Here is a 55,675-nt window from a genome sequence, read left to right as displayed (position 1 = left end):
TCCACGCGGATGATCCGGTCGTCGGTATCGCTCGTGCACTCCTCACGGAGGCGGGGCTGCACGGCCACAAGTACGCCATCGACGCCGTCCTCGCTGCCGTCGCCGTCGCGAAGTCGAGGCGAGGCGCGCAGGTCACGGTGTTCACCTCTGACGTGGACGACCTGGGGCGGCTCCTGTCGGGGCACCCTGTCGTGGTCGTGGCGGTCTAGCTCCCTGGGTTGCTCTACGCCGCCAGCTCGTGGGCCTGCTTCGTACGGTGTGCGATCCGGCTGCGCAGGCCCAGGATCGCCACCGCGGCGAGCAGCCCCGCCACGAGGGCCCCCCACCACAGGACCGCCGGCCCGACCCCGGTGTAGAGGGCGACGCCCAGGGTGAGGGCGGCGAAGCGGGCCGTGCCCCAGGTCCAGCTGAAGGCGCCCTGGTAGCGGCCCCGGGCGTCGGCGGGAGCCAGGTCGGCGACCAGGGAGGCCGCGATGCCGGCCACGGCCAGCTCGCCGAGCGACCAGACGACCACCGAGACCACGTACCCGGTGACGGAGTCCGCGAGCCCGGTCAGCGCCACCCCGACGGCGATCAGTGCGCTGCCCGCGGCCTGCACCGGGAGCCGCGGCAGTCCCGACAGCCTGCTCGTCACGTACGGCTGCAGGGCCACCACCAGGACGGCGTTGACGGCCGCCAGGGCCCCGTACACGGCCGGCGAGAACCCGCTGTCGCGAACGGCCAGCGGCAGCGCCACCTCGGTCAGCGAGTACACGAACAACTGGACCCCGAGCAGCGGGAGCAGCAGGAGCAGCAGCCGGTCGCGCAGGACGACCCCGTAGCCCAGGCCCGTGGCCTTGGCCGGAGCGGTGCGGGCCGGCTCGCGCAGCCGGGTCGCGACCACGACGGCGTAGAGGAGCGCCGAACCGGCGTCGACGGCGAAGAGCAGCCAGTAGCCGTGTGCGGCGAGGAAGCCGCCGAGGACGCCGGCGACCGCCGTGCCGATGTTGACGCCCCAGTTGAACAGGGCGTACGCCTTCTGCCGCCAACCGCTGTCCACCGCGTCGGCCAGCAGGGCGAACGCGGCGGGCGGGACGGTGGCTCCGGCGGTGCTGAGCAGCAGCGCGGAGGCGGCCATCGTCCAGAGTCCCGGGGCCAGGAACAGCGCGCCCTGGGCGACGGCGGAGCCGATGAGCCCGATCAGCATGGTCGGACGACGGCCGATCCGGTCGGCCAGTAGCCCGCCGACGGCCGGGCCGAGCAGGTGGCCGGCGCCGAGCGCGCCGAGCACGAAGGAGATGTCGGAGCCGGTGATGCCCCGGTCGGCGAGGAGGAAGACCAGGAACGGGGTGACGAGGTAGCCGAGCCGGTTGATGATCGAACCGGCGAACAGGTTCCAGACGAGGGGCGGAAGACCGCGGAAGGAGGAGGGCATGACAGGAGCCTGCGCCGGGACGGCCGCGGTTCCTATTGATTAAGCTGGGGCCGAATCCAACGGGGTGACGGGTCGCGGAGCGATGGGGCGGGACCATGGAATACGAACTGAACTTCTCCGCGGCCGACCTGGCGCAGACCCGCTTCGCGGTGTCTCCGATGTGGGAGGTCGTCACCAGCTTCCGGCTGCTGAACACCGAGACCGATCCGCCGCTGCACCGCCGCTGGGCCGCGCAGGTGCGGCCCCGGCTGCACCGTGCGGGCCTGGACCGGGGCTGGCTCGCCGCGCTGATCCCGGGCACGGGCTACCTCGCGGACTTCCTCAACCCGACCCCGGCCGGCCCCTTCCCGGAACTGGCCTCCGAGCTGGCGGCCATCCGCGGCAGCGGCCCGGAGAACGTGCGCTTCGACCTGGACACGATCGCGGACAAGTCCCGAGGCGCGGGTGCCCGCCCGGCGGCCCGCCTGAGGCTGCTCCACGAGGACCCCGGAGCCGTACTGGAGAAGGTCACCGACGAGATCGAGACCTACTGGGAGCTCGCGCTCGCTCCCTATTGGCCCAGGGTCCGCCAGCTCCTCGAAGCCGACGTGTTCCACCGGGCCCGGCAGGTCGCCGAGCACGGCTCCGCCCACGTCCTCAACGAGCTCCACGACACCGTCAGTTGGGACGCCGGAACCCTGCGCATGGTCCGCCGGCACTGCGCACTGACCCGCGACCAGACCGGCGCCGGACTGCTGCTGGTGCCCTCGGCCTTCGCCTGGCCCCGGATCCTGACCCGCTCGGTGGCCCCCGATCCCCTCCAACTGGCCTACCCGGCCCGGGGGACCGGCACCCTCTGGGAGCCCCGCGCCGCCAAGGCCACCGATGCGGTGGCCGCCGTACTGGGCCGCTCCCGGACCCTGCTGCTCGCCGAACTGGACACGCCGGCCTCCACCACCCAACTGGCCCGGCACAGCGGCCTGTCCGCCGCCGCGGTCTCCCAGCACCTCACGGCCCTGCGCGACGCGGGCCTGGTCACCGGCCACCGCGCCGGCCGCTCGGTCCTGTACGCCCGGACGGCCATCGCGGACGCCCTGCTGACGCCGGTGGGGTGACGGGCCCGGCGCCCGGTGGGATCACCGGAAGGTCTCGTAGGTCATGAACGCGCCGAGGGCGAGCATCCCGAGCGCGCAGGCGAAGGCGACGGTGTATCTCGCCACCACCGGGATGAGGGAACCAGGGACCTTCGTGCGGTAGGGGCGCAGGGCGTCGTAGACGACGTGGAGGGTCGGCGTCCTGTGCTTGCGGGTGTGGTGCGTGTACGTGAGGCCGTCCGTGGCGGTGAACTCGTACCGGGGCTGCGGGCTTCCCTGCGGGCTTCCCTGCGGGTCGACGGCGCGGACGGCCTCGACCGTGATGCCGCGCCGGGCCAGGGCCACCCGCACGGACACCATGAAGACCCCGGCGGTGACGGCGGCCAGGCCGAGGAAGACCGGTATGCCGATGACGGCCACCGAGACCGCTTCGAACGCTCCGTGGGTGACGCCGGCCCAGATCGTGTAGCCGAGGTAGGCCAGCACGAGGCCTGCGGGCCAGGCCGCGGATCTCCAGACGATCCGGAGCGGCTCCCCGCCGGAATGGGACTCGGTGGTGGCCAGGGCGCTGCCGGCCGGGTCCCGTTCCTGCGGGAGGGCGCCGTTGACGGCTTCGGCGAAGGCCGCGGTGGCGGCCGGCTTTCCGCCCGGGAGCTGGAGGGTGGCGCCGTCGGTCAGGACGACCTGGAGGACCCGCTCGCCCTCGACCCGCGCCTCCTGGACGGCGGCGAGCGGGATGTCGGTCTTCCGCGCGCCCCGGACGATGCGCAGCCGGTCCGTGCCGAGCGAGGCCCTCGCGTCGTCCCCGCGCCAGTGCGGTTCCTCCTCCCCGGATGCCGAACCGGTGGTGACCAGGGCGCTGCCGGCCGGGTCCCGGTCCTCGGGAAGGGCGCGGTCGAGGGCGGCGGCGAAGGCCGTGGTGGCGGTCGGGTTGGCGCCGTTCAGCCGGTGGACGGCGCCGTCGGTCAGCACGACCTCGACGAGCAACCCGCCCCCCGCGCGGACCTCTTGCACGGCCGCGAGGGGGATGAGCGTGTACTGCGGACCCCGCTGGATCCGCAGGTGGCCGGCTTCGACGGTGGCTGACGTGCCGCTGTCGGCGCCGCGCCCGGTCAGGACAGGGGAAGAGGACATGCCCGCATGATCCCTGACATGGCCGGACGGCTGTACAGGCGGATGCGCGGGTCAGTCGAACCAGCGGTCCCGGGCCAACTCCGCCGTCCGGGACGGGTCCTCCAGCAGGGCCGCCACCTCGAAGCGGCGCGGCCACTGGCCCGCCGCCCATGCGAGGGCCGCCGCGACGCCCTCCAGGGTGGAGGCGTGCAGGGTGCCGTCAGGGGTGCGGCGCCAGTCGAGTTCGATGCCGCCCGCCAGGAGCTCCTCGTGCTCCACGTAGCTCTTGGGGGTGGCCGGGCCCAGGAGCTGGTGCACCGGTTCGGGGACCTCGTGCTCCTCGCCCTCGGTGGTCACCTCCGCCGGGACCGTCTCCGAGAGGCGCCGGACCTGGAGCAGCTCCGCCAGGTCGGCGGCCCGGGCCGGGGCCACGGGCAGCAGCGGGAGGCCGGCCGTCAGGGGGAGCAGGTCCGGGGCGTCCGCGATCAGCGCCTCGGCCGCGTCCACCACGACCACCTCGCCGTCCACGACCGCGCGCAGCTCGTCGGGCAGGGTCACCTGCTCGGGGTCCAGCTCGGCCAGCGCCCCGTACAGGCCGTGCAGTTGGCGTCCGCCGACCTCCCGGTCCGGGTCGGCGAGGCGGCCCAGCAGCTCGGCGGCGCCGCCCGGCTCCTCCAGCAGGGCGGGCACGGTGGTGCGTACGCCCAGGGCCCGCAGGACCTGCTCGTCCTCGAAGCCGGTGGCGTCCGCCGGGGTGTAGAGGCCGGCCAGCAGCGGGTCGCCGCCCGCCGAGCGCAGGCCGGCCGGGCGGCGGCCGTCCAGGACCGGGTGGTCGCGCAGCCACCAGGCGGTGTACGAGCGCACGGAGCGGGTGGTGCCGTCGGGCAGTAGGACCCGCACGGGCTGGGTCAGGGCGTCCCGGAGGGGAGGCTGCGCCAGCATGGCCAGGGCCTGCGGCCAGCAGTCGTCGTCGACCAGGTCGAGGTCCCGTACGGCGACCAGCTCGGTGGCGACCGGCGGCACGGGGGTGTCGGGGAGCTGGTCCAGGAGGTCCTCGCACCAGACGTCGACCGCGTCGAGCAGCCCGGCGTCGTCGGGCTCGGCGAAGTCCCCGTCGCGGGGCTCCAGTTCGTCGGGGTCCAGGACCACGTCGGTGGCCCGGACCAGCTGGAAGGTGGCGAGCACGCCCACGGCCGTGAGGGTCCGCTCGTCCCAGCGCTCCACCAACTCGGCGTCCACGTAAGGGATCTCGTCTTCGCGGACCACGGAGGCCAGCGGTGAGCCGGGCAGCAGGAGCTCGCCGGCCGGGGTCGGCTCGCCGTCCTCGTCGGGCAGGGCGAGCGCGCCCAGCCACGGCTCGTCGCCGGGGGAGAGCTCGGCGTCGCGCACCAGGCCGAGAACGATGTCGGCCAGCTCCTCGGGGTCGAGGGCGTCCTCGTCCCAGATCTCCCCGGAGTCCAGGGAGGCCGCGACGGCCGCCCGCACCTGCGGGGTGGTCAGGACGGCGCGCGGGCTCGCCGGCAGCGCGCCGAGCTTCTCCAGCAGCGGGTGCACCGCGTCCGGGTGCGCCACCTTCAGGCCGAGCCGGGCCAGGCTCTGCGGGGTGCCCGACCGCGGGGCGTCCGCGCCGGGCAGCAGCAGGTGCCGGGGCCCGATCGCGGTGCGCCCGTCGGCCAGCGGCACGGGAAGGCCGGAGAGCCGGTCCGGGTCGACCCCGGCGAGGCTGTCGTAGAGCCGGTACCACCACTCCGGGGTCCGCTCGATGCCCGCGATCCGCTCGATGGCCTCGCCCAGCGGCAGCCGGCCCACCCCCAGGACGCGCAGCTCGGGGCGGCGCTCCAGCCCGGCCGGGAGCAGGGTCGGCAGTACCTCCGCGAGGACCCGTACGGTCTCGGCGCCCGCGCCCTCCACCACCTCGGCCTCGAAGGGGCGCAGGGCGGCCCGCTCCCCGGCCTGTCCGGGCTCTCCGGCCTCTCCGGGCTCCCCGGCGGGGGCGGCGGGCGCGAGGAAGGCCGTACGGGGCAGCCGCGCGATGACCGCGGCGCGCAGGGCCCCGTCGAGCTCGCCCTTGCCGAGCGGCCCGGGTACGAGGTCCACGAGCGCGGTGCTCACCGGGTCCCAGGAGCCCAGCAGTTCGGCGTACGCGTCGGCCGCGCGCTCCACGAGGAAGTCGGTCAGCGGCCCCGGCGCGGGGTGCCGGCGGGTGGTGTCCAGCGGCAGGGTCGCGATGAGCAGCGCGGGGATGCCCAGGGGTTCGTCGGTCGGGGTCGGCGCGTGCACCACGGCCGCGGTCGAGGGGCGGACCGGGGCGCCTTCGGCGTCGACGGGCACGGACCAGGACACCGCCCAGACGGGCCGCAGCCGTTCCTCGACGGGCCGGTCCGCGAGCAGCGCCTTCTCGATGGGGCCGGAGCTGCGCACGGTGCGCCATCGCCTGGGGCCGGACGCGGTGTCCGAGGCGGAGTCGGCGATGACGGTGTACGGGCCTTCGGTGCGGCGCGTCAGCGTCCGTACGCCCCCGGTGGGGGTGTCCACGACGACCTCGGCCAGCCCCGGCAGGGTCAGCAGCAGGGCGTCGTCGACGGCGGCGAGCAGCCGTCCGGCCAGCTCCTCGGCGGCGGCGTCGCGCAGCGGGAGGACCACGACGGTGTCGTAGCCCTCGGGCGCGGTTCCCTCGGCGGGCAGCGGCAGGCGCAGCAGCGGGACGTGGCCGTCGCGGCGGCGCAGCTCCTCGCCGAGCCCGGAGCTGCCGACGGCGGCGCCCCGGGCCAGCTCGCGGGCCTCGGCCAGGGACCAGCGCACCCCGCCGTGCCGGCCGAGGACGGCGGGCTCGTCGGAGACGGCCAGGACGGCGGCGAAGCCGACGCCGAAGCGGCCGACGCTGCCGGAGGAGTCGTCGCGCTTGGCGGAGGCGCGCAGCGTGGACAGCGATTCCACGCCGGTGGCGTCCAGCGGGGAGCCGGTGTTGGAGACGGCGAGCAGCGCGTGCCCGTCGGGCTGGTCGGTGCCGGCGTGCAGGGTGAGGCGCAGCCGGCCGGGGACCCCGGCGCGGGCGGCCGCGTCGGCGGCGTTCTGCGCGAGTTCCACGACGAGCCGGTCGCGGTAGCCGCCGAGCGCCAGGTCCTCCTCGGCGTTGGCGTCCTCGCGGAAGCGGGCCGGGCCCGCGCCCCAGGCGTCGAGCACCCCGCGTCGCAGCCGGGCCGTGCCGAAGGGGTCCACGCCGTCCTGGGCCGCCGTCACTCGCACGCTCACGCTGCTGCCTCCATGCTGTACTGCGATGTACCGCGCCGTACCGCGTACCGCGCCGTACGGCATCCGCGGAACACCGGACGCCGAGGCCCTGAAGGTATCGCGTGCGTCGGGCGGCTCCGCAAACGAACCGGCTTCAGGCAGACTTCACGAGTCGGTATCGCACTGCTATTTGTGAGGATTACGCATGATCACGCTCACCAAGGAAGACGGCCCCGCGGACCTGGGCGGCGTAACCCACCTGTCCATCGGGGTCTCGTGGGACCCCACCGTGGGCAGCAGCGGCGGCCTGATGGGCAAGTTCAAGCGGAAGATCGGAACCGACCTGGACCTGATCGCGATCGCGATGCAGGGCGCGGACCCGGTCCGCCTCGCCGGTCTCGACTCCCTGGATCCCATGGGCAACGGCTCGCTGCTCCACAGCGGGGACAACCAGACCGGCCACGGCGAGGGCGACGACGAGACGGTGACCGTCGAGTTCTCCCGGGTACCGGGCAACGTCACGTCCATCGTCTTCGTCGCCGCCGCGTACAAGAAGGGCAGCTCCTTCCAGAGCGCCCGCAACATCAGCTTCAAGGTGTACGACGGCACGGGCGGCAGCACCCAGCAGGTCGCCGACATCTGGCCGAGCCTGCTCGGCTCGGACAACGGCTGCGCCGTGGCCAAGGCGGTCCGGGACGGGTCCGGCTGGAAGCTGCACGTCATCAACGAGACCGGAAAGATCAAGCCGGGCGACGAGCAGGCCCTCATGCGCTTCGCCGTAGCCAAGTAGGCGCCCGGTCGGAGGGGGTGGGTCAGAAGGGCTATTCCCGGCCGACGAGGTGGGCGAACACCACGACGTTGGCGTCCCAGTGGCGGTCCTTGGTGAGGTTGCCGCCGCAGGTGATGACGCGCAGCTCGGCCTTGCCGTGGGTGTCCCCGTAGACCTTGTCGGTCGGGAACCGGTCCTTCTTGAACGTGTCGACCTCGTCGACGGCGAAGACGGCGGTGGAGCCGTCGTCGCGGTGGACCTCGATCTTCTCGTCCTTCTTCAGCTTCTTGAGGTTGTAGAAGACGGCCTCGGGCGCCCGGGGGGTGTCCATGTGCCCGACGATGGCGGCCGCGCCCTTCTCCCCGGGGGTCGGGCCCTCCTTGTACCAGGCCGCGTCCTGGGGCTTGGCGAAGTCGGGCTCCTGCATGGCGCCCCGGGCGTCGAGTCCGACGGCGTCGAGCGGGGCGTCGACCTTGATGTCCGGGATCACGATGCGGTCCGGGACGGAGGCGTTCAGCACCGAGGCGGCCTTGGCGTCTGCCGCGTTGTTCTCGACCGCGCCGCCGGCGCCGCCGCCGGAGGAGCAGGACGAGATCAGGAGGACCGTGAGCGCCGAGGCGCCCGCCAGGGCGGCCACGCGCAGGGCGCGGCCGCTCCGGCGGGGGGCGCGGTCAGGGGCGGACTGCTCAGCCATGGTTCGCGGCGTCCGAGGGGACCCGGCCGAGCGGGGCCTGGCCGGTGTTCACGGAACCCTTGGGGGTCTTGTGGTGGCTCGGGTCGACCGGCTTCGGCTTCGGCGTCGGGTTGACCGGGCCGGTGGCGTCGGTGGAGAACTTGACGGTGTCGAACTTCTTGCCGCCCGCGTACGCCTCGACGCCGTAGTAGCCGGACTTGACGTCCTTGGCGACGACCGCGGTGCCGGTCCAGACGCCCTTGCCGTCGTTCTTCAGGTTGACCTGGCCGCCGAAGGCGTCGGACTTGACGAACGCGCTCTTCTCGTTCGCCGCCGTCTTGATGGTGACCTGGATCTTGTCGCCCGGCTTGCCGTTGTCCTTGGACAGGATGACGGTGGACTCGGTCGGCTTCGGGACGTCGGCCTTGACCGTGAGCTGCGCGGTGGCCTGGAGCTTCCTGCCGTCGGGGCCCGTGCCGGTGAGGGCGACGCCGTAGGTGCCGGCCGGGACCTTGGCGACGGTGGCGGTGGCGCCGCGGCCGTCGGTCATCTTGACGCCGTCCAGGGCCTTGGAGGAGACGGCCAGGTTCGTCGAGCCGTCCGGGACCTCCATCGAGAGCTGGACGGAGTCGCCGGCCTTGGCCGAGGAGGTCGAGAGCTTCAGGGCCACCGGCGCGGAGACCGTGCCGGTGGCGGGGCTGCTCGCCGCCGTCGGGACGGAGTCGGCGGCGAACGCGGCGGTGGGGACGGCCAGGGCCATAGACGAGGCGAGGGCGATCGCCGAGAAGGTAAGTGCCTTGCGCATGGGGTTCCTCCTGAACGGGCCGGGGTTCGTTCCCGGCACACCAGACATGAGGGACATCCTGGGGTGGTTGGTTGCGCCCCTCCGAGTGGCCGGGAGGAGCCCCTGCCGAAGGTCCCGGGGCGTAAAGCCGCAGGCCGCGGAGGCGGTGGGGATCATCCGTTTGCGGACTCTTTGCTGCGATTTTTGGGACCAAGGTCCCGGGATTCCGGGCCGGCCGGCGGACTTCCTCCTTCAGGGATCCTTCAGGGCTGCCTCAGCCCCCCTTCAGGCGGCCGCGGGCCAAGACGAAGCCCCCGGTGACGAGGCGTCACCAGGGGCTTCGGAGCGTGTCGGACGGTCGGGGACCGCGTCGGTCGTTACAGGGCTTCGATGACGTAGTCGACGCAGGCGGTGAGCGCCTGCACGTCCGCCGGGTCGATCGCCGGGAACATCGCGATGCGGAGCTGGTTGCGGCCGAGCTTGCGGTAGGGCTCGGTGTCCACGATGCCGTTGGCGCGCAGCACCTTGGCGACCGCGGCCGCGTCGATGTCGTCCGAGAAGTCGATCGTGCCGATGACGGCCGAGCGCTTGGCGGGGTCCGCGACGAACGGGCTGGCGTACTTCGAGGCCTCGGCCCAGCCGTACAGGTGGGCCGCGCTGGCCGACGTACGGCCGGTCGTGAACTCCAGCCCGCCCTGGCTGTTCATCCACTCCAGCTGCTGGTCCAGCAGGAAGAGGGTGGAGAGCGCCGGGGTGTTGTACGTCTGGTTCTTCAGCGAGTTGTCGATCGCCGTCGGCAGCGAGAAGAACTCCGGGACGTGCCGGCCGGAGGCGTGCACGCGGGCCGCGCGCTCCAGGGCCGCCGGGGAGAACGCCGCCAGCCACAGGCCGCCGTCGGAGGCGAAGGACTTCTGCGGGGCGAAGTAGTAGACGTCGGTCTCGGTGATGTCCACCGGCAGGCCGCCGGCGCCGGAGGTCGCGTCCACCAGGACGAGGGAACCCTCGTCGGCGCCCGCGACGCGCTTGATCGGCGCCGCGACACCCGTCGAGGTCTCGTTGTGGGTGTACGCGTACACGTCCACGCCCGCCTCGGCCACCGGGTCCGGGTGGGTGCCCGGGTCGGAGGAGATCACCGACGGCGCGTCCAGCCACGGCGCGAGCTTCGCGGCGCTGGCGAACTTGGAGGAGAACTCACCGAAGGTGAGGTGCTGCGACTTCCGCTCGATGAGACCGGCGGTCGCGATGTCCCAGAAGGCGGTGGAGCCGCCGTTGCCCAGGATCACCTCGTAGCCCTCGGGGAGGGAGAAGAGGTCCCGGAGGCCCTGGCGAACCGAGCCGACCAGGTTCTTGACGGGAGCCTGGCGGTGGGAGGTTCCGAGCAGGGAGGTACCGGTGGCGGCGAGGGCGTCCAGCGCCTCGGTCCGCACCTTGGAGGGGCCCGCGCCGAAGCGTCCGTCGGCGGGCTTGATGTCAGCGGGAATCTGGATCTCGGCCACGAGCCGAGCGTATCCGGTCCGGGTCCACGCCTTGGAACCGCGTCCACCCGATGAGATGACGCGAGCCGGTGGGAGACGGGCGCGCGCCGGTGGGAGGCTGTCCGCCGTGACGTCACCCGGTGAACTCGAACGGACCTTGCGGAAGCACCTGCGCGGGGAGGTCGACTTCGGCGCCGCCGCGCGGGCCCTGGCGACGATGGACGCCTCGAACTACCGCCGTGTCCCCGTCGGCGTGGTCGCCCCGCGCGACGCGCAGGACGTGGCCGCCGCGCTCGCCGTGTGCGCCGGGGCCGGGGTCCCGGTCGTCCCGCGCGGCGGCGGCACCTCCATCGCGGGCCAGGCGACGGGCGTCGGCGTGGTGCTGGACCTCACCCGGCACCTGAACGCCCTCGTCTCCCTGGACCCGGCCGCCCGCACCGCCGTGGTCCAGCCCGGCCTGGTCCTCGACCGGCTGCGGGACGCGGCCCGCCCGCACGGGCTGACCTTCGGGCCGGACCCCTCCACGCACTCCCGCTGCACGCTCGGCGGGATGATCGGCAACAACGCCTGCGGGGCCCACTCGGTGGCCTGGGGGACCACCGCCGACAACGTGGCCGAGCTGGCCGTGACGGCGTACGGGGGCTCCTCCCACCGGCTCGGCACCGGCTGGCAGGGCGCGCCGGACGGGCTGCGGGAGCTGGTGTCGGGGAACCTGGCGGCCCTGCGCACCGGCATGGCGGGCGGCCCGGCCGACGGCTTCTCGCGGCGGATCTCCGGATACGGGGGCCTGGACGCGCTGCTCCCCGAGCGGGGCACGGAGGTGGCCCGGGCGTTCTGCGGGAGCGAGGGCACGCTCGGGGTGGTGACCGAGGCGGTGGTACGGCTCGTGGAGCTGCCGGCCGCCCCGGCGCTGGCCGTCCTCGGGTACGCCGACGAGAGCGCGGCGGCCCAGGCCGCGGCGGGCCTGCTGCCGTACGGCCCGCTGACCGTGGAGGGGATGGCGGCCGACCTGGTCGGCGGGGCGGCCGCCGGGCTCCCGAGGGGCGGGGCGTGGCTGTTCGCGGAGATGCGCGACGAGGGCGCGGCCCGCGCGCTGCTGCGGGCCTCCGACGCGGTGGACGGCCTGCTCGTCACCGACCCGGCGGCGCAGCGGGCCCTGTGGCGGATCCGCGAGGACGCCGCCGGCACGGCGACCCGGATGCCCGACGGGGCCATGGCCTGGCCGGGGTGGGAGGACTGCGCGGTACCGCCCGCCCGGCTCGGCGCGTACCTGCGGGATTTCCGGGCCCTGCTGGCGGAGCACGGGCTGCGCGGATCCCCGTACGGCCACTTCGGCGAGGGCTGCGTCCACGTGCGGATCGACTTCGACCTGGTGACCGCGCCGGGCGTGGCCCGCTTCCGGGCCTTCTCCGCGGAACTCGCCGACCTGGTGGTCGCGCACGGGGGCTCGCTCTCCGGGGAGCACGGGGACGGGCAGGCGCGGGCGGAGCTGCTGCCGCGGATGTACGGGCCTTCGGTGATCGGGCTCTTCGAGTCCTACAAGCGGGTCTGGGACCCGGCGGGCGGCATGAACCCCGGGATCCTGGTCCGCCCGGCCCGCCTCGACGAGAACCTCCGCTTCGCGGTGCTCCCGGCGTCACCGATGGCGGGGGAGGTGGCGCGGTGCGTCGGCGTCGCGAAATGCCGGTCGACGGACGTCGGGGGGCCGGGGGTGATGTGCCCGTCGTACCGGGCCACGGGGGAGGAGCGCCACTCCACGCGAGGGCGGGCCCGGCTGCTGCACGAGATGCTGGCCGGGGAGATCGTGAGCGACGGCTGGCGGTCGGCGGAGGTCGCCGAGGCGCTGGACCTGTGCCTCGGCTGCAAGGGCTGCCGCAGCGACTGCCCGGTGGGGGTCGACATGGCCGCCTACAAGGCGGAGTTCCTCCACCGCCACTGGGCGGGCCGGCTGCGCCCGCTCTCCCACTACGTCCTGGGCGGCCTGCCGGGCTGGCTCCGCCTGATCGCCACCCTGCGGCTGGCCCGTCCCGTGAACCTCCTGTCCCGCTTCCTCCGCCTCCCGGGGCTGGAGCGCTCCCGCGCGCTACCCCGGCTGGCCCGGACCCCGTTCACCCGCGGGTGGCGCGCGGCGGTCCGCTCCGCGGGGCCTGGTCCGACCCCCTGGGGCTCCGCAGATCCAGCCTCGCCGGCGTTTGAGGCGCGGGGGTCCGGGGGCCGGCCCCCGGGAACGGCGCCGCACCCGGCAAGGGGTCCGGGCGCAGCCCGGGGAACGGAGGAAGGGCGGGTCGGGGACGGCCGCCCGCAGGGCCCGCCCGCGCCGGGGATCGCGCCGGGGATCGCGTCGGGACCCGGGCCCGGGACCGCTCCCGTCGTGACGGTGTGGCCGGACACGTTCACGGAGCACCTCGCGCCCGAGGCCGGCCACGCCGCCGTCCGGGTCCTGCGGGCCGCAGGCCTGGAGCCCGTGGTGCAGACGGGCCGCGTCTGCTGCGGGCTGACGTACATCTCCACGGGCCGCCTCGACCGCGCCCGCAGGGTCCTGCGCCGCACCCTGGACGCCGTGGGCGACCCGCAGGGTCCCGTCACCGTCCTCGAACCGAGCTGCGCGGCAGCGCTCCGCACCGATCTGCCCGCCCTCCTCCCGGAGGACCCCCGCGCGGCCCGTCTCGCAGCGGCCGTCCGAACCTTCGCCGAGACCCTGGAGGAGTACGCCCCGCACTGGCAGCCGCCCCGCCTCGACCGGCCGGTCGCCGGCCAGACCCACTGCCACCAGCACGCCGTCCTCGGCGACGCCCCCGACCGCCGGCTGCGTGAGCGCGCCGGGCTGACCGGGGAGCTCAGCGGCGGCTGCTGCGGACTCGCGGGCAACTTCGGCTTCGAGCCGGGCCACCACGCGGTCTCCGTGGCCTGCGCCGACGAGCAGCTCCTGCCGTCGCTGCGGGCGGCCGCGCCGGGTACGGAGGTACTGGCGGACGGGTTCTCCTGCCGGACCCAGATCGCGCAGCTCGCCGGAGGCCGGGCCCGCCACCTGGCGGAGGTGCTCGCGGAGGGATTGCCGGAGCCGGGGGGCTTGCCGGATGGAGAGCGGATGTAAGGCAGAACACGGACACACGGTGCTTACTGACCCCCTAACCTGGATAAATGCCCGCACCTTCCTCCCCCACGAGCACCGCCACGCCCACCGAGCCCCCCCAAGCGACGGCAGCGACCCCCGCCACCGCTTCCGCCGCGGCATCCGCCACCGCCTCCGCCACCGCCACCGCCTCCGCGGACGGCTCCTTCCGGGACCGCTTCGGCCCCGTCGCCCTGGTGGTCACGGCGGGCGTGTCGGTGCAGTTCGGCGCCGCCCTCGCGGTGATGCTCATGCCGCGGGCGGGCGCGGCCGGAGTGGTCACGCTGCGCCTCGCCGCGGCCGCGCTGGTGCTGCTGCTCGTCTGCAGGCCCAAGGTGCGCGGCTACTCCCGCGCCGACTGGTCGACCGTGGTGTGGTTCGGTGTCGCCATGGCCGGCATGAACGGGTTCATCTACCAAGCCATCGACCGCATCCCCCTCGGCCCCGCGGTCACCTTGGAGGTACTGGGCCCGCTGGTGCTCTCCGTCGTGGTCTCCCGCCGCCTGCTGAACCTGCTGTGGGCCGGGCTGGCGCTGGCCGGAGTCGTCCTCCTGTCCACCCACGGCGGAGGCGGCCTCGGCGGCCTCGACCCGCTGGGCGTGGCCTTCGCCCTCGCGGCGGGCGGCATGTGGGCGGCGTACATCGTGTTCAGCGCGCGGACCGGCCGCCGGTTCCCGCAGGCCGACGGGCTGGCGCTGGCGATGGCCGTGGCCGCCGTACTGTCCCTGCCGCTCGGCGTGATCGAGGCCGGCTCGGCCCTGCTGCGCCCCAGCACCCTGCTCCTGGGCCTCGGCGTGGCGGTGCTGTCCTCGGTCCTGCCCTACACGCTGGAACTGCTCGCCCTGCGCAGGCTCCCGGCGCCGACCTTCGCGATCCTGATGAGCCTGGAGCCCGCGATCGCCGCGACGGCGGGGTTCCTGATCCTGAACCAGGCGCTGTCGGCGCTCGACGCGGCGGCGATCGCGCTGGTCATCGTGGCGAGCATGGGCGCGGTCCGCTCGCAGACCCGGCCGCGGCCGGCGGCCGGTGCGCAGACCGTCGTGGAGGGGTCCAGCGCGGGCAGGAACTGATCATGAACGCGAGGCCCATCCGGTACAGGTGCAAGACGTTCCGGGCCGCGTTCCAGTCGGCGTTGCCGGGCGTGGTCAAGCCGCACGCTGAGCAGCGCAGGCTGGTGCCGGGGGCGGAGACTTCGTGCAGGGTGCCGCCGCGTCGGGCGGTCTTGTACATCAGCATGGTGAATGTCCGGCTCCATGCCTCCCCGCTGATGGAGCGGTTCAGCCCGGATTTCTGGGCGACGTTCCTTCCCGGCTGGTCGATGGTTCCCTTGGCGGACTTGACCATGTGCGTGATGGTGAGTGCTTCGACCACGACTCCACGCGATAGCGACCGTCGACACTCGTCTCGCTCCAGCCCCCCGTGCCCGGTACCGCGTACCTCGTAACTCGTGCCCGTCGTGGTCGGCGCTGACGCTATACCGACTCCCGTTGTTCCAGGGATGTTTGAGGGCAGCTGCGGGGTGGGAGGGCGCGAGTTCAGGCCACGCCGGTCCGGTCAGCTCCAGATGATGTCGGCGGCCGGCCGGGGCGTCACGTCGGCGTGCTGGACGTTCGCCTCGACGCGGGTCGTCCCGGAGCCGGAGCCCGCGGAGTCCCCGTCCGGAAAGTCCTGGCCCCAGCCGCTGGCCATGGCCACGCCCAGCGCGAGGGCGCTCAGGGCGGCAGTGGCGAAGTACATCCGAGGAGTCGTCATGGGGGGAGCATCCCAGCCGCCCGCACCGGAGGGAAGGCCTCACCCGAACCGGTCCGCGGTCCCGTTCTCACCCCGGCCCGTCCGGGCCCGCGCCCGCTTCCCCCGCCGCCCCGTAGCGCGCCGCCGTCGCGGCGGCTGCCGCTCCGATGCGCCGGCGCAGGGCCGGCGGGGCGAGCACCTCCGCCTCCGCGCCGAGCTGCAGGAACTGCGCCTCCGCGTGGTCCTGCGACTCGATCGGGAGGACCACCCGTGTCCACCCGGGCAGCCCCGGGTCCGGGGTACCCGTGGCGGCCAGGGCCCTGGCCTGGGCGCCGGTCAGCCGGGCGGCCGCGCGCGCGGAAACCCGTACCTCCGCCTCCTCCGGGTACAGCCGCTCGTGGAACTCCGCCTGGGTGCGCCGCCAGTGGGAGGCGAGGTCGAAGCCGTCGGGGAGCGCGCATTCCTCGGCGGTCTCCCGCAGCGCCAGGATCTGGTCCACGCGGTAGGTGCGCGGGGGCGCGGCCGTGATCGCGGCCGTGGCCCCGGTGACCGCCCCGCCGTCGGTGTCCGCGGCGCTCGCGGTACCCGCCGTGCCCGCCGTACCCGCCGTGCCCGTCGGGCTGGTCGGTGCCGCCGTGCCCGGCGTGCCCGCCGTCCCCGCGACCAGGTACCAGCGCCCCGCCTTCAGGACCAGCCCGTACGGGGCCAGTCGCCGGTCCACCTCGTGGGGTTCCTTCCAGCGCCGGTACCGGACCTCGACGACCCGTCCCCGCCAGACCGCGTCGGCGACCCGCCCCAGGTGCGGGGTCTCCTCGTGCTCCGCGTACCAGCCGGGCGCGTCCAGGTGGAACCGCAGCCGCATCCGGTCGGCCTGCGCACGCAGTTCCGCGGGCAGGGCGGCGCGCAGCTTCAGCTGCGCGGTGGACAGGGCCCGGCCGAGGCCGAGTTCGGCGGCCGGTCCCGGCATCGAGGTGAGGAAGAGTGCCTCCGCCTCGCCCGGGGCCAGCCCGGTGAGGCGGGTGCGGTAGCCGTCGAGGAGCTGGTAGCCGCCGCTGTGCCCGGCGTCGCCGTACAGCGGGACACCGGCGGCGGCCAACGCCTCCGCGTCGCGGTAGACCGTACGGACCGACACCTCCAGCTCCTCGGCGAGCTCGGCGGCGGTCATCCGGCCCCGGGTCTGGAGCAGGAGCAGGATCGAGAGCAGGCGGCTGGACTTCACTGGGACTCCACTGACACAGGATGTCAGTGGAGTGCTCCTACGGTTCCCCCATCAGCGCAGAGAGCGGCAGCAGAGAACAGTTGTTGGGGAGACCGCACATGAACGACTTCGACTTCCTCGTCGGCACCTGGGACGTGTCCAACCGGTGGCTCGGCGACTTCCTGGACGCGGACAGCGGCTGGCAGGCGTTTCCGGCGGTGTCCCGCGCAGGGCGCCACTTCGACGGCGCCGCGAGCTTCGACGAGATCGAGTTCCCGACGAAGGGCTTCGCCGGCCTGACCCTGCGGCTCTACGAGCCCGAGCGCGACCTCTGGACCCTCAACTGGGCGAGCCGCCGGACCGGAACGCTCTTCCCGCCCGTCACCGGACGGTTCGACGCGGCGACGGGGACGGGCGTCTTCGAGGGCGAGGACACCTACGAGGGCACGGCGGTACGGGTGCGCTTCGTGTGGTCGCGGACGGGGACGGGCTCCCCGCGCTGGGAACAGTTCTTCTCGGCCGACGGCGCCAGGAGCTGGGTTCACAACTGGACGATGGACTTCAGCCGTCGGGTGGCCGGCGCTGCCGCTTGATCCCGGGAAGCCTTGCCCGTGGCGGGCGCCCTGCCCCTACGCCTCCGCTACTCCTCCGCTTGGCCTCGGAGGAGCCCGAGTGACGCGAGCGCCGAGCCGAGCGCGCTCGGCCGCTGCTCGACCGGCAGGTGTTCGACCAGCCGGACCGGGCACCCGAGCGCCGCGGCCCCCGCGTCCGCGACGGCGTCGTCGCCGACCATGAGCACGTCCGCGGGCGCCGCCCCGAGGGCCTCGCAGGCGACTTGGAAGAGGCGGGGATCGGGCTTCTGGAGCCCGTGCTCGAAGGAGAGCACGTACGCGTCGACGAACCGGTCGACCCCGTGGGCGCGGAAGACGGGGCGCAGGTCCCAGCCGATGTTGCTGACGACGGCGACGGGGACGCCCCGTTCGCGCAGGGCGGCGAGGGTGGCCGCGGTATCGGGGTAAGGCCGCCAGGCCGCGGGGATCCGGTGCCGTTCGTAGAGGGCGTCGGCCAGCTCCGCGGAGGGCAGCGGCACCTCGCGGGCGAGGGCGGTGTAGACGGCCCGGTGCTGCTCGGGACTCAGGTCCCGCTCACGCCACAGCGGCTCCAGCCGAGCCGGCAGCCGGCGCGGCGAGGCGCCGCCCGGCAGGGCGCCCGCCTCTTCCAGCAGGGCGGCACAGGCGTTGAGTTCGGCCTCGGGCAGGTCGAGCCCGGCGTCCGCGACGACCGCGCGCAGCCAGTCCTCGGTGGGCTCGACGCGGAAGAGCGTGCCGGAGAAGTCGAACATCACGGCCTTGACGGAACCCGTGAGCACGTCCTCGCCCCGATCCCTGTCCCTGCGCTCGGCCATGAGAGCGATCCTCGCCGCGGACACACACCCCGCGCAAGCCCGACCCGGGCACCGGCGGGGGCAGCGGTCGGCGGCGGCGATATCCGCTCCGGAGTCCACGCCCCGCACCCGGTCCGGAGTCCACGCCCGTACCCGGGCTGGCGCCCGTACCCGGGCTGGCGCCCGTACCCGGGCCAGCGCCAGCGCCCGTACCGGCCTCGCACCCGCAGCCGTACCCGGCCTTAGCCCGTACCCGTACCCGGCCCTGCCCTGGGTTGGTGCCGGTTCCGGTGCCGTACTCGTACCTGGACCAGTGCTCAGGGCCGTGCCCGCACCCGCCCCGTACCCGGCCCCGGAGGACCATCGGCCCCTGCCGGGCGTCCCAAGTCCGCGCCCCGTCAGCCCCGTTCGCCGTCCAGAAAATAAATGCAAGCACGCTTGATTGTTTTCGCGGCGGCTGCCACGCTTCCCCTCACGCCGAGAAGGGGAGCGCACCCGTGCCCGATCCGTCCGCTGTCGAGAACGTCTTCGCCGTCTTCGCCGATCTCCGTGAGGAGGGCCGGGAACTCGACGCCTTGGTCGGGGAGTTGCCGGCCCCCGACTGGGCCAGGCCCACGCCCGCGCCCGGCTGGAGCCTCGCCCACCAGATCGCCCACCTGCACTGGACCGACCGGGCCGCCCTGATCGCCCTCACCGACGCCACCGCCTTCGGGGGGCTGGTCGAGGAGGCCCTGAAGGCCCCCGACTCCTTCGTGGACGAGGGCGCCGCGGAGGGCGCCGCACTGGCCCCCGCCGAGCTGCTCGCCCGCTGGCGAACAGGCCGCGCCGCCCTCGACGAGGCGCTCGCCGCGGCCTCGCCCGACGCCAAGTTCCCCTGGTACGGGCCGCCGATGAAGGCCGCCTCGATGGCGAGCGCCCGCCTGATGGAGACCTGGGCGCACGGCCAGGACGTCGCCGACGCGCTCGGGGCGCGCCGCGCACCGACGGCCCGGCTGCGGCACGTGGCGCGGATCGGGGTCCGGGCCCGCGACTACGCGTACGCGGTACGGGGTCTGCCGGCGCCGGCGGGGGAGTTCCGGGTGGAGCTGACGGCTCCGGGAGCCGGCGCCGAGGTGTGGACGTACGGCCCCGAGGACGCCCCGCAGCGGGTCACCGGCCCGGCGCTCGACTTCTGCCTGCTGGTGACCCAGCGCGCCCACCGCGCCGACCTGGCCCTGACGGCGTCCGGCCCCGACGCCGACCGCTGGCTCGACATCGCCCAGGCCTTCGCCGGCCCGGCGGGCCCGGGGCGCGCACCGGCGGACCCCCGGTGACCCGGCGCCCCCTGCTGATCGGCAACGCGTCGGGCTTCTACGGAGACCGTTTCGAGGCCGTGCGCGAGATGCTGACGGACGGCCCCCTGGACGTACTGACCGGGGACTACCTGGCCGAGCTGACCATGCTGATCCTCGGCCGCGACCGGCTGAAGAACCCGGAACTCGGCTACGCCAAGACCTTCCTGCGCCAGTTGGAGGAGTGCCTCGGCCTCGCCCACGAGCGGGGCGTACGGATCGTCGCGAACGCGGGCGGCCTGAATCCGGCGGGACTCGCCGGAGCGGTACGCGCGCTGGCCGCGAAGCTGTCCCTGCCCGTCTCGGTCGCGCACGTCGAGGGCGACGACCTGATGCCGTACCCGCTGCCGTACGGGCAGGAGGCGCTCACCGCGAACGCCTACCTCGGCGGCGCCGGCATCACGGCCTGCCTGCGGTCGGGCGCGGACGTGGTGGTGACCGGCCGGGTCACGGACGCGGCGCTGGTGAGCGGGCCCGCGGCGTGGTGGTTCGACTGGGCGCCGGACGACCACGACCGGCTGGCCGGGGCGGTGGTGGCGGGTCACGTACTGGAATGCGGCACCCAGGCCACGGGCGGCAACTACGCCTTCTTCACCCGGCACGACGTGTCCCGCCCGGGGTTCCCGCTCGCGGAGATCGCCGAGGACGGCTCGTCGGTGATCACGAAGCACCCGGGCACGGGCGGCGTCGTGTCCGTCGGTACGGTCACGGCTCAACTCCTCTACGAAACCCAGGGGGTCCGCTACCTGGGCCCCGACGTGACGGCCCGCCTGGACACGGTCCGGCTGGCGCGGGCCGGACGGGACCGGGTCGCGATCTCGGGCACCCGCGGGGAAGCCCCGCCCGCCACCCTCAAGGTGGGCGTGACCCGCATCGGCGGCTGGCGCAACGAGGTCGTCTTCGTCCTGACGGGCCTGGACATCGACGCGAAGGCGGCGCTGGTACGGAAGCAGCTGTCCGCACTGCTCGCGCCGGTGGAGTCGGTCTCCTGGACGCTGTCCCGTACGGACCACGAGGACGCGTCGACCGAGGAGACCGCGAGCGCGCTGCTCCGCCTGATGGTCCGCGACCCGTCCCCCGACCGGGTGGGCCGCGCCCTGACCTCGGCCGCCATCGAACTGGCCCTGGCCAGCTACCCGGGTTTCCACGTCACGGCCCCCCCGTCCCCGGCCCAGCCGTACGGGGTCTTCGACTCGACGACGCTCCCCGCGACCGATGCCGCGCACACGGTCGTCCTACCGGACGGCACCCGGCGACCGGTCGGGAGGGACCGCGGGTCTGGGCGGAGCCCGGGGAACGTCCCCTCCCCGCCCTTCCCCCGTTCCCCGCGCTCCGCCCAGACCCGCGCCTCGAACGCCGGCGAGGCTGAACGACCGCCTCAGGCGAATCCAGCGCCCCCGGCGTTCGAGGCGCCGGGATCCGCGAGCGGAGCCCCCGAAGGGCCCGGGACGCAGCCCCCGGTTGCGGGAAGGGGCGGGGTCGGGGAAACCCCCGCAGGACCGACACCCTCCGCTCCAGGAGCGCCGACGGCGCCGGCCGGCCGGGGGATGCCGGACAGTCCGGTGGTGCCGGACGGCCCGGGGATGCCGGGCACGCCGGTGGTGCCGGACGGCTCCGGGATACCGGACGCCCCGGTGGCGCTGGGGGGCCGGGGGATGCCGGGCACGCCGGTGGCGCTGGGGGGCCGGGGGATGCCGGGCACGCCGGGGGCGCTGGGGGGCCGGGGGATGCCGGGCACGCCGGGGATGCCGGACGGCCCGGGGATACCGGACGCGCCGGGGATGCCGGACGGCCCGCTGATGCCGGGCGCCGCGGGGAAGCCGGGGGAGCCGGGCGCCCCGGGGGCTCCGGGCGAGCCCTCCACCCGCCGGGTGCCGCTCGGCACCATCGTCGGGGCCCGCAGTGGCGACAAGGGCGGGGACGCCAACGTCGGGGTGTGGGCCGAGAGCGACCCCGCCTGGGAGTGGCTCCACCGCACCCTCACCGTCGATGCCTTCAAGCAACTGCTTCCCGAGACCGCCCCCCTGGAAGTGACCCGCCACGCACTCCCCAACCTCCGCTCCCTCAACTTCACCGTCACCCGGATCCTCGGCGACGGCGTAGCCTCCGGCCACCGCTTCGACCCCCAGGCCAAGGCCCTGGGCGAATGGCTCCGCTCCCGCCACGCGGACATCCCGGTGGTCCTCCTCGCAGCCGAAGCAGACGACGAAGCCGACGAAGCCGGCGCCTCCCACCCCGGAGGGGACCCGCTCCCCGAGACCGCCACCCCGACCCCGGAGGGGACCCCGTGACCCGCCTCAAGAGTGCCGTCGACCCGCTCGCCCCCGAGCACGCGCAGGCCCGTACCGCCGCCCTGGAACGCCTCGCCGAGCTCGATGCCGCGCACGCCCCCGCCCTCGCCGGCGGCGGCGAGAAGTACACCGCCCGCCACAAGACCCGCGGCAAGCTCCTCGCCCGCGAGCGGGTGGAGCTGCTCCTCGACCCGGACACCCCGTTCCTGGAGCTGTCCCCGCTCGCCGCCTGGGGCAGCGACTACCCGGTCGGCGCCTCCATGGTCACCGGCATCGGCACCGTCGAGGGCGTCGAATGCCTGGTCACCGCCAACGACCCCACCGTCCGCGGCGGCGCCTCCAACCCCTGGACGCTCAAGAAGGCACTCCGCGCGAACGAGATCGCCCGCCAGAACAGACTCCCCTGCATCAGCCTCGTCGAGTCCGGCGGCGCGGATCTCCCCTCCCAGAAGGAGATCTTCATCCCGGGCGGCGCCGTCTTCCGCGACCTCACCCGGCTCTCGGCCGACGGCGTGCCCACCATCGCCGTCGTGTTCGGCAACTCCACCGCCGGAGGCGCGTACATCCCCGGCATGTCCGACCACACCATCATGATCAAGGACCGCTCCAAGGTGTTCCTGGGCGGCCCGCCGCTCGTCAAGATGGCCACGGGCGAGGAGAGCGACGACGAGTCCCTCGGCGGAGCCGACATGCACGCCCGGACCTCCGGCCTCGCCGACTACTACGCCCTCGACGAGCACGACGCCATCCGCCAGGCCCGCCGCGTCGTCGCCCGCCTCAACCACCGCAAGGCCCACCCCGATCCGGCACGCGCCGAAGAACCCCTCCACGACCCCGAAGAGCTCCTCGGGATCGTCCCCGCCGACCTCAAAACCCCCTTCGACCCCCGCGAGGTCATCGCCCGCATCGTCGACGCCTCCGACTTCGACGAGTTCAAGCCGCTCTACGGCACCAGCCTGGTCACCGGCTGGGCGAGCCTGCACGGCTACCCGGTCGGCATCCTCGCCAACGCCCAAGGGGTGCTGTTCAGCGCGGAATCGCAGAAGGCGGCCCAGTTCATCCAGCTCGCCAACCAGCGCGACATCCCGCTCCTCTTCCTGCACAACACCACCGGCTACATGGTCGGCAAGGAGTACGAGCAGGGCGGCATCATCAAGCACGGCTCGATGATGATCAACGCGGTCTCGAACTCGAAGGTCCCCCACCTCTCCGTCCTCATCGGCGCCAGCTACGGCGCAGGCCACTACGGCATGTGCGGCCGCGCCTATGAGCCCCGCTTCCTCTTCGCCTGGCCCAGCGCCAAGTCCGCCGTCATGGGCCCCGCCCAGCTCGCCGGAGTGCTCTCCATCGTCTCGCGCCAGTCGGCCGCCGCGAAGGGACAGCCCTACGACGAAGAGGCCGACGCCGGCATGCGCGCCTTCGTGGAGGCGCAGATCGAGTCCGAGTCCCTGCCGATGTTCCTGTCCGGACGGCTGTACGACGACGGGGTCATCGACCCGCGCGACACCCGCACCGTCCTCGGCCTGTGCCTGTCGGCCGTCCACAACGCCCCCGTCGAGGGCGCCCGTGGCGGCTTCGGCATCTTCCGGATGTGAGCCCGCACATGACCCTGAACGCTCTGAACCCGAACCCGAACCCGAACCCGAACCCCCTCACCTCGCCCCTCACCTCCCTCCTCGTCGCCAACCGAGGCGAGATCGCCGTCCGCGTCTTCCGCACCGCCCGCGCCCTGGGCCTGGCCACCGTCGCCGTCCACTCCGACCCCGACGCCGACGCCCTGCACGTCCGCGCGGCCGACGCGGCCGTACGGCTGCCCGGCGCGGCCCCCGCCGACACCTACCTGCGCGGCGACCTGGTCATCGGGGCCGCCCTCGCCGCGGGCGCCGACGCCGTCCACCCCGGCTACGGGTTCCTCTCCGAGAACGCCGACTTCGCCCGCGCCGTCCGCGCCGCCGGACTCACCTGGGTGGGCCCCCCGCCCGACGCCATGGAGGCCATGGCGTCCAAGACCCGGGCCAAGGAGCTGATGCGTGCGGCCGGGGTGCCGCTGCTCGACCCCGTCGACCCGCACGCGGCCACCACCGCCGACCTCCCGCTGCTCCTCAAGGCCGCGTCGGGCGGTGGCGGTCGCGGGATGCGGGTGGTCCGGGACCTCGACTCCCTCAAGGAATCCCTCGAAGCCGCCTCCGCCGAGGCCCTGTCCGCCTTCGGCGACGGAGAGGTCTTCGCCGAGCCCTACGTGGAGCGCGGCCGCCACGTCGAGGTGCAGATCCTCGCCGACTCCCACGGAGCCGTCTGGGCGCTCGGCACCCGCGACTGCTCCCTCCAGCGGCGCCACCAGAAGGTCATCGAGGAAGCCCCCGCGCCCGGCCTGCCCGAGGCCCTGCGCGCCACCCTCCACGAGGCCGCCGTGGCCGCCGCCCGCGCGGTCTCGTACGAGGGCGCGGGCACGGTCGAGTTCCTGGTCACCGCCGACGGCCGCCCGTACTTCCTGGAGATGAACACCCGCCTCCAGGTGGAACACCCCGTCACCGAAGCGGTCTTCGGAGTCGACCTCGTCGCCCTGCAACTGCGGATCGCCGAGGGCGCCGCCCTGCCGCCGCACCCTCCCACGCCCGCCGGCCACTCCGTCGAGGCCCGCCTCTACGCCGAGGACCCGGCCCAGGACTGGCGTCCGCAGACCGGAACCCTGCACACGCTCGCCGTCCCCGGCGCAGTCCGCGTGGACACCGGTTTCGCCGACGGGGACACCGTCTCCATCCACTACGACGCCATGCTCGCCAAGGTCGTCGCCCACGCCCCGACCCGCGACGAGGCGGTCCGCGCCCTGGCCCACGCCCTGGCCGGAGCCCGGATCCACGGGCTGACCACCAACCGCGAACTCCTCGTACGCTCCCTGCGGCACCCGGAGTTCGCGGCCGGCCGGCTCGACACCGGGTTCTACGAACGCCACCTGCCCGCCCTCACCGAGGCCGCCCCGGACGACCCGGCCCCCGTGCTCAGTGCGCTCGCCGCCGCCCTCGCGGAGGCCGCCCCCGACCAGGCCGCCTCACTCGCCGTCCGCCTCGGCGGCTGGCGCAACCTCCGCTCCCAGCCGCAGAGCCGCCGCTACACGGCCGCCGGGACCGAGTACGAAGTCCGCTACCACCCCGCACGCACTGGCCTGCCGGAGCTTCTGGACCACCCCGGTGTGCGGGTCCTCTCGGCTTCCCCCCACGCGGTGGCCCTCGAAGTGGACGGCGTCCGGCGGCTGTTCCACGTGAAACAAAAATCGAACACGGCGTACGTGGACTCCGTGCTCGGCTCCCACGCCCTGACCCCGGTCCCCCGGTTCGCGGACCCACGGGACCGCACCGAACCGGGCTCCCTGCTCGCCCCCATGCCCGGCACCGTCGTCCGCGTCGCCGAAGGCCTCGCCCCCGGCAGCCCGGTCATCGCCGGGCAGCCCCTGCTCTGGCTGGAGGCCATGAAGATGGAGCACCGCATCCTCGCGCCCGCCTCCGGCACGCTCACCGCGCTCCACGCCGCCACCGGCCAACAGGTCGAATTCGGCGCCCTGCTCGCCGTAGTCCAGGAGGAAGCATGAGCTCCACCCCCGGCACCACGACGCTCGGCACCACCACTCTCGAAACTGAAGAGCACCAGGCCCTGCGCGCGGCAGTCGCCGCCCTCGGCCGCAAGTACGGTCGCGAGTACCTCGCCCGCATCGCCCGCGAGGGCGGCCACCCCGACGAACTGTGGGCGGACGCCGCCAAGCTGGGCTACCTCGGGGTCAACCTCCCCGAGGAGTACGGCGGCGGGGGCGGCGGAATCGCCGAACTCTCCATAGTCCTCGAGGAACTCGGAGCCGCGGGCTGCCCGCTCCTCATGATGGTCGTCTCACCCGCCATCTGCGGAACGGTCATCGCCCGCTTCGGCACCGAGGAGCAGAAGCGGGCCTGGCTCCCCGGCCTCGCGGACGGCACCCGGACCATGGCCTTCGGCATCACCGAACCCGACGCCGGCTCCAACTCCCACCGCATCACCACCACCGCCCGCCGCGACGGCGACGAGTGGGTCCTCACCGGCCGCAAGGTCTTCATCTCCGGCGTGGACATCGCCGACGCCACCCTCATCGTGGGCCGCACGGAAGACGCCCGGACGGGCAGCCTCAAGCCCTGCCTGTTCATCGTCCCCCGCGATGCCCCCGGCTTCACCCACACGCCCATCGACATGGAACTCCAGGCGGCGGAAAAACAGTTCGAGCTGGTCCTCGAAGACGTGCGGCTCCCCGCCTCCGCCCTGGTCGGGGACGAGGACGCGGGCCTGCTCCAGCTCTTCGCGGGCCTCAACCCCGAGCGCGTCATGACCGCCGCCTTCGCCATCGGCATGGGCCGCTACGCCCTCGCCCGGGCCGTCGACTACGCGAAGACCCGGCAGGTCTGGAAGGCCCCCATCGGCGCCCACCAGGCCATCGCGCACCCCCTGGCGGCCGCCCACATCGAGCTGGAACTGGCCCGCCTGATGATGCAGAAGGCGGCCCACCTCTACGACGCCGGGGACGACATGGGCGCGGGCGAGGCCGCGAACATGGCGAAGTACGCCGCGGGGGAGGCCTGCGTCCGGGCGGTGGACCAGTCCGTCCACACCCTGGGCGGCAACGGCCTCACCCGCGAGTACGGCCTGGCCGCGCTGATCGTGGCCTCCCGGGTGGCCCGGATCGCCCCGGTCAGCCGCGAGATGATCCTGAACTTCATCTCCCACCAGACCCTGGGCCTCCCCAAGTCCTACTAGCTCCGTCCCGGTTTCTGCTGCACGGGGGAGGGGTCCCCCACCCGCCCTTCGCCCGATCCCCGGGGCCCCCTCCCCAGCCCGTCCGGCGCTTGAGGACCGGGCTCCGGGCGGCGCCCGGGGAACGGTGGAAGGGCGGGTAGGGGACTCGGCCCCGCGCAGGGGCAAGGGTCCCGGCGGGGACTTCGCCCCGCAGAGCAGGCCGGGTCGCCCGCACAGGCCCACCGGTGCCCGCCGCAGGCGACCCGCATACCCTCCCCGGAGGGGATCCCGACCGCCCGACCACCCCCTCCGGAGGAGACATGCCCCCACTGGTCCACGCCGCGCGAACGCCCGGCCTCACCACCCTCACCCTCGACTCCCCGGCCAACCGCAACGCCCTCTCCGCCCCCCTGGTCCAAGAACTCCGCACCGCCCTGGCCACCGCGGCCGCCGAAGGAGCGACCCGGGCGGTGGTCCTCACCCACACCGGCTCCACCTTCTGCGCAGGCGCCGACCTCAAGTCCCCCTGCGACCCCGCCGACTTCATGGCCCTGCTCCGGGAGATCGCCGAACTTCCCAAGCCCGTCGTCGCCCGCGTCACCGGCCACGTCCGCGCGGGCGGCCTCGGGCTGCTCGGCGTCTGCGACATCGCCGCCGCCGGGCAGGCGTCCACGTACGCCTTCACCGAGACGCACCTCGGCGTCGTCCCGGCCGTCATCTCCGCACCGCTGCTGCCGCGCCTGGACCCCCGCGCCGCCGCACGCTACTTCCTGACCGCCGAGGTCTTCGACGCCGCCGAAGCCACCCGCATCGGCCTGCTCACCCTCGACGGCGGGGACGCCGAGGATCTGGACAAGCTCCTGGCCCCCGTCCTGGACGGCCTCCTCAAGGCGGGCCCCGAGGCCCTGGCCGCGACGAAACGGCTGGTCACCGCCCCGGTACGGGCCGCCCTGGAACGGGACGGAGCCGCCCTCACCGAGCTGTCCGCCCGGCACTTCGCCTCCGCCGAGGCCCGCGAGGGCATCAGCGCCCGCTTCGAGCGCCGGGACCCGTCATGGCTACGGTGACCACGGAACCCGGCCCGACGGGCCCGACCGCCCCCAAGCAGGCCCGCAGCCGCGTGACCCGCCGCCACCTCCTGGAGGCGGCCGTCTCCTGCCTCGCCGAACAGGGCTGGGCCGGATCCACCGTCGCCGTCGTCGCCGAGCGCGCCGGCGTCTCGCGCGGGGCGGCCCAGCACCACTTCCGCACCCGCGAGGAGCTGTTCACGGCGGCCGTCGAGTACATGGCCGAGGTGCGCTCGACCGCACTGCTGGACCTGTTCCCGCACGGCGGTCCCGCCGCGGCCCGTGCCGACGTGGTCGGGGCGCTCATCGACCTGTACACCGGCCCGATGTTCCGCGCCGCCCTCCAACTCTGGGTCGCGGCCTCCCACGAGGAGCAGTTGCGACCCCGCGTGGCCGAGCTGGAGGCCCGCGTCGGCCGCGAGACCCACCGCATCGCCGTGGAGCTGCTCGGCGCGGACGAGTCCGTACCGGGCGTACGGGAGACCGTGCAGGGCCTGCTCGACATGGCCCGCGGCCTGGGGCTGGCCAACGTCCTCACCGACGACACCGCCCGCCGGGCGCGGGTGGTCGCCCAGTGGGCCCGGATCCTGGACTCGGAACTGGGCTGACCGCCCCGGGAACGCGACGGGCGCCGCGCCCCCGAGGGGATGCGGCGCCCGTCGCGAGCGGCGGCCCTGTGCGGGGGCAGCCGACGCGGTCAGCACGGACAGACGGCCTCAGACGGCCTCAGGCGGACTCAGGCGGTCTCCGCCATGTCCGCGTACCCCGCGATCTCGCGCGGGTTGCGCACACCCGGCCCGGTGTAGCGGGCCGAGGGGCGGACCAGGCGGCCCGTGCGCTTCTGCTCCAGGATGTGCGCCGACCAGCCGGCGGTACGGGCACACGTGAACATCGAGGTGAACATGTGCGCCGGCACCTCCGCGAAGTCGAGCATGATCGCGGCCCAGAACTCCACGTTCGTCGCCAGCACCCGGTCGGGACGGCGCGCGTGCAGCTCCTCCAGGGCGGCCTTCTCCAGCGCGGCGGCGACCTCGTAGCGCGGGGCGTCCAGCTCCTTGGCCGTACGCCGCAGCACCCGGGCGCGCGGGTCCTCGGCGCGGTAGACGCGGTGGCCGAAGCCCATCAGCCGCTCGCCCTTGTCCAGGGCCTTCTTCACGTACGCCACGGCGTCGCCGGTGCGCTCGATCTCCTCGATCATGCCGAGGACGCGCGAGGGCGCCCCGCCGTGCAGCGGACCGGACATGGCACCGACCGCGCCCGACAGCGCGGCCGCGACGTCCGCGCCGGTGGAGGCGATGACGCGCGCGGTGAACGTCGACGCGTTCATGCCGTGCTCGGCGGCCGAGGTCCAGTACGCGTCCACGGCCTTGACGTGGCGCGGGTCGGGCTCGCCCCGCCAGCGGATCATGAACCGCTCGACCACGGACTCGGCCTTGTCGATCTCGCTCTGCGGGACCATCGGCCGGCCCTGGCCGCGCGCGGACTGGGCGACGTACGACAGCGCCATGACAGCCGCCCGCGCCAGATCGTCCCGCGCGGTCCGCTCGTCGATGTCGAGCAGCGGTTTCAGCCCCCACACGGGGGCGAGCATGGCGAGCGCGGACTGCACGTCGACCCGGATGTCACCGGAGTGCACCGGGATCGGGAAGGGCTCGGCAGCGGGCAGGCCGGGGTTGAAGGCACCGTCGACCAGGAGGCCCCAGACGTTCCCGAAGGAGACGTGGCCCACGAGGTCTTCGATGTCGACGCCCCGGTATCGCAGCGACCCACCTTCCTTGTCGGGTTCGGCGATCTCCGTTTCGAACGCGACGACTCCCTCGAGACCGGGTACGAAGTCGGACATCAGGCGGCTCCTCAAATAGTGCGAACACGCGCGGCTCCCGGCGTGATTCGCGGTCCGGCGCGGTCATCCCCGTTGATGCCCGGCACGGCCGATGGTCATCCGTGCGGGACCGTCGGACCGGCCCCAAGATTTTGTACGTTCCGCTTGGTGCGGGGAAGCGTGACATACGGCACAGTCGCGGACGCGCCGCTGCGGCAGGATGGCGGCGTGACCGATCAGCACCCTGACCCTGCCGACATGCGCAAGCAGTACCGCTCCCAGCTCGTCGCCGAGGAGAGCCTCGCCGAGGAGCCGATGGGCCAGTTCGCGCGCTGGTTCCGCGACGCTGCGGAGGCGAACGTCTTCGAACCCAACGCGATGGTCGTCGCGACCGCAACCCCGGACGGCCGCCCCAGCTCGCGCACGGTGCTCCTGAAGCAGTTCGACGAGCGCGGATTCGTCTTCTTCACGAACTACGACTCCCGCAAGGGGGTCGAAATGGCCGCCAACCCCTTCGTCTCCCTGCTCTTCCCCTGGCACCCCATCGCCCGCCAGGTCATCGTCACCGGCACGGCCTCCCGCATCGGCCGCGACGCGACGGCGGCGTACTTCCGCTCCCGCCCCCACGGCTCCCAGCTGGGCGCCTGGGCCAGCGAACAGTCCACCGTGATCGCTTCCCGCGAGGAGCTGGACCGCCGCTACGCGGAACTGGAGGCCCGCTACCCCGAGGGCGAACAGGTCCCGGTCCCCCCGCAATGGGGCGGCATCCGCGTGGTTCCCGACGCGGTGGAATTCTGGCAGGGCCACGAGAACCGCCTCCACGACCGCCTGAAGTACGTCCTGGAGGCGGAGAAATGGCGCGTGGAACGCCTCTGCCCTTAGCCGCGCGGCCCGACCTCCGCTGGTCGGGAACGCAGACGACCCGCGGGCTCGGGTTTCCCCCCTGCAGTGGGGGAAGCCGGCCGGACGTACCGGCGAGCCCGCGGGTCGGGTGACTGCTTGGGATTGGCGCCGGCGACTCCGCCGGGCACCGCACTGGGTGCGTGCGACAACGGGCGCTTTAGCCCGCAGCCACCTCACGCGTCCGGTTTCCGTACATTTCGGCAACCACCTCCTTTCAGTGTGCCGCCACTGTAGGCACCGCCGCAGATCCCGCTCAACCGAATTTCGGGGGCGAATCCGCAGGCGCGTCCAGGGACCTCCCGGAGCCGCCGGGTCACACCTTCTTGACCACGATCGAGTCCGGGACCAGCCGCTCCAGATCGTCCCCGTCCGAGGTGTAGACGGTGACCTGGCCCTTCTGCTGGCGCGCGATGACGGCGAGCACCGCGTCGATCGCGTACTTGTGGCCGTGCAGCTCGGTGTCCGCCAGGAGGCGGCGGGCCTGACGTGCTTCGTCCTTCCCGACGTCGGCGACCTTGAGCCGGGAGAGGACCCAGTCCCATCGCTGTTCGGTGGTCCTCCCGTCATAGGACTCGACGAGCGTCATCGGAGAGGTCGCCACCTCGGCTCCTCCCCGTGCGGCGATGTCCAGCAAAGCGATCATCTTTCGGTCACCGCGCACGGCCAGGGACAGTGCTTCGCAGTCGAGCACGAAGACGCGCAGCGGCTGCTGCCCGCGCTCACCGGTCCGCTTCACGCGGCCTCTCCGGCCCGGTGCCCTGCCGTGGCGCGGCGGCGTTCGTGCTCGGCGTCGAGAGCCTCCAGATCCTCGAACGCGGCCGCGCGCTCGTCTTCGGTGACAGGGCCGTGCTCCTCCTGGAGCCAGTCGACCAGTTCCCGCAGCCTGTCCCGGTCGCGCTTGAACCGCAGCGCTTCGGCGACGTACGCCGACAGGCCCCGCTCCGCCGCTTCCGCACGGATCTCCTCAAGGAGCTCTTCGGGAATCGTCACCGTGATCTTCTTGGATGCCATACAAAAGACCATACTCCCCGTACCGCACCCCTCACCAGCTCGACGGCCGCGGCCCGAGGCCCGGACATACCGGGATGATTGCGGGAAGTGGGTGTGGGCTGCGTCACGTTCCAGTTGAATGACGTGACGTGCCGCACACGCGAACACCTGTAGGGGGCCCAGGTGACTGCATCCGGACGTGGTGAGACCGCCGACGATCTGCTCGCAGCGCTGCTGGACGGGATGGACGCGGCCTTGTGCGCGTTCGATGCCGATGGCGTGATCACCCATTGGAACCGTGAGGCCGAGCGGATCCTGGGGTGGTCGGCGGCCGAGGCCGTGGGGCGCAAGGGGTTCGCGGGGTGGGCCGTTCGGGCCGCCGACGCGCAGGACGTGCAGGACAGGCTCATGGCCGCCCAGGACGTGCCGGGGCGGCAGGTGCTCGAGTTCGCGCTGCTGACCAAGGGCGGCGGGCGCGTGCTGGTGCGGACCCAGTCCGCGGGGGTGCCGGGGGCCGACGGGAAGCCGGCCGGGGTGTACTGCGCCTTCAGCGAGGTGCACGCGCAGATCGACCTGGAGCGTTCCATCGCGTTGAGCGAGGCGCTGATGGAAGACGCCTCCTGGGGCGTCGTGCTCGTCGACGTGGACCTGCGCCCGGCCGTGGTCAACGCCCACGCCGCCCGGGCCTTCGGTTCCGGTCGCACCGCGCTGCTCGGGCGGCCCCTGGGGGAGCTGCTGGCGCAGGGGGTCGAGGAGCTGGAGGGGGCCCTGCAGCACGTACTGGCCGAGGGCGCGCCGCCGGCCCCCGCGGAGCTGTGGGTGTCCGTACGCGGCCCCGAGGGCGTGCGGCGGCGGTGCTGGCGGTGCGGGTTCCTGCGCCTGGCGTCGCCGCTCGCGGAGGAACCCGTACCGCTCGGGGTCGCCCTGCTGTTCCAGGACGTCACCGAGGCCCGCCAGGCGCAGTTGGACACGGCGCAGCTGCGGTTCAGGTCGCACCAGCTGTACCGGGCCGGGCGGGCCGCCGCCGAGTGCGAGGACCCGGCGGAGGCGGCGGCCGTGCGGCTGGAGTTCGCCCTGGCGGGCTTCGCCGAGCACGCACTGGTGGACGTACTGGATCCGCTGCGGGAACCCGTGCCCGCGCGGCTGCTGCGCTGGGCGGCGTCCCCGCCCGGCCTGCCGGGGCTGCCCGAGCCCGGGGTGATCCCGGTGCGTTACGGGGCCGGCCACCCGGCGCTGCAGGCGCTGGACCGGGCCGGGTCGGTGCGGGCCAGCGCGCCGCACGGGCAGGCCGACGGGGCGTGGGCGGGCGCCCGGCGCTGGCCCGAGGGGGCGGCGCACGCCCTGTGCACGGTGCTGCGCAGCCGGGGCCGGAGCCTGGGGACGCTGACGTTCCTGCGGGGACCGTCCAGGGCCGCCTTCGAGCTCGCGGACGCGGCGTACGCGGAGGAGGTGGCGGCCCGCGTCGCGGCGGACCTGGACCTGGACCTGTCGGGGCGGTGAGCGGCCCCGACGGCAAGATCCGAAAGAGACGGCCTAGTGGCGGAAGAAGATGCGGTCGCCGTACTCCTGCATGACGCGGCCGTTCCACTCGTGGCCGCCGTCCACGTTGCCCGAGCGCAGGAGCGGCGGTTGGACCCCGCGGGCGGCGAGCTCGCCGGCCGCGGCGGCCATGACCGCCTGCATGATCGCGCTGGTCACGACGGTGGAGGCGGGGGCGAAGGGGGCTTCGATGCCGTCGAGGGTGAGCTCGGCGTCGCCGACGGCGATCTTGCTGTCGAGGACGATGTCGCAGTGGTCCTTGAGGAACGTGCCGGAGACGTGGCGGGACTTGGTGTCGGTCGCGTAGGCCACCGAGGTGACGCCGATGACCTTGAGGCCGATCGCGCGGGCGTTCATGGCCATCTCCACGGGCAGCGCGTTGCGCCCGGAGAGGGAGATGATCACGAGGACGTCGCCGTCGCCGGCCGGGCTGGAGTCCAGGACCGCCCCGGCGAGGCCGTCGACGCGCTCCAGGGCGCTGCCGAGGGTGGCCGGCATGACGTCGATGCCGGTGGTGCCGGGGACGGCGAGGAAGTTCATCAGCGCGAGTCCGCCGGCCCGGTAGACCACGTCCTGCGCGGGGAGCGAGGAGTGCCCGGCGCCGAAGGCGAAGAGCTTGTTCCCGGCGGCCACGGCGTCCGCGATGACGGTCCCGGCCTCGTTGATGCGCGCGGACTCCTCGTCCCGTACCCGCTCCAGAAGGCCGATCGCGGCGTCGAAGAACTGACCGGCCAGCTTGCTCTCGCTCATACGCCGATGGCCTTCCGGGGGTGGGAGTTGGGTGAGGTTGTCGTCCGTGTCCGCCGCTCACCGTGCGGTCTGGACCAAGGGCGTGTCAATACGAACTTCCATCCAGGGGGCGAAAGGCCCGGTGGGCGGCGTAATGAGAGGCGGCCGGAGGGGCCCGAGGGGCGTTTCGGGGCAGTCCGGACCGGCCCTTGACGTCCTACACGGGACGGTTGTCGGCGCGATGGGTCAGAATTGGGGGCAGGGCCAGCGCACGCAATCCGAGGGGCACGAATGTCCGGACTGATCGATACCACGGAGATGTACCTCCGCACCATCCTCGAACTGGAAGAGGAAGGCGTGGTCCCCATGCGCGCCCGCATCGCCGAGCGGCTCGACCAGAGCGGCCCGACGGTGAGCCAGACGGTGGCGCGGATGGAGCGCGACGGCCTGGTGGCCGTCGCCAGCGACCGGCACCTGGAGCTGACCGACGAGGGGCGCAAGCTGGCGACGCGGGTGATGCGCAAGCACCGCCTCGCGGAGTGCTTGCTCGTCGACGTCATCGGCCTGGAGTGGGAGCAGGTGCACGCCGAGGCCTGCCGCTGGGAGCACGTGATGAGCGAGGCGGTGGAGCGGCGGGTGCTGGAACTGCTGCGCCACCCGACCGAGTCGCCGTACGGGAACCCGATCCCGGGGCTGGAGGAACTGGGCGAGAAGGCCGAGGCCGATCCGTTCCTGGAGGAGGGCATGGTCAGCCTGTCCGAGCTGGACCCGGGCGTGGAGGGCAAGACCGTGGTGATCCGCCGGATCGGGGAGCCGATCCAGACGGACGCGCAGCTGATGTACACGCTGCGCCGGGCGGGCGTGCAGCCCGGTTCGGTGGTCAGCGTGACCGAGTCGCCCGGCGGCGTGCTGGTCGGCAGTGGGGGCGAGGCCGCGGAGCTGGATGCGGACGTCGCCTCCCACGTGTTCGTGGCGAAGCGCTGACGGCCTGACGGCCTGGGGGTTCGGGGGCCGGGGGTTCGGGGGATCGACGGGCTGACGCACGGGCGTACGAACAGGTCGCCAGTGCGAGCGAATCCGGCTGGTGTCGGCCCTTGTGGACCGGTGCGGATCTGTATGGATGGTCCCGGCGCCTTTACGACGCCGGGACCGGTCCTCCCCTGCTTGACCTGGAGCCCCGAGCTCTCAAGGTCATCCCTTCGGACCGTCTTCCCCGAGCGGCCCGCCTCCCTGTTGAAAGGATCTCCATCGGCAGCAGCGGTCAATCCTTGAGCAAGGTCACTCGAAAGAGCGGTGTTGTTGGTGAGAACCCGGTTTTCGAATGCGGGTTCGATACTGTGGCCGGGAGCGAAGGGGGTGCATCTGCGGTGGTACGACGCCTCGATGTGACGGGGGCCGACGGCGTACGCCTGGCTGCCTGGGAGTTCGGCGAAGCGGCCGCCGAGCCGTCGCCGTCGCAGCCGCCCCTGGGCGAGCCCGCGGCCCTCTTACTGCACGGCCTGATGGGCCGCGCCTTCCACTGGTCGGGCACCGCCCGCTGGCTCGGCGCGGGCCGCCGCGTCGTGGCCCTCGACCAGCGCGGCCACGGCCAGAGCGAGCGCCCGCCGACCAGCGGCCCGAACAGCTCCGTCGCCTACGGGCGCGAGGCCTTCGTGGCCGACGCCGAAGCGGCCGTCGAGCAGCTCGGCCTCGCGCCGGTGACGCTGATCGGCCACTCCATGGGCGCCCTCACCGCCTGGCAGCTGGCGGCCCGCCGCCCCGATCTCGTAGCGGCCCTGGTCATCTGCGACATGCGGGCTTCCGCGCTGGGGGAGGCCTCGCAGCAGGAGTGGGAGGAATGGTTCCGGCACTGGCCGCTGCCGTTCCCCACCCAGGACGCCGCGCGGCGGTGGTTCGGCGAGGACGACCCGCGGGTGGAGCGCCCGGACCCCGGCCGGGGCGAGTTCTTCGCGGAGGTGATGCACGAGGCCGACGACGGCTGGCGCCCGCTGTTCTCGCGCCGCCAGATGCTGACCGCGCGGGAGACGTGGGTGCACGACGCGCACTGGGAGGAGCTCGCCCAGGTGCGCTGTCCGACACTGGTCGTCCGCGGCCTGGACGGCGAGCTGGGCCGTGCGGAGGCCCAGGAGATGGTCCGTGTCCTGCCGGCCGGGCAGTACGCGGAGATCCCGGACGCCGGCCACTACCTCCACTACGACCACCCGACCGCTTGGCGGGCGGCGGTCGAGCCGTTCCTGGAGGGCATCAAGGCGCCGGCGTGAGGGGTCGGGCCGGGCAAGGAGGGCCCCACTGGGGCGTCCTGGGGCCTCCTGGGGCCTGGCGGGCCGGTGAGGGTGGCCACGGGCCCGGGTGGCGCCGGGGATCCTCCCGGGCCGGGGGCCCCGCCCGTGGGGCCCTGTGCGGCCTACGGGGCCCTGCGGCCGGCGTCGGCCTACGGGCCGCCCAAGAGGGCGAGCTGTTCGGGCACGGCGAGGGACTCGCCCGCGGCGAAGGCCGTGGCGAAGGCCTCCGGGCCCAGGGCGGTGCGGGCGCGGGCCGTCGCCCGGTCGGTGTCGGTGCGTTCGGCCCGCGGGCGGGGGGTGCCCGCCGAGGCGCGCAGGGCCGTCGCCGTGCCCAGCAGGGAGGCCGCCCGGGCGGGCGGCAGGACCCCCGCCAGGCCTTCGAGGGCCAGGGCGAGCGCGCGCGGGTCCCCCGAGCGGCGGGCCGCCGCGAGTCCTTCCCGGTGGAGGGACTCCGCGGCGGCGGGGTCTGCCCGCAGCTCCGCGACGTACCCCAGCTCCGCCAGCAGCAGCGCCGCCCCGATGTCCACTCCGAGCCGCTGGTTCCAGTCGAGCCACGGCCGCAGCCGGGCCTCGGCTCCGTCCAGGTCGCCGGCGCGCCGTGCGCCCAGGGCGAGCCCGATCGCCGCGAACTGCTCGGCCGGGCGGTGGCCTTGCTCCTGCGCCAGCCGCAGGGCCCGTTCGTGCAGGGCGGCCGCGTGCGCCAGGTCTCCGGTCAGCAGCGCGATGCGGCCCCGCCGGGCGAGACGGAAGGAGGCGTGCGTCCACAGCTCCAGTTCCTGCGCGTCCCGGACGCCGTCCTCGTGCAGCCGCGCCGCGGACGCGTAGTCCCCGGTCACCTCGGCGAGGATGCCGAGCTGCTCCGAGGTCTGCAACTGGCCCCAGCGGTCGCCGAGTTCCGTGAACACCGCGGCCGCCGCCGCCGCGTAGCGGCGCAGTTCCGCGAGGTCGCCGTCGTAGAGCGCCCGCGTCGAGAGGGTGAGCAGCGCGACGGCTTCGCCCCAGCGGTCGCCGGTCTCGTGGAACCGGGCGGGGAGGGTGATGAGTTCGTCTTTCCGTAGGCCGGAGTCGGAACCGAAGCCGCATCGGGCGTAGGTCAGCAGCCACTGTTCCCGGAGGCCGGCGCCGGAGAAGTCGCCGTCCAGATGGCTGTCGTCCCCGCCGAGCAGCGAGAAGGCGGCGTGCAGGGCCGTGGCGCCCGCCGCCTCGGTGGCCTCGGTGGCCTCCTGGATCCGGCCGCGCAGGAACCAGTACCAGGACTGCGCGCCGACCAGCCGCACACCCAACTCCCCGGCCCCCGTGTGGTCCAGGGCGGCCCGGGCGTTGAGGCTCTCCCGGTCGAGCCGCCGCAGCCACTCGCCCTGCTCGGGCCCGTGCAGCCGCTCGGCCGCGCGCTCGGCGAACCCGGTGTAGTACTCCGCGTGCCGCCGCCGGGCCGCGCCCGCCTCCCCGGCGGCGTCGAGCCGCTCCAGGCCGTACGCCGCCACCGACTCCAGCAGCCTGAGGCGCGCGTCCCCGTCCGCCGGGCCCCCGTACGCCGGGCCCCCGTACGCCGACTCCCCGTACGCCGAGGCCACGAGCGAGCAGTCCACGAGCCGCGTGAGCAGATCGAGCACGTCCTCACGGGAGACCCCGCCGGCTGGGTCGCCCCCGTCCCGGGCGTCCCCGGCCCGGATGCCTCCGTTCCGGCCACCCCCCGCCGCGTCGTCCCCGTCCGCGCACACCGCCTCGGCCGCCTCCACGGTGAAGCCGCCCGCGAACACCGACAGCCGGCGCAGGACCGTCGCCTCCGCCGGGGCGAGCAGCTCCCAGCTCCAGTCGATCGTCGCGCGCAGCGTGCGCTGCCGGGCCGGTGCGTCCCGGCGTACCTGGTTGAGCAGGCGGAAGCGGTCGTGGAGCCGTTCCGCCAGGGCCTCCACGCCCAGGACCCGTACCCGCGTCGCGGCGAGTTCCAGGGCGAGCGGGATCCCGTCCAGCCGGCGGCAGATCAGGGCGACGGCCTCCGCGGTGCCGGGGCCGAGGGCGAAGCCTGGGGCGGCGGCCGCCGCGCGGGCCGCGAACAGTTCCACGGCCTGGGCCTCCGCGAGCGGGGCGACGGCCTCGAGCACCTCGCCCGAGAGGGCGAGCGGCTCCTGGCTGGTGGTGAGGACGCGCAGGCCGGGGGCGCGGCGCAGGAGCCGTTCGGCAAGGGCCGCGGCGGCCGGGAGGAGGTGTTCGCAGTTGTCGAGTACGAGCAGTGCCGCGCGCCGCCGCAACGCCTCGGCGAGCCGTTCCTCGACGGTGCCGCCGCCCGCGTCGTCCTCGCGCATCCCGATGGCGGCGGCCACTGCATCGGCGACCGACGGGCCCTGTACGCCCGCGAGTTCCACGAACCACACCCCGTCGGGATGGGCCTCCTCCAGCCGGGCCGCCGCGGCGAGCGCGAGCCGGGTCTTGCCGACGCCGCCGGGCCCGCACAGGGTCACCAGCCGGCCCGCCCCGAGCGCCGCGCACACCCGGGCGACGGCCTCCTCGCGGCCCACGAGGGAGCTGACGGGGGTGGGGAGGTTGCCGCCGCCCCCGTACGGCCGGCCCCGGGCCGCCTCCCCTGCCGCGCCGGGCCCCGCTGCCGAGGCCGCGCCCGGCACCGCCGCCACGGCCGGGCCGGCCAGTGCGGGGTCCTGGCGGAGGATGGCTTCGTACAGGGCCGAGAGCTCTGCTCCGGGGTCGATGCCGAGTTCCCCGGCGAAGAGCTCGCGCAGGTGCGTGTAGACGGCGAGGGCCTCGCTCTGGCGGCCGGCGCGGTACAGCGCCCGCATCTGGCTGCCGCGCAGCCGCTGGCGCAGCGGGTGGGCTGCTGCTGATCCGGCCAACTCGTCCGCGAGCTCGTGGTGTTCGCCGAGTTCGAGGCGGGCCTCGGCCAGCTCCTCGTACGCCGTGATCCGCTGCTCCTCCAGCCGGGCGATCGCCGCCTGCGTGAAGTCGGCGTCCCGGAAGTCGGCGTACGCCTCCCCCTGCCACAGTCCGAGCGCCCGGGCCAGCAGCTCCGCCCTGGCCCGCGGCTCCGCCTCCTTGCGCGCGGCCGCCGCCAGCTCCGCGAAGCGGTCCGCGTCCACGGCCCGCGCCGGAGCGCGCAGGGCGTAGCCGGCCGGACCGTACGCGACCAGGGAGCGTGCGCCGTCCTCGGCCTCGGCGAGGATCCGGCGGAGCTGGGAGACCTTGGTCTGGAGGGTGTTCCCCGGGTTGCCGGGGGCGGCGTCGCCCGCCTTTCCCCACAGGTCCTCGATCAGCCGGTCCACCGGCACGGGCCGCCCGTCACGTATGAGGAGGGCCGCGAGCAGGGCCCGTACCTTCGCCTCGGGAACGGGGACGGGAGTCCCGTCATCCGTGCGGACGGTCAGTGGCCCCAGCACCTCGAAACGCATGCCGCAACGTTACTTCTTGCCCGTCAGAACGGTCTGAGCGGACGGAGCATGGCGCGTGCGCGACCCCGTGCGTGACGCGTGCGCGGCCCGTGCGCGGCCCCGGACATGGTGTTCCTGTGACCGCGACCGAGCGGTCACGGAAACGCACCGGAAGGAACAGTCAGATGACCACGACCACCCTCTCCCGTGAGATCCGCCTCGCCGGCCGCCCCGTGGGCGAGCCGGGCCCGCACCACTTCGACCTGGTCGCCACCGAGGTTCCCGAGCCCGCCGAAGGCCAGATCCTGGTCCGCAACACCTGGATGTCCGTGGATCCGTACATGCGGGGCCGGATGGACGACGCCCCCTCCTACATCCCGCCCTTCGCCCTCGGCGCGGCCCTCGAAGGCGGCGCGATCGGCGAGGTCGTCGCCTCCCGCTCCGCGTCGGTGCCGGTCGGGGCGGCCGTCTCGCACTTCCTCGGCTGGCGGGAGTACGCGGTCCTCGACGCGGCGGCCGCCACCGTCGTGGATCCCGCGATCGCCTCGCAGGCCGCGTACCTCGGCCCGCTCGGCACCACGGGGCTGACGGCGTACGCGGCGCTGACCCGGACCGCCCCGGTCAAGGAGGGCGACGTGGTCTTCGTCTCCGCCGCCGCCGGCGCGGTCGGCAGCGTCGCCGGGCAGCTGGCGCGGCGGCTGGGCGCCTCCCGGGTGATCGGCTCGGCGGGCGGCCCGCCGAAGACGAAGAAGCTGCTGGACCGCTTCGGCTACGACGCGGCCGTGGACTACCGCCAGGGCGACCTGGCCGGCCAGCTCGCCGAGGCGGCCCCCGAGGGCGTCGACGTCTACCTCGACGCGGTCGGCGGCGACCACCTCCAGGCGGCCATCGGCGCGATGCGCCAGGGCGGGCGGATCGCCCTGGTCGGTGCGATCAGCGGCTACAACGCCACCGCTCCGGCGGTGGGCCCGGACAACCTCTTCCAGGCCGCGGCCCGCGAGGTGACCCTGCGCGGGATGCTCGTCTCCAGTCACTTCGACCTGTTCCCGGAGTGGATCGGCCGGGCGGCGGGATGGCTGGCGGACGGCAGCCTGCGCACGGAGGAGACCGTCGTCGAGGGCATCGAGCGCGCCCCGGAGGCCTTCCTCGGCATGATGCGCGGCGCGAACACCGGCAAGATGCTGGTCCTCCTCTCCCCGGAGACCACCGCCGCGACGGCCACCGATGCCCGATGAGCGCCGCCCTGGTCGTCCTGGCCCACCCCCGCGGCGATTCCCTGACCGCCCAGCTCGCCCGCCGCGCCGTGGCCCGGCTGGAGGCCGACGGCCACACGGTCGACGTGCTCGATCTGCACGCCGAGGGCTTCGACCCCCGGATGGGACCCGAGGACGAGCCGGACTGGTCGGACCCGGACAAGGAGTACTCCGCCGAGACCCGGGCCCACATGGACCGGATCTCCGGCGCCGAGATCCTCGTGGTGGTCTTCCCGCTCTGGTGGTTCGGCCTGCCGGCCGTCCTGAAGGGCTGGATCGACCGGGTCTGGAACAACGGCTTCGCCTACGGCCGCCGCCGCCCGCTCCTGAAGGGCAAGCGGATGGTGTGGATCCCGCTGGTGAGCTACCCGGAGGCGAAGTTCAAGGAGCTGGGCTGGGACGAGCCGGTGGACCGCCTGCTGCGCGTCGGGATCTCGGAGTACTGCGGCATCGAGGGGGCCACCGTCCACTTCGTCTACGACTCCCTGAGCGCGGGCGAATCGGCCCTCGCCGAGGCGGACGCCGCCCTGGCCCCGGCCCTCGCTCCGGTGGTGCTCCGGTGACCCTTTGCCGTTCTTCACCCTGAGGCTAGAGTCATGATCATCGGTGGGGACCACCGCCTGCCGGGGGTTCCGGGGGAAGCGTCTTCGGACGCGAGACGGGACCGGCCGGACCACTTCCCAAGCTCGTAGAGATCCGCTTCCATGCTCCGCAACCGCCTTGTCCAGGCTGCCGCGTTCGCCGCTCTCGCGCTCGTCGCCCTCGTCGCCCTCGTCGTCCCGGCCGTCGCGGCCCACTCCGGCGCCGACACCACGCACGTCACCGCCACGACCGGCTGGCAGTAGCCGGCCCCGCCCCGGCGGACCCCCGGGGCTTCCGGACGCCGGGCCGGCTCCCGCCTCTCCACCGGAGGGCGGGAACCGGCCCGTTCCGCGTTCGGCCCGCCGGTACGGCCGTGGGTGATGCGCGTCAGCCCTTGCTGACGGCCAGGAGGATCTCCGGGAGCTTGCGCACCACCGTCGGGGCCGCGAGGCGCAGGCCGGCCCAGGTGGCCAGCGTTCCCCAGGCCACGCCCAGGGGGAGCAGGATCCAGGTCAGGGACTTCTCGTCCGTGGCGCTGAAGTAGATGGCCAGGGCGATCACCGGGGAGCTGATCAGCGCCGAGACCACCATCCCGGCGAAGATGCCTCCGTACGCCAGGGCGCCCTGGCCCGGAGCGACGTTCTTGAAGGCCCCGTCCGTCGGGATCGAGTACGGGAAGCGGGCCGATGCGAGGGCTCCCGTGCACAGCATCGAGCCGAGCAGGGCCAGCGCCACTCCCAGGGCGCCGGGGAGGCCGGACCAGTCGCCGAGCAGGGCGGCCGTGACGGCGGCCACCACCGCGGTGAAGGGCACGGTGATCAGCGCGAGGGCGATGGCTCGGGCGCGCAGTTCCACGTAGGCGTCACGGGCGCTCGCGATGGTCTGCGCGACCATCCAGAACGCCGAGGTGTCCTGCCCGAACTGGTTGTACATCTGGACGCCGAGCATGCCCGAGGCGAAGCAGGCCAGGTACACCGAGCCGCTGCCCTGGAGGGCGTTGGCGACCGGGATGATCAGACCGATCGCCAGGGCCGACACCGCCGCCGCCTTGGTCTTGGGGTCGCGCACCATGTAGCGCAGCGAGCGCTGGACGGCCGCGCCCGTACGGTCGTCCGGCAGGAGCGACCATCTTCCGGCCGCGCCGTTCACCGGCTTCTTCTTCTCCTTGGCGACCGCGAGGGTCGAACCGTCCGGGGTGACCATCAGCTTGGTCAGGCTGCGCTCCCAGAACCAGAGCAGCAGCCCGAGGGCCGCGACCGTGATGAGGAACTGGGCGGCCGCGACCCCGTACGAGCCCTCGCTCGCGGAGTCCACCATCCCGACGGCCGTCGCGGGCGGCAGCCAGCGCACGACCGCCCCGGCCGGCTCCAGCCGTTCCAGGCCGCCGGTCTCGAACAGCCGCTGGGTGGCGAAGTTCGCCACCTGGGCGCCGACCGCGATCAGCAGGCCGCTGAGCAGTGCGAGGTCGCGTCCCTTGCGGCTGGTCAGCAGCCGGACGTTGGCGGTCGCCACCGCCCGGGCCAGCGCGACGCAGCCGACCAGCAGCAGCGGCACGGCCAGGACGGCGGCCGCCACACCCGCCGCGCCCCGTGCGAGGGCGATCACCGAGCCGACGGCCAGGCACAGCGTGAAGAGCGGTCCGATGCCGACGAGCGAGGAGGCCAGCAGGGCCCGTACGAGCGGACGGGGGCGCAGCGGCAGCATGGCCAGCCGGGTCGGGTCGAGCGTCTCGTCGCCGGTGGCGAAGAACAGCGGGACGAACGTCCAGCAGAGGGCGAGGACCGCCGCCAGCAGGATGACGACCGTGCCCGCGTGCGCGTTGCCGCGCAGGAGGGCGAGGCTGAGCGTGCCGACGGAGGCCATGACGAGGGCGAAGGCGAGGGCGCCGAAGTAGGCGGCCTTGCGCATCGGGGCGCCCTTGAGTCCGTTGCGCAGGAGCGACAGCTTGAGGCGGACGAAGATCGGGGTGATGTTGACGGACGCTGCCGCGGCCGCGGCCGCGGAGGCGGCGGCGGATGCGGGCGCCGGAGCCCGCGTGGGCGTGGGCGTGCTCATCGGACGCCCGCCCCGGTACCCGCCCCGTTGCCCCGGCCGTTGGCAGCGGCCCCGCCGCCGAGCCAGTCCAGGGACTCGCCCGTGGCCCGGCCCTGCGCCCCGACCAGCTCCAGGAACGCGGCCTGTAGCGAGGGCGCGTCACCGCGTACGTCGGCCAGCGTGCCCGCGGCGCGGATCCGGCCGGCGGCCATGACGGCCACCCAGTCGCACAGCGACTCGACGAGCTCCATGACGTGGGAGGAGAAGACGACCGTGGCTCCGGAGGAGGTGTAACGTTCCAGCACTCCGCGGATGGTCTGCGCGGACACCGGGTCCACGCCTTCGAACGGCTCGTCCAGGAACAGTACTTCGGGGTTGTGGAGCAGCGCGGCCGCCAGGCCGATCTTCTTCCGCATGCCCGTCGAGTAGTCGACGATCAGCTTGTTCTGCGAACCGGCCAGGTCCAGGATCTCCAGGAGCTGCGTGGCCCGGCTGTCGGTCTCCGGGCCCGGCAGGCCCCGCAACCGGCCCATGTAGCCGAGCAGTTCCCGCCCGGACAGCCGCTCGAAGAGCCGCAGCCCCTCCGGCAGCACGCCGATCCGGGACTTCACCCCCACCGGGTCCGCCCACACGTCGTGCCCGGCGACGATCACCCGGCCCATGTCCGGGCGCAACAGCCCGGTCACCATCGACAGGGTGGTCGTCTTGCCCGCGCCGTTCGGCCCGACCAGGCCGATGAACTGCCCGGCCGGAAGCTCCAGATCGATCCCGGACACGGCCACCTGCTCGCCGAACCGCTTCCACAAACCCTCGACCCGCACGGCGGGTGCGGCGGACGGCGCGGGTCGCGCACCGCCACCGGGTGCACCCGGTCCACCCGTCCCGTCCGTCCCGCCCGTCGCAACGCCCTGGTCCGGCATGCGCCTGCCTCTCGTTCCGTTCCCCGTGTCCTGCTTTTCTCACCATAGGAGGAGGGGAAGAGGCGGAGCAGTTACTTATGTCATGAGTTTCCCGGTGGAGATCTCCGCTGGTCAGCGACGGGTCACGGGGTGCGCCGGGCCCGTTCCGCCGCCGCCTCGCGCCCGCACGCGTAGGCCAGTGCGTCGATGAGCTCCTCCACGTCCGGCAGCCAACGGTTCGCGGCCGTCGGCGGCTGCGCCCACTGCACCGAACCGCGCCCGCCGATCCGGGTCGGCGGCGCGGCCACGTACTCGCCCTCGCCGCGCGCGGCCAGGTCGAGTTGGGCGGGCTGCCAGCCGATCTTGCGCAGCAGGTCGGGCACCTTCGCGCCGGCGCCGGGCAGGACGAAGAACAGCATCCGCCCCGCCGGGTTGGCGATCACCGGTCCGAGGGTGCGCTGCATGCGCTGGAGCCGGGCCAGCGCCAGGAAGCCGGCCGCGTCCGGGACGTCGAGGGCGTCGAAGGTCCGGCCGGTGGGCAGCAGGATGGCGGCCTTCGGGTTCTTCCCCCACAGCCGCCTGACCTGGACGGCGCTGCCCGAAGCCTGCGAGGCCCATTCCTTCCCCGCGGCGTGCGCGCCGGGCACCGGGCATTCCGCGGCCCCGCACGAGCACCGCTCCCGCCCGTCGCCGGACTCCAGCCAGGTGCCGGCGAAGACGTCCCAGTGCCGTTCTTCCGTGTACCGCACGGCATGGTCCAGCAGCGGTTCACTGCGCTGCAGGGGGATGGGCGCGGTCTCCGTGACTCCGATGGTCTCTTCCACGTGCAACACAACTCTTGCGGTCACCGGGGGTTACGGGCGTAAACCGGCCGGGCTGCGGAGCATCGATCCTGCATGCGGGGCGCATCGGTGCATCGCGGGGGGCGCGTGGGAGGCCGGGGCGCCGGAGGTGGGTAGCGACACGCCGCAATGGGGAAGATTCCCCGCACATCAGGCGGGAAGTGATCATTCGAACGATCACCCGCGTCTCTGGGGGTTTTCATGGCAGCCAGGCCTCTCGTCGCCCGCCAGCCGAACGAACGGCTGCAGGTGCTCATCCAGGAAGCCGGGTGCTCCAATGCCGGGCTCGCCCGGCGCGTCAACATGTGCGGGGCCGAACACGGCCTCGACCTGCGCTACGACAAGACCTCCGTGGCCCGCTGGCTGCGCGGCCAGCAGCCGCGCGGCCGGGCCCCCGGGATCATCGCCGAGGCGCTGGGCCGCAAACTCGGCCGGACCGTCACCATCGACGAGATCGGCATGGCCAACGGCAAGAACCTCGCCTCCGGTGTCGGCCTGCAGTTCTCCCCGACCGTCATCGGCGCGATCGAGCAGGTCAGCGAGTTGTGGCGGAGCGACGTGGGCCGGCGCGACTTCCTGTCGGGGTCGAGCGTGGCCTCCTCGGCGCTGGTCGAGCCCAGCCGCGACTGGCTGATCACCGGGGCCGACCCGCAGGTCGCGCGCAGCGGCGGCTCCCGGGTCGGGATGTCGGACGTGGAGGCGGTACGGGCCACCACGCAGGCGCTGAAGGATCTCGACCACCGCTTCGGCAGCGGGCACGTTCGCCCGGTGGTCGTGCACTACCTCAACTCGGTGGTCTCCGGCCTGATCGGCGGCGCGTACCGGGAGCCGGTCGGCCGGGCGCTGTTCGCGGCGGTCGCCCGACTGACCGAGCTGGCGGGCTACATGGCGGTGGACACCGGCCAGCCGGGCCTGGCGCAGCGGTACTACATCCAGGCCCTGCGGCTCGCGCAGGCCGCGGGCGACCGGGCGTACGGGGGTTACGTCCTGGCGGCGTCGATGAGCCACCTGGCGGCGGAGCTGGGCAACCCGAGGGAGATCGCGCAGCTCGCGAGAGCGGCACAGGAGGGCACCCGGGGCCAGGTCACCCCCCGGGTGGAGGCGATGTTCTACGCGGCGGAGGCGCGCGGGCACGCGCTCCTCGGTGACGCGCGGGCGACGGCGGTGCTGTCCTCGCGGGCGGTGACGGCGCTGGAGCGGGCGGAGCCGGAGTCGGGGGACGACCCGGAGTGGATCCGGCACTTCGACGCGGCGTACCTCGCGGACGAACTGGCGCACTGCCACCGGGACCTGGGGCAGGCCGACGCGGCGGCGAAGCGGGCGGAGGAGGTCCTGCGGGACCTCCCGGCGGGCAAGGCGCGGCGCCGGGCGATCGGGCTGCTGCTGCTGGCTGCGGCGCGGGTGCAGCAGCGGGAGGTGGAAGCCGCCTGCCAGACGGCGACGCAGGCGGCGGAGGTTCTGTCGGGCATCCGCTCGCACCGCGGGGCGGTGTACCTGGAGGACTTCCGTACCCGGTTGGATCCGTACCGGGAGGAGCCGGCGGCCCGCGAGTTCGCTGCGCGTCTGGAGCCGGTGTCCTGACCTGCGGCGCCGTTGCCGGGGACCGGTCCCCGGGCCCCTGCGCCTCGAACGCCGGCGGGGCTGGGGTGTTGCCGGGCGGCGCTTGCTGCGGGTGGGGCCGGTGCCGGGGGCGGGGCGGGGTGTCGGCCTGGACTGCATGATTTAGGCGCCCTGTGCCTTGCGTTCGACAGGGCGCGGGCTTCTTCTGCGCCACAAATCACGCTTTACGTCCCGGCCGACACCCCACCCCGCCCCCGTCCCCGGCCCGGCCCGCAGTCCCGACCCGGCCGGGGGACGTTCAGCCCCCGAGGGGAGATTCAGCCCTGGACGGGGACATGCAGCCCCCGGCGGGGGAATTAGCTCCGGACGGGGGCATGTAGCTCCGGACGGGGAAATTCAGCCCTGGACGGGGAGCTTCAGCTCCGGACGGGGACATGCAGCCCCGGACGGGGAGCTTCACGTCTTTCCGGCCTGGCTGCGCCGTTTCAGCCGTCCGGCGTTTGATGACCGGGGTCCGGGGCGGAGCCCCAGGGGGTCCGGGCGCAGCCCGGGGCCCCTTCCCGGCGGCATTCTCAGCCTCGCCGGCGTTTGAGGCGCGGGTCCGGGCGGAGCCCGGGGAACGGTGGAAGGGCGGGTAGGGGACTTCGCCCCGCAGGGCCGCCCCACCCGCACCGGGCGGGGGCGATCTTCGGCGGGGGCGGCCCTGCCGCGGGAGGGGGGTGACCGGGTAGCGTGAGCCGTCGGTTCCGCGGACGCGGACAGGTCGGAGAGGGAGTCCCGGTGACGGAGAGCGGACAGGGCGGCAGCCCGCAGGCAGGCGTGCCGTGGGGCCGGCCCGTGCCCGCAGGGCCGCCGGCGGAGCCGCCCGCGCAGCCCGGCGGGGAGCCGGACCACCCGCACGGCCCGCCCTCCTACGGCTATCCGCAGGGTCACGTCGTCGGCCCCGGCTACGAGGGCCCCGGCGACCCCCACGGTTACGGCTACCCGCCGCTGCCGGAGGCGGCGACGCAGTACATCCCGCCGGTGCCCGCCGCCCCCGCCTACGAGGAGGCGGCTACGCAGTACATCGCGCCGGTCCCCGCCTACGAGGAGGCGGCAACGCAGTACATCGCGCCGGTTCCCGCGTACGAGGAAGCCGCTACGCAGTACATTCCGCCGGTTCCGGCCGGGCCCGCCGACCCGGCCGCCGGGTTCGACGGGATCTTCCGGGGGGATACGCAGCAACTGCCCCCCGTCCAGGAGCCGGTGCTCCGCCGGCAGTCACCGCCACCGCCGCCGCCGCCGCGACGCCCCCATCCGCCGCAGCAGTATCCGCAGGGGCAGCATCAGCAGTACGCGCCGCCGCCGCAGCAGCAGTACCCGCAGCAGATGCCGCAGATGCCGCAGCCGCCCGCGCCCCGCAAGGTCTCGCCCGCGATCGTCGCCGCCGTCGTCATCGGCCTGGCCGTCGTCGGGCTCGGGGTCGGTGCGCTGCTCGGTGACGGCAAGGCGCAGAACAACGACCCGGCCGCCGCGGCGGCCACCCCGACCCCCGGCAGCTCCGCCGCGGACAGCGGGGAGGCCCCGCTGGACCCGGCGCAGCCGCAGGCGGTCCAGCTCGACAAGCTCCTCGCGGACAGCAATGACAGCCGGTCCGCGGTGATCAAGGCCGTCGAGGACATCAAGGGGTGCCGCAACCTGGACCAGGCGGCCAACGACCTGCGCGACGCGGCCCGTCAGCGCGAGGAGCTGGTCACCCGGCTCCAGGAGCTGAAGGTGGACCAGCTCCCGGACCACGCGAAGCTGACCGCGGCCCTCACCAAGGCGTGGAAGTCCTCCGCCGAGGCCGACAACAGCTACGCGTCCTGGGCGGACGACGTGAAGTCCGACGGGGACAAGTGCAAGGACGGCAAGGCCAAGTCGACCGGCAACGCCTCGGACGGCAACAAGGCGAGCGGTGACGCCACCCGGGCGAAGGAGTCCGCGTCGCGGCTGTGGAACACCATCGCCGGGAAGTACGGCCTCACCAAGCGGGACAAGAGCCAGCTCTAGGCCGCCTAGCTCGAACGGGGGGCCTTTTCCAGGGTCTTGGTCATGTCCATGGACTGCTCGCCGCCCTGCTGGGCGACCAGGCGGCCCTGCTGGACCACCTGGAAGGTGACCCGGCCGTTGACCATGCGGGGGAAGCCGGCGACGGCGCGCATGTCCTGGTAGCGCCAGCTCAGGTCGGGGGTCAGGCCGCCGGTCTTGACCGGGTCGGACTGGTTCAGCTTGCGGGTGAGGGTGCGCCCCGTGAGGTTTTCGTCGTCCTTGAACCGCTTCACCATCTCGCCGAACACCGTGTACGCGATCCAGGTGGTCTGGGCGCCGCTGTCGTCGGGGTCCACGGCGTTGTCGCCGAAGGCGTGGTCGGAGATCACGTTGCGCATCTGCGTCCAGAGGGGGTCGGCGGAGACCGGGTACCAGCTCGTGACGTACGCGCCCTCGAAGGGGCTCTCCTTGCCGCCGGTGCGGTCGACCAGGGCCTGGCTGACCGAGCCCAGCACCGAGGAGACCTGCGGTTTGCGGTTCTGGGAGTCGGCGCGGCGGAAGGCGTCGAAGAAGGTCTCGGTGCGGGCGCCGAGCACGGCGGCCACGCAGCCCTTCTCCTTGCCGTCCTTCGCGGAGGAGGCGCCGCCCTTCGCGGGGGCGGAGGAGGAGGCCAGGGCCTCGTTCGCCTGGGTGGAGAGGTCCGCGGAGTCCTCGGCGGCCCGGATGTCGGCGGCCGCGGCCATCTGGTTGGCCTGGAGGCCGGCGTTGAGCTGGAGGGGCAGGGAATCGCCGGCGAGGGTGTCGGGGCGGACCAGGGCGACCTTGGCGCAGGTGCGCCCGAGCTGGTGGCCGGCGCCGGCCACGAGGACGGGCTGGCCGCCGTTGACGGGGAAGGAGAGCGGGGACTGGAACTCCTCGGCGGAGACGCCGTAGCCGCCGATGAACGGGATGCCCTCGGCTTCCAGCGGGGCCATGAAGGCGCGGCCGTGCTGGCTGTAGGAGCCGATGACGGCGACGGCCTTCTCGGCGACCGCCTTGCGGGCGCAGTCGGCGGCGCCGCCGGCCGTGTTGCGCTCGTTGCAGGTCAGGACGCGGAGCTTGCGGCCGTTGATGCCGCCCTTGGAGTTGACCCAGCGCTCGTATGCCTTGGCCATGCCCGGCATGCCCGGCATGTTGGTCGCCTTGGAGTCCTCCGGGGCGAACGTCATGACCGTGAGGGTGTCGGCGCCCCCGGAGCCCCCCGAGCCTCCGGGGAGCGCCCCGCAGCCGGCGATGAGACACGCGCCCATCGCCATGGCCGTGGTCCGGGCCAGAAAGGTTCGGGAGAGTGCTGCTGCGCTTCGCCGGGTGGTCATGTGCATGCACCATTCCGCGCCAGGGGTAACTGAAGTGTGAGGTGTGCACAACATCGGGTGACGCCCAGGTGAATTACGGGTGGCGTCCGTACGGTGAGTGAACGCCGGGCGGCTCCCGGCCCCCGGGGCCAGGCGCCTCAAGATCGCGCCGCACGGGAACGTACGATCGAAAGCGTGACATTCGCCCAAGGTTCGAAGAACTCTTCCCGCCGAGGCGGCCGCTCCTCCACCATGGGCGGCATGCCCCTCAACGACATGCCGTGGTGGCGCTGGCGCAGCAACGTGCGCTCGGCGCTGCACATGCTTTCCGACCCCGCGTTCCAAGAGGACACCTGGCTGGCCGGCGCCGAGGGGTACGGGGACGTCACCGACGCCGTGTACCGGCTCGTCGAGGACACCTGGCTCGACAGCTGGTCCGCCGAGAAGTACGTCGGCACGATCTTCCGCGACTCGCAGGAGGCGGCCCTGGTGGACCTCGCCGTGCTGCGCGTGCTGCGGATCATGCACCAGATAGGTCCCGACGCCCCGGTCTCCGGCTACCTGGAGAACCACGCCTGGCCGGAGGCGGTACGGGCCGCGCGCGAAGCCCACGTACGGCTGGCGACGGCGGACGGGGACGACCCGGACGCCCGGCCGCGCTCGCTGGATGTCCTGAGGATCCTCACGCGCGCGGTGTGATGTGGAAGGCTGTGGGGTCATGAGCGACGACCCGCAGCCCCAGGCCACGCAGCAGTACGTACTGACCCTCTCATGCCCGGACAAGCAGGGCATCGTGCACGCCGTGTCCAGCTATCTGTTCATGACCGGGTGCAACATCGAGGACAGCCAGCAGTTCGGCGACCGCGACACCGGCCTCTTCTTCATGCGGGTCCACTTCGCGGCCGACGCTCCGGTGACCGTGGAGAAGCTGCGGGCCAGCTTCGCCGCGATCGGCGACAGCTTCCGGATGGACTGGCAGATCCACCGCTCCGACGAGCGCATGCGGATCGTGCTGATGGTGTCGAAGTTCGGGCACTGCCTCAACGACCTCCTGTTCCGCCACCGGATCGGCGCGCTGCCGGTGGAGATCGCGGCGGTGGTCTCGAACCACACCGACTTCGAGGAGCTGGTCGGCTCGTACGGGGTCCCGTTCGTGCACATCCCGGTGACGAAGGACACGAAGACGGCGGCCGAGGCGAAGCTGCTGGAGCTGGTGCGGGCCGAGGAGGTCGACCTCGTGGTGCTCGCGCGGTACATGCAGGTGCTGTCGGACACCCTGTGCAAGGAGCTGAGCGGGCGGATCATCAACATCCACCACTCGTTCCTGCCGAGCTTCAAGGGCGCGAAGCCGTACCACCAGGCGCACGCGCGGGGCGTGAAGCTGATCGGGGCGACCGCGCACTACGTGACGGCGGATCTGGACGAGGGCCCGATCATCGAGCAGGAGGTCGAGCGGGTGGGGCACGAGGTCACCCCGGACCAGCTCGTGGCGATCGGCCGGGACGTGGAGTGCCAGGCGCTGGCGCGGGCCGTGAAGTGGCACAGCGAGCACCGGGTCCTGCTGAACGGGACCCGGACGGTCGTCTTCACGTAGCCGCCGCGCGGACCGCATCCGGCCGCGCGGTCTACATCCGGCTGAGCGAGGCCGCAGCGAAGAGGACGTCGCGGATGGCTTCGCGGTCGCCGGTCTGGCCGACCGCGGCTTCCTCCGGGGAGATGTGGCCCGCGGCGAGCTGGCAGAATTCGGCGCCGTCCAGGGCGATCCGGGCCACCGTGTGGTCCGGCGAGGGTTGCGCAGCGGGGGAGTCCAGGGCGATGTCCCAGCCGCCGCCTCCCGCGCCCTCGATCTCCAGGTGCAGGGTCCGGCCCGGCGCCCCCGCAGCGACCAGCCCGCGCGGCGGCGCCGCCAGGCCCGCCCTGCGGCGCCCGGCCAGGGCCTCGGGCAGGAGCCGGGCCGCCAGGTCGATCATCCGGTTCAGGTGGGGCGCGGACGGCGGCCCGTACGGGTAGTCCACCGCCTCCGCGATGTCCACGGCGTGGACCCAGCACTCGAAGGCGCGCTCCAGGAAGGCGTCCCCGAGGGGCAGGGCGAAGCCGCCGTACTCCACGTCCAGTTCGGCCACTCCCCGGCCCGCGAAGGACACCGTGCGGACCAGGGTGTGGCCCTGCTCCCGCCACGGGTCGCGGACCCGGCGGGTGGTCGGGTACGGGGAGTCCTCCCAGAACCGCTCCGTGCGCTCGGCCGGGGTGCCCGCGGGCACGTCCCGGCCCAGGGGGTCGTCCAGGCCCAGCGCGGCCGCCACGAGCCCGTCCACCGCCAGCAGGTGCCCGATGACCCCGGCCACCGTGGTCCGGCGCGTCTGGCGGCGTTCCTCCTCGAACCACTTCAGCCGGACCGGGGTGTGCCACTCGGAGTCCCCGAAGTCCCGCAGCAGCGCGTCGAGCCGGGCGGTCTCGGTGTCGTACGGGCTCGCCCACAGCGGGACCGGGATGCGGGCCGGGCGCTTGCCGAGGCAGTCCTCCAGCACGCGCGAGCGCAGCAGCGGTTTGAGGTCGAGGCTCTCCTCCGGGTGCAGCAGCCCCACGGCGTCGCGCAGCCGCAGTGCCTCCTCGGCGCAGCGCGCGCACTCGGTGAGGTGGTCCTCGACGGCCTGGGTCTCCTCCGAGGAGCAGGCGGCGAGGGCCCAGGCGCCGAGCAGGGACTTCAGTACGGCGTGGGTGGGCGGGGGCGCGGCCGGGACGGGCTCGGCGAACGGCTCGGGGTCGGGCTCGGGCTCGGCGGGGGCCGGTACGGCGGGGAAGTCGTTGATCTCCGTGTATTCCGGGTGGTCCGAGTCGTCCCGGTCGTCCAGGTCGTCGGCGTCCGGGGCCGCGTCCGGCTCCTCGGCGGGCCGCGCGTACCGCTGCCCCGAGAGGTCGAGGTCGTCGGCCGCGCCGCGCGGGCCCGGTATGCGCGCCGGGCCGCCGGGGTTGGGGGGCCGCTCGTACTCTTCGCCGTCTTCTTCACCGAAGGGGGTGGTCATCGGGTGGTTCCATATCCGGAGGGGCCGTATCCCGGCGGGACCGTGTCGTCGCGCGGGACGGCGTTGGCCGTGGACAGGAGTTGCAGGCCCAGGCGCAGCCGGCGCCGGGCCTCGTCCTCGCTGATCTGCAGGTCGGCGGCGGCCTGGCGGTAGTCGCGGCGTTTGAAGTACGCGAGTTCGAGCGCGGCCCGCAGGGGTGCGGGCATGGAGGTGACGATGAAGTCCGCGCGGGCCGCCGCGTTGGCGCTGCGCACCTTCTGTTCCAGCTCCTCGCGGGAGCCGTTGCCCAGTTCGGCCTGGCGCAGGCGGGCGACGGCCTGCCCCTGGGTGATGCGGGCGACCCAGGAGCGCATGGAGCCCTGTTTGGGGTCGTAGGCGTCCGGGTTCTCCCAGATGTAGCCGAAGACCTCGCGGGTGACCCGGTCGGCGGCCGTCTCGTCGCCGAGGACCCGGTGGGCGAGGCTGTGTACGAGCGAGGCGAAGCGGTCGTACAGCTCGCCGAGCGCGGCGGCTTCGCCGCGGGCCAGGCGTTGTTGCATGCGGCGGTCCCAGCGCGGTGGTGCGTCCTTCGGCATCGTGCCCCCAGCCGGCTTCCCGGTTTCGCAGCCGTGTGTCGACCACTCGAATGTAGTGGGCACGCAGCGGTGTGCGCCCGTTTTGCCAGAACCTCGTCCAGGAAGTGCGCCCTCCGTGATAGAGGCGTCGCGCGCTGTGAACGGGGAGGTGCCGCCGGGCACATGGGCACAGGCGTACGCGCCCCGTCGCGCTCCTCGTGCGCTGGTTCGATGCGGCCACCTCCTTGACCGCTTCGCTTAACGCGCAGGCCACGTAGGCCTTACGCTCCTGTCCTGTCTTGAACTGCACCCCACCGCATATGTGAAGGCGGAACGCCGAATATGGACAGCGCAGAATACGAGCGCAAGATCGCCGCCCGATTCGCCACCTTCGACCAGGACGGGTCCGGGTATATCGACCGGGAGGACTTCAGCACCGCGGCCCGGGCGGTCCTGGCCGAATTCGCCGTGGCGGCCCGGTCCGACAGGGGCCAGGCCGTCTTCGCGGGCGCGGAGGCCTTCTGGCAGGGCATGGCCGGCATCGCGGACGTGGACGGGGACCAGCGGGTGTCCCGCGAGGAGTTCGTCACGGGCGCGGCGAAGCGGCTGCGGGACAACCCGCACCGGTTCGCGGAGATCGCGCGGCCCTTCCTGCGGGCGGTGATCGCGGTGGCGGACGCCGACAGCCGTGGCGCGACCCCGGAGGCGACGGCCCGTGTCCTGCGGGTGCTGGGCACTCCGGAGGAACTGGCGGGCCCGGTCGCGTCGGCCCTGGACGGGGACGGCGACGGCCGCATCACGGAGGACGAGATCCTGGCGGCCTTCGCCGGCTACTGCGGGGTGGCGGCGCCGGACGCGTAGCCCCCGGCGGGACGGGAGCGGGGTGGCGGGGCAGGAGTCCCGCGGCCCCGTCTTGCCCGTGTGCCCCGCGCCCGGCCCGCCGCCCGTAGCCCGTAGCCGGCCTACGCGAAGCGTTCGCGGAGCTTGTACTTGAGGACCTTGCGCAGGGCGTCGTTGCGGGGCAGGGCCTCGACCAGTTCCAGTTGTTCCGGGAGCTTGTGGGTGGAGAGGCCCTTCGTGCGGAGGTGCGAGGTCACCTCGGCCAGGGTCAGGGCGGGCGCGCCCGGGGGCTGCTCGACGACGGCGCAGACGCGTTCGCCGCGCTCCGGGTCCGGGAGGCCGATGACCGCGACGTCGGCTATCGCCGGGAGCAGGTGGAGCAGGTCCTCGATCTCCTTCGCCGAGATGTTCTCGCCCTTGCGGATGATGACGTCCTTGCTGCGGCCCGTCAGGACCAGGTAGCCGTCCGGGGTGAGGTGGCCGAGGTCGCCGGTGATCAGGTAGCCGTCGGCGTCGAAGACGCCCGTGTTCTCGTCGCGGTTGAGATAGCCCTGGCAGACCGCCTCGCCGCGCAGGCGGACCTCCCCGTCGGTGTCCGGGGGCAGGAGCACGCCCTCGGGTGTGGTGATGCGGATCGACATGCCGGCGGGCGGGCGGCCTTCCGTGGTCGCCAGGTTCTCCGCGGTGTCGTCCGGGGCGCCCATCGTGATCATGGGGACTTCGGTCATGCCGTAGCCGTGGGTGAGTTGGCAGCCCAGCTCGCGGACGACCGCGTGGTAGATCTCCGGGGGCTTGGGGGCGCCGCCGCCCGCGAGGAGGCGGAGGGTGGGGATGAGTTTGGCGCCCGGGTCCTTGCGCTGCTCGGTGAGGAACATCGAGTAGAAGGCCGTGGAGCCGCCGGCGACCGTGACCCCGTGGCGGCGGTAGCCGTCCAGGGCGTCGGGCATCGCGAACTTCTCGAAGAGGACCGCCGGGAACCCGTAGAGCAGGAGCATCACCGTGTAGTCGGGGCCGGCGATGTGGGCGAACGGGAAGGCCATCGAGCCGACGTCGTCCGGTGACAGGTGCAGGGCGTGGGCCAGGCAGGAGCCGCCCGCGATGAGGGAGCGGTCCGTGTGCAGGACGCCCTTGGGGTCCGAGGTGGTGCCCGAGGTCCAGTAGATCCACCGGACCGCGACGCCCTCCTCGGGGGGCGGGGGGAGCACCGCCGGGTCGCCGGCGGGGAGGGACGCGTAGGCCTCGAAGACGCCGTGCGCGCCGAGGCGGTGCGCCATGGCCGTGTGGTCGAAGCCGCGCCAGACGCCGGGGACGGCGAAGAACTCCGCCTTCGACTCGCGCAGGGCGAAGCCGACCTCGCGGTCCCGGTAGAAGGGGATGACGGGGGTCTGGACGGCGCCGAGGCGGGCGAGGGCGACCGAGAGCAGCACGGTCTCGATGCGGGTGGGGAGCTGCCAGGCGACCACCGTGCCGGGGCGCACCCCCATGCCGTACAGGCCGGCGGCGACCTGCTCCGAGCGGTCGCGCAGCTCCGCGAAGGTCAGCCGGCGGTCGTCGGCGGGGTCTTCGGCGGCCTCGATGAGGACGGGTGCGTCGGGGGTCATGGCGGCCCGGCGGGTGATCAGGTCCCAGAGCGTGCTGGACCGGCTGAGCTCGACTGCGGTGCTGTCCGTCATCCCGGACCGACCTCCCCTGGCGACGTGA

47 protein-coding genes and 1 pseudogene (1 of these 48 cut by a window edge) are annotated in these 55,675 nt (G+C 73.8%); 26 read left to right on the top strand and 22 right to left on the bottom strand.

The window, feature by feature from the left end; translation table 11 throughout:
- Nucleotides 1-209 carry the final stretch of a hypothetical protein gene (locus AC6CKD_RS24315; RefSeq protein WP_498329865.1) on the top strand. Its footprint begins 235 nt before the window's first position, so only the last 209 of its 444 coding nucleotides appear in the window; the start codon falls outside the window, past its left edge; its stop codon occupies nt 207-209.
- A 14-nt stretch (nt 210-223) separates the two neighbouring features.
- Here the strand turns inward: AC6CKD_RS24315 and AC6CKD_RS24310 are convergent, their stop codons facing one another.
- Nucleotides 224-1,414 (bottom strand): MFS transporter, encoded by a 1,191-nt coding sequence (locus AC6CKD_RS24310; protein WP_498329864.1) that lies wholly within the window; start codon nt 1,412-1,414, stop codon nt 224-226.
- Nucleotides 1,415-1,509: 95 nt separating this feature from the next.
- Here AC6CKD_RS24310 and AC6CKD_RS24305 point away from each other — a divergent pair, with 95 nt between their 5' ends.
- A complete protein-coding gene (locus AC6CKD_RS24305; RefSeq protein ID WP_498329862.1) occupies nt 1,510-2,508 on the top strand; it encodes an ArsR/SmtB family transcription factor in 999 nt (332 codons plus the stop codon).
- A 21-nt stretch (nt 2,509-2,529) separates the two neighbouring features.
- Here AC6CKD_RS24305 and AC6CKD_RS24300 read toward each other — a convergent pair whose 3' ends face one another.
- Together AC6CKD_RS24300 and AC6CKD_RS24295 are read right to left on the bottom strand one after the other, a co-directional pair.
- Nucleotides 2,530-3,621 (bottom strand): hypothetical protein, encoded by a 1,092-nt coding sequence (locus AC6CKD_RS24300; RefSeq protein WP_498329860.1) that lies wholly within the window; start codon nt 3,619-3,621, stop codon nt 2,530-2,532.
- Nucleotides 3,622-3,672: 51 nt separating this feature from the next.
- On the bottom strand, nt 3,673-6,915 hold the full coding sequence (locus tag AC6CKD_RS24295) for a sacsin N-terminal ATP-binding-like domain-containing protein (protein ID WP_498329859.1): 3,243 nt from the start codon (nt 6,913-6,915) through the stop codon (nt 3,673-3,675).
- Nucleotides 6,916-7,036: 121 nt separating this feature from the next.
- Here AC6CKD_RS24295 and AC6CKD_RS24290 point away from each other — a divergent pair, with 121 nt between their 5' ends.
- Complete coding sequence (locus AC6CKD_RS24290) at nt 7,037-7,621, top strand: TerD family protein (protein ID WP_498329858.1); 585 nt, start codon at nt 7,037-7,039, stop codon at nt 7,619-7,621.
- 31 nt (nt 7,622-7,652) lie between these two features.
- On the opposite strand, the gene AC6CKD_RS24285 is transcribed toward AC6CKD_RS24290, so the two are convergent.
- The 3 genes from AC6CKD_RS24285 to serC form a co-directional block, all read right to left on the bottom strand.
- The gene (locus AC6CKD_RS24285; protein WP_498329856.1) at nt 7,653-8,294 is read right to left on the bottom strand and encodes a class F sortase; all 642 of its coding nucleotides are present in this window, start codon (nt 8,292-8,294) and stop codon (nt 7,653-7,655) included.
- Nucleotides 8,287-9,078, bottom strand: a complete 792-nt coding sequence (locus AC6CKD_RS24280; RefSeq protein ID WP_498329854.1) for a hypothetical protein — start codon at nt 9,076-9,078, stop codon at nt 8,287-8,289. The genes AC6CKD_RS24285 and AC6CKD_RS24280 overlap by 8 nt, the downstream gene beginning before the upstream one ends.
- A 356-nt stretch (nt 9,079-9,434) precedes the next feature.
- Nucleotides 9,435-10,553, bottom strand: coding sequence for a phosphoserine transaminase (gene serC, locus AC6CKD_RS24275; RefSeq protein ID WP_498329853.1), 1,119 nt, complete (start codon nt 10,551-10,553; stop codon nt 9,435-9,437).
- A 55-nt stretch (nt 10,554-10,608) separates the two neighbouring features.
- Between serC and AC6CKD_RS24270 the strand changes: the two genes are divergently transcribed.
- Together AC6CKD_RS24270 and AC6CKD_RS24265 are read left to right on the top strand one after the other, a co-directional pair.
- Nucleotides 10,609-13,626: an FAD-binding and (Fe-S)-binding domain-containing protein gene (locus AC6CKD_RS24270; RefSeq protein ID WP_498329852.1), complete on the top strand. Its 3,018-nt coding sequence runs from the start codon at nt 10,609-10,611 to the stop codon at nt 13,624-13,626.
- A gap of 47 nt (nt 13,627-13,673) precedes the next feature.
- Nucleotides 13,674-14,714, top strand: coding sequence for an EamA family transporter (locus AC6CKD_RS24265; protein ID WP_498329850.1), 1,041 nt, complete (start codon nt 13,674-13,676; stop codon nt 14,712-14,714).
- Here AC6CKD_RS24265 and AC6CKD_RS24260 read toward each other — a convergent pair.
- From AC6CKD_RS24260 to AC6CKD_RS24250, 3 genes are all read right to left on the bottom strand, one after another.
- Nucleotides 14,614-14,988 carry a zinc ribbon domain-containing protein gene (locus AC6CKD_RS24260; protein WP_498329848.1) on the bottom strand — a complete coding sequence of 125 codons (375 nt, stop codon included), beginning with the start codon at nt 14,986-14,988 and terminating at the stop codon, nt 14,614-14,616. The two genes, AC6CKD_RS24265 and AC6CKD_RS24260, sit on opposite strands and share 101 nt — an antisense overlap.
- Nucleotides 14,989-15,198: 210 nt before the next feature.
- The gene (locus AC6CKD_RS24255; RefSeq protein ID WP_498329847.1) at nt 15,199-15,396 is read right to left on the bottom strand and encodes a hypothetical protein; all 198 of its coding nucleotides are present in this window, start codon (nt 15,394-15,396) and stop codon (nt 15,199-15,201) included.
- A 67-nt stretch (nt 15,397-15,463) separates the two neighbouring features.
- Nucleotides 15,464-16,594 (bottom strand): helix-turn-helix transcriptional regulator, encoded by a 1,131-nt coding sequence (locus AC6CKD_RS24250; RefSeq protein WP_498329845.1) that lies wholly within the window; start codon nt 16,592-16,594, stop codon nt 15,464-15,466.
- Between the two features lie 98 nt (nt 16,595-16,692).
- Between AC6CKD_RS24250 and AC6CKD_RS24245 the strand changes: the two genes are divergently transcribed.
- On the top strand, nt 16,693-17,166 hold the full coding sequence (locus tag AC6CKD_RS24245; RefSeq protein WP_498329844.1) for a hypothetical protein: 474 nt from the start codon (nt 16,693-16,695) through the stop codon (nt 17,164-17,166).
- A gap of 47 nt (nt 17,167-17,213) precedes the next feature.
- Here AC6CKD_RS24245 and AC6CKD_RS24240 read toward each other — a convergent pair whose 3' ends face one another.
- Nucleotides 17,214-17,978, bottom strand: coding sequence for an HAD family hydrolase (locus tag AC6CKD_RS24240; RefSeq protein WP_498329843.1), 765 nt, complete (start codon nt 17,976-17,978; stop codon nt 17,214-17,216).
- Nucleotides 17,979-18,454: 476 nt separating this feature from the next.
- On the opposite strand from AC6CKD_RS24240, the gene AC6CKD_RS24235 reads away from it, so the two are divergent.
- From AC6CKD_RS24235 to AC6CKD_RS24200, 8 genes and pseudogenes are all read left to right on the top strand, one after another.
- Nucleotides 18,455-19,270 (top strand): TIGR03084 family metal-binding protein, encoded by an 816-nt coding sequence (locus tag AC6CKD_RS24235; protein WP_498329842.1) that lies wholly within the window; start codon nt 18,455-18,457, stop codon nt 19,268-19,270.
- Nucleotides 19,271-19,338: 68 nt separating this feature from the next.
- Nucleotides 19,339-20,649 (top strand): annotated as a pseudogene (locus AC6CKD_RS24230) (acyclic terpene utilization AtuA family protein); the annotation flags it as partial.
- A gap of 186 nt (nt 20,650-20,835) precedes the next feature.
- Nucleotides 20,836-21,579: an AtuA-related protein gene (locus AC6CKD_RS24225; protein ID WP_498330111.1), complete on the top strand. Its 744-nt coding sequence runs from the start codon at nt 20,836-20,838 to the stop codon at nt 21,577-21,579.
- Nucleotides 21,576-23,174: an acyl-CoA carboxylase subunit beta gene (locus AC6CKD_RS24220; protein ID WP_498329840.1), complete on the top strand. Its 1,599-nt coding sequence runs from the start codon at nt 21,576-21,578 to the stop codon at nt 23,172-23,174. The genes AC6CKD_RS24225 and AC6CKD_RS24220 overlap by 4 nt, the downstream gene beginning before the upstream one ends.
- Nucleotides 23,175-23,182: 8 nt before the next feature.
- Complete coding sequence (locus tag AC6CKD_RS24215; RefSeq protein WP_498329839.1) at nt 23,183-25,165, top strand: acetyl/propionyl/methylcrotonyl-CoA carboxylase subunit alpha; 1,983 nt, start codon at nt 23,183-23,185, stop codon at nt 25,163-25,165.
- A complete protein-coding gene (locus tag AC6CKD_RS24210) occupies nt 25,162-26,352 on the top strand; it encodes an acyl-CoA dehydrogenase family protein (RefSeq protein ID WP_498329837.1) in 1,191 nt (396 codons plus the stop codon). Before AC6CKD_RS24215 ends, AC6CKD_RS24210 begins: the two co-directional genes overlap by 4 nt.
- A 299-nt stretch (nt 26,353-26,651) precedes the next feature.
- Entirely contained in the window at nt 26,652-27,398 is a 747-nt protein-coding gene (locus tag AC6CKD_RS24205; RefSeq protein WP_498329835.1) for an enoyl-CoA hydratase family protein, read from the top strand.
- Nucleotides 27,386-28,006, top strand: a complete 621-nt coding sequence (locus AC6CKD_RS24200) for a TetR/AcrR family transcriptional regulator (RefSeq protein ID WP_498329833.1) — start codon at nt 27,386-27,388, stop codon at nt 28,004-28,006. The genes AC6CKD_RS24205 and AC6CKD_RS24200 overlap by 13 nt, the downstream gene beginning before the upstream one ends.
- Nucleotides 28,007-28,134: 128 nt before the next feature.
- On the opposite strand, the gene AC6CKD_RS24195 is transcribed toward AC6CKD_RS24200, so the two are convergent.
- Complete coding sequence (locus AC6CKD_RS24195) at nt 28,135-29,241, bottom strand: citrate synthase 2 (RefSeq protein WP_498329831.1); 1,107 nt, start codon at nt 29,239-29,241, stop codon at nt 28,135-28,137.
- A 237-nt stretch (nt 29,242-29,478) separates the two neighbouring features.
- Here AC6CKD_RS24195 and pdxH point away from each other — a divergent pair, with 237 nt between their 5' ends.
- Entirely contained in the window at nt 29,479-30,102 is a 624-nt protein-coding gene (pdxH, locus tag AC6CKD_RS24190; RefSeq protein ID WP_498330109.1) for a pyridoxamine 5'-phosphate oxidase, read from the top strand.
- Nucleotides 30,103-30,436: 334 nt separating this feature from the next.
- Here the strand turns inward: pdxH and AC6CKD_RS24185 are convergent, their stop codons facing one another.
- Both AC6CKD_RS24185 and AC6CKD_RS24180 read right to left on the bottom strand, forming a co-directional pair.
- A complete protein-coding gene (locus tag AC6CKD_RS24185; protein ID WP_498329829.1) occupies nt 30,437-30,859 on the bottom strand; it encodes a hypothetical protein in 423 nt (140 codons plus the stop codon).
- A complete protein-coding gene (locus AC6CKD_RS24180; protein ID WP_498329828.1) occupies nt 30,856-31,134 on the bottom strand; it encodes a ribbon-helix-helix domain-containing protein in 279 nt (92 codons plus the stop codon). Before AC6CKD_RS24180 ends, AC6CKD_RS24185 begins: the two co-directional genes overlap by 4 nt.
- A gap of 162 nt (nt 31,135-31,296) precedes the next feature.
- Between AC6CKD_RS24180 and AC6CKD_RS24175 the strand changes: the two genes are divergently transcribed.
- The gene (locus AC6CKD_RS24175) at nt 31,297-32,613 is read left to right on the top strand and encodes a PAS domain-containing protein (RefSeq protein WP_498329827.1); all 1,317 of its coding nucleotides are present in this window, start codon (nt 31,297-31,299) and stop codon (nt 32,611-32,613) included.
- 33 nt (nt 32,614-32,646) lie between these two features.
- Here AC6CKD_RS24175 and AC6CKD_RS24170 read toward each other — a convergent pair whose 3' ends face one another.
- Nucleotides 32,647-33,402: an SIS domain-containing protein gene (locus AC6CKD_RS24170; RefSeq protein ID WP_498329826.1), complete on the bottom strand. Its 756-nt coding sequence runs from the start codon at nt 33,400-33,402 to the stop codon at nt 32,647-32,649.
- 270 nt (nt 33,403-33,672) lie between these two features.
- Between AC6CKD_RS24170 and AC6CKD_RS24165 the strand changes: the two genes are divergently transcribed.
- The gene (locus tag AC6CKD_RS24165; protein WP_385374803.1) at nt 33,673-34,365 is read left to right on the top strand and encodes an iron-dependent transcriptional repressor DtxR; all 693 of its coding nucleotides are present in this window, start codon (nt 33,673-33,675) and stop codon (nt 34,363-34,365) included.
- Between the two features lie 383 nt (nt 34,366-34,748).
- Nucleotides 34,749-35,642, top strand: coding sequence for an alpha/beta fold hydrolase (locus AC6CKD_RS24160; RefSeq protein ID WP_498329824.1), 894 nt, complete (start codon nt 34,749-34,751; stop codon nt 35,640-35,642).
- A 170-nt stretch (nt 35,643-35,812) separates the two neighbouring features.
- Here AC6CKD_RS24160 and AC6CKD_RS24155 read toward each other — a convergent pair whose 3' ends face one another.
- Entirely contained in the window at nt 35,813-39,064 is a 3,252-nt protein-coding gene (locus tag AC6CKD_RS24155) for an AfsR/SARP family transcriptional regulator (protein WP_498329823.1), read from the bottom strand.
- Between the two features lie 164 nt (nt 39,065-39,228).
- On the opposite strand from AC6CKD_RS24155, the gene AC6CKD_RS24150 reads away from it, so the two are divergent.
- The 3 genes from AC6CKD_RS24150 to AC6CKD_RS24140 all read left to right on the top strand — a co-directional run bounded on the left by AC6CKD_RS24150 (nt 39,229) and on the right by AC6CKD_RS24140 (nt 41,141).
- Nucleotides 39,229-40,278: an NADP-dependent oxidoreductase gene (locus AC6CKD_RS24150; RefSeq protein WP_498329822.1), complete on the top strand. Its 1,050-nt coding sequence runs from the start codon at nt 39,229-39,231 to the stop codon at nt 40,276-40,278.
- Nucleotides 40,275-40,859 (top strand): NAD(P)H oxidoreductase, encoded by a 585-nt coding sequence (locus AC6CKD_RS24145; protein ID WP_498329821.1) that lies wholly within the window; start codon nt 40,275-40,277, stop codon nt 40,857-40,859. The genes AC6CKD_RS24150 and AC6CKD_RS24145 overlap by 4 nt, the downstream gene beginning before the upstream one ends.
- A gap of 141 nt (nt 40,860-41,000) precedes the next feature.
- Entirely contained in the window at nt 41,001-41,141 is a 141-nt protein-coding gene (locus AC6CKD_RS24140; RefSeq protein WP_498329819.1) for a hypothetical protein, read from the top strand.
- A gap of 124 nt (nt 41,142-41,265) precedes the next feature.
- Here the strand turns inward: AC6CKD_RS24140 and AC6CKD_RS24135 are convergent, their stop codons facing one another.
- The 3 genes from AC6CKD_RS24135 to AC6CKD_RS24125 all read right to left on the bottom strand — a co-directional run bounded on the left by AC6CKD_RS24135 (nt 41,266) and on the right by AC6CKD_RS24125 (nt 44,635).
- Nucleotides 41,266-42,933, bottom strand: coding sequence for a transporter (locus AC6CKD_RS24135; protein ID WP_498329817.1), 1,668 nt, complete (start codon nt 42,931-42,933; stop codon nt 41,266-41,268).
- Nucleotides 42,930-43,832: an ABC transporter ATP-binding protein gene (locus AC6CKD_RS24130; protein ID WP_498329815.1), complete on the bottom strand. Its 903-nt coding sequence runs from the start codon at nt 43,830-43,832 to the stop codon at nt 42,930-42,932. The genes AC6CKD_RS24135 and AC6CKD_RS24130 overlap by 4 nt, the downstream gene beginning before the upstream one ends.
- A 122-nt stretch (nt 43,833-43,954) precedes the next feature.
- Entirely contained in the window at nt 43,955-44,635 is a 681-nt protein-coding gene (locus AC6CKD_RS24125; protein WP_498329814.1) for a bifunctional DNA primase/polymerase, read from the bottom strand.
- A gap of 219 nt (nt 44,636-44,854) precedes the next feature.
- Between AC6CKD_RS24125 and AC6CKD_RS24120 the strand changes: the two genes are divergently transcribed.
- Together AC6CKD_RS24120 and AC6CKD_RS24115 are read left to right on the top strand one after the other, a co-directional pair.
- The gene (locus AC6CKD_RS24120; protein WP_498329812.1) at nt 44,855-46,234 is read left to right on the top strand and encodes an NsdA family TPR-like regulatory protein; all 1,380 of its coding nucleotides are present in this window, start codon (nt 44,855-44,857) and stop codon (nt 46,232-46,234) included.
- Nucleotides 46,235-46,993: 759 nt separating this feature from the next.
- A complete protein-coding gene (locus AC6CKD_RS24115; protein ID WP_498329811.1) occupies nt 46,994-48,244 on the top strand; it encodes a hypothetical protein in 1,251 nt (416 codons plus the stop codon).
- Between the two features lie 5 nt (nt 48,245-48,249).
- On the opposite strand, the gene AC6CKD_RS24110 is transcribed toward AC6CKD_RS24115, so the two are convergent.
- Nucleotides 48,250-49,578: an ABC transporter substrate-binding protein gene (locus AC6CKD_RS24110; RefSeq protein WP_498329810.1), complete on the bottom strand. Its 1,329-nt coding sequence runs from the start codon at nt 49,576-49,578 to the stop codon at nt 48,250-48,252.
- 231 nt (nt 49,579-49,809) lie between these two features.
- Between AC6CKD_RS24110 and AC6CKD_RS24105 the strand changes: the two genes are divergently transcribed.
- Both AC6CKD_RS24105 and purU read left to right on the top strand, forming a co-directional pair.
- Nucleotides 49,810-50,256, top strand: coding sequence for an SCO4402 family protein (locus tag AC6CKD_RS24105; RefSeq protein WP_498330108.1), 447 nt, complete (start codon nt 49,810-49,812; stop codon nt 50,254-50,256).
- 19 nt (nt 50,257-50,275) lie between these two features.
- Nucleotides 50,276-51,151 carry a formyltetrahydrofolate deformylase gene (gene purU / locus AC6CKD_RS24100; protein ID WP_498329809.1) on the top strand — a complete coding sequence of 292 codons (876 nt, stop codon included), beginning with the start codon at nt 50,276-50,278 and terminating at the stop codon, nt 51,149-51,151.
- 31 nt (nt 51,152-51,182) lie between these two features.
- Here the strand turns inward: purU and AC6CKD_RS24095 are convergent, their stop codons facing one another.
- Together AC6CKD_RS24095 and AC6CKD_RS24090 are read right to left on the bottom strand one after the other, a co-directional pair.
- A complete protein-coding gene (locus tag AC6CKD_RS24095; RefSeq protein WP_498329807.1) occupies nt 51,183-52,580 on the bottom strand; it encodes a maleylpyruvate isomerase N-terminal domain-containing protein in 1,398 nt (465 codons plus the stop codon).
- Nucleotides 52,577-53,155, bottom strand: a complete 579-nt coding sequence (locus tag AC6CKD_RS24090; RefSeq protein ID WP_498329805.1) for a sigma-70 family RNA polymerase sigma factor — start codon at nt 53,153-53,155, stop codon at nt 52,577-52,579. Before AC6CKD_RS24090 ends, AC6CKD_RS24095 begins: the two co-directional genes overlap by 4 nt.
- A 321-nt stretch (nt 53,156-53,476) precedes the next feature.
- On the opposite strand from AC6CKD_RS24090, the gene AC6CKD_RS24085 reads away from it, so the two are divergent.
- Nucleotides 53,477-53,995 (top strand): EF-hand domain-containing protein, encoded by a 519-nt coding sequence (locus AC6CKD_RS24085; RefSeq protein ID WP_498329804.1) that lies wholly within the window; start codon nt 53,477-53,479, stop codon nt 53,993-53,995.
- A 101-nt stretch (nt 53,996-54,096) separates the two neighbouring features.
- On the opposite strand, the gene AC6CKD_RS24080 is transcribed toward AC6CKD_RS24085, so the two are convergent.
- Nucleotides 54,097-55,647, bottom strand: a complete 1,551-nt coding sequence (locus AC6CKD_RS24080; RefSeq protein ID WP_498329802.1) for a class I adenylate-forming enzyme family protein — start codon at nt 55,645-55,647, stop codon at nt 54,097-54,099.
- Nucleotides 55,648-55,675 lie beyond the last annotated feature (28 nt).

This window comes from Streptomyces sp. GQ60, assembly GCF_059758875.1.
Note: the sequence above shows the minus strand (reverse complement) of the source record. Positions and strands in the feature narration are given on the sequence as shown.

Excerpts from the sequence above, each read along its gene's own strand:
- AC6CKD_RS24165 (WP_385374803.1), top strand. The coding sequence starts at position 33,673 with ATGTCCGGACTGATCGATACCACGGAGATGTACCTCCGCACCATCCTC.
- AC6CKD_RS24120 (WP_498329812.1), top strand. The coding sequence starts at position 44,855 with ATGGCAGCCAGGCCTCTCGTCGCCCGCCAGCCGAACGAACGGCTGCAG.
- AC6CKD_RS24180 (WP_498329828.1), bottom strand. The coding sequence starts at position 31,134 with ATGGCATCCAAGAAGATCACGGTGACGATTCCCGAAGAGCTCCTTGAG.
- AC6CKD_RS24140 (WP_498329819.1), top strand. The coding sequence starts at position 41,001 with ATGCTCCGCAACCGCCTTGTCCAGGCTGCCGCGTTCGCCGCTCTCGCG.
- AC6CKD_RS24200 (WP_498329833.1), top strand. The coding sequence starts at position 27,386 with ATGGCTACGGTGACCACGGAACCCGGCCCGACGGGCCCGACCGCCCCC.
- AC6CKD_RS24290 (WP_498329858.1), top strand. The coding sequence starts at position 7,037 with ATGATCACGCTCACCAAGGAAGACGGCCCCGCGGACCTGGGCGGCGTA.
- AC6CKD_RS24090 (WP_498329805.1), bottom strand. The coding sequence starts at position 53,155 with ATGCCGAAGGACGCACCACCGCGCTGGGACCGCCGCATGCAACAACGC.
- AC6CKD_RS24225 (WP_498330111.1), top strand. The coding sequence starts at position 20,836 with ATGCCGGACAGTCCGGTGGTGCCGGACGGCCCGGGGATGCCGGGCACG.
- AC6CKD_RS24105 (WP_498330108.1), top strand. The coding sequence starts at position 49,810 with ATGGGCGGCATGCCCCTCAACGACATGCCGTGGTGGCGCTGGCGCAGC.
- AC6CKD_RS24080 (WP_498329802.1), bottom strand. The coding sequence starts at position 55,647 with ATGACGGACAGCACCGCAGTCGAGCTCAGCCGGTCCAGCACGCTCTGG.
- AC6CKD_RS24215 (WP_498329839.1), top strand. The coding sequence starts at position 23,183 with ATGACCCTGAACGCTCTGAACCCGAACCCGAACCCGAACCCGAACCCC.
- AC6CKD_RS24310 (WP_498329864.1), bottom strand. The coding sequence starts at position 1,414 with ATGCCCTCCTCCTTCCGCGGTCTTCCGCCCCTCGTCTGGAACCTGTTC.
- AC6CKD_RS24305 (WP_498329862.1), top strand. The coding sequence starts at position 1,510 with ATGGAATACGAACTGAACTTCTCCGCGGCCGACCTGGCGCAGACCCGC.
- AC6CKD_RS24300 (WP_498329860.1), bottom strand. The coding sequence starts at position 3,621 with ATGTCCTCTTCCCCTGTCCTGACCGGGCGCGGCGCCGACAGCGGCACG.
- AC6CKD_RS24240 (WP_498329843.1), bottom strand. The coding sequence starts at position 17,978 with ATGGCCGAGCGCAGGGACAGGGATCGGGGCGAGGACGTGCTCACGGGT.
- AC6CKD_RS24095 (WP_498329807.1), bottom strand. The coding sequence starts at position 52,580 with ATGACCACCCCCTTCGGTGAAGAAGACGGCGAAGAGTACGAGCGGCCC.
- AC6CKD_RS24085 (WP_498329804.1), top strand. The coding sequence starts at position 53,477 with ATGGACAGCGCAGAATACGAGCGCAAGATCGCCGCCCGATTCGCCACC.
- AC6CKD_RS24135 (WP_498329817.1), bottom strand. The coding sequence starts at position 42,933 with ATGAGCACGCCCACGCCCACGCGGGCTCCGGCGCCCGCATCCGCCGCC.
- pdxH (WP_498330109.1), top strand. The coding sequence starts at position 29,479 with ATGCGCAAGCAGTACCGCTCCCAGCTCGTCGCCGAGGAGAGCCTCGCC.
- AC6CKD_RS24260 (WP_498329848.1), bottom strand. The coding sequence starts at position 14,988 with ATGGTCAAGTCCGCCAAGGGAACCATCGACCAGCCGGGAAGGAACGTC.
- AC6CKD_RS24285 (WP_498329856.1), bottom strand. The coding sequence starts at position 8,294 with ATGGCTGAGCAGTCCGCCCCTGACCGCGCCCCCCGCCGGAGCGGCCGC.
- AC6CKD_RS24195 (WP_498329831.1), bottom strand. The coding sequence starts at position 29,241 with ATGTCCGACTTCGTACCCGGTCTCGAGGGAGTCGTCGCGTTCGAAACG.
- AC6CKD_RS24145 (WP_498329821.1), top strand. The coding sequence starts at position 40,275 with ATGAGCGCCGCCCTGGTCGTCCTGGCCCACCCCCGCGGCGATTCCCTG.
- AC6CKD_RS24265 (WP_498329850.1), top strand. The coding sequence starts at position 13,674 with ATGCCCGCACCTTCCTCCCCCACGAGCACCGCCACGCCCACCGAGCCC.
- AC6CKD_RS24245 (WP_498329844.1), top strand. The coding sequence starts at position 16,693 with ATGAACGACTTCGACTTCCTCGTCGGCACCTGGGACGTGTCCAACCGG.
- AC6CKD_RS24110 (WP_498329810.1), bottom strand. The coding sequence starts at position 49,578 with ATGACCACCCGGCGAAGCGCAGCAGCACTCTCCCGAACCTTTCTGGCC.
- AC6CKD_RS24255 (WP_498329847.1), bottom strand. The coding sequence starts at position 15,396 with ATGACGACTCCTCGGATGTACTTCGCCACTGCCGCCCTGAGCGCCCTC.
- AC6CKD_RS24210 (WP_498329837.1), top strand. The coding sequence starts at position 25,162 with ATGAGCTCCACCCCCGGCACCACGACGCTCGGCACCACCACTCTCGAA.
- purU (WP_498329809.1), top strand. The coding sequence starts at position 50,276 with ATGAGCGACGACCCGCAGCCCCAGGCCACGCAGCAGTACGTACTGACC.
- AC6CKD_RS24295 (WP_498329859.1), bottom strand. The coding sequence starts at position 6,915 with ATGCCGTACGGCGCGGTACGCGGTACGGCGCGGTACATCGCAGTACAG.
- AC6CKD_RS24150 (WP_498329822.1), top strand. The coding sequence starts at position 39,229 with ATGACCACGACCACCCTCTCCCGTGAGATCCGCCTCGCCGGCCGCCCC.
- AC6CKD_RS24280 (WP_498329854.1), bottom strand. The coding sequence starts at position 9,078 with ATGCGCAAGGCACTTACCTTCTCGGCGATCGCCCTCGCCTCGTCTATG.
- AC6CKD_RS24155 (WP_498329823.1), bottom strand. The coding sequence starts at position 39,064 with ATGCGTTTCGAGGTGCTGGGGCCACTGACCGTCCGCACGGATGACGGG.
- AC6CKD_RS24205 (WP_498329835.1), top strand. The coding sequence starts at position 26,652 with ATGCCCCCACTGGTCCACGCCGCGCGAACGCCCGGCCTCACCACCCTC.
- AC6CKD_RS24170 (WP_498329826.1), bottom strand. The coding sequence starts at position 33,402 with ATGAGCGAGAGCAAGCTGGCCGGTCAGTTCTTCGACGCCGCGATCGGC.
- AC6CKD_RS24270 (WP_498329852.1), top strand. The coding sequence starts at position 10,609 with ATGACGCGAGCCGGTGGGAGACGGGCGCGCGCCGGTGGGAGGCTGTCC.
- AC6CKD_RS24130 (WP_498329815.1), bottom strand. The coding sequence starts at position 43,832 with ATGCCGGACCAGGGCGTTGCGACGGGCGGGACGGACGGGACGGGTGGA.